The sequence below is a fragment of the Rhodococcus sp. BP-160 genome (assembly GCF_019836205.1).
GTDB lineage: Bacteria > Actinomycetota > Actinomycetes > Mycobacteriales > Mycobacteriaceae > Rhodococcoides.
In genome coordinates this window covers 1,147,095-1,204,765 of record NZ_JABUEK010000002.1, presented here as the reverse complement: position 1 = coordinate 1,204,765, position 57,671 = coordinate 1,147,095, and the positions used below count along the sequence as shown (strand labels likewise).

The window sequence follows — 57,671 nt, the reverse complement described above, 5'->3', positions numbered from 1 at the left end:
ACGCCGACCTCTGGATCGAGGCACTGCGCGAAGTTCTCCCCGCGGTCTGGGCGCTCGGCGGCTTCGACACCGTCGAGGGCGCCTCCGGTGCGGCTGCGGATGTCGTCGCGCGGTGGACCGCCTGACACTGACGGTCACCACCGCCGACCGACGTAGTCGGGGGTATCGGCTAGCGTTGTCCGCGATGAGCACGCCCGTTCCCCGCCCCGGTCAGCACTTGCCGTCGCACTCCGATGTCGAGGGCACGTCCGTCGATCCCGACGCCGTCGTCTCGGCTGTCGACGCGCTGGTCGCCGAGGCGGACGTTGCGGCGTCGGCGCCGTTCGGCGAGGGTACGGACGACCCGCACGGCCTGGTCACGCTGACGCGGCAGGCCCGCATCCTCGACCGCGCGCACGAGGTACTCGTCGACGCGCTCGCGTCCGTGGACAAGAACTGACATGGCTCGTCGCGCTCGGGTGGACGCCGAACTCGTCCGCCGCGGTCTGGCCCGCTCTCGGGATCACGCCTCGGAACTCATCTCGGACGGTCGAGTGCTGATCGCCGGCACCGTGGCCACGAAGCCCGCCACCGCGGTCGAGCCCGGCACGGCGCTACGGGTCACCGAGGTCTCCGACGAGGTGTCGTGGGCCTCTCGAGGTGCACACAAGCTACTGGGCGCGCTCGCCGCCTTCGAGCCACGCGGTGTCACGGTGGAGGGCGCGCGGTGTCTCGACGCGGGTGCGTCCACCGGTGGGTTCACCGACGTGCTGTTGTCCAAGGGTGCACGCGAGGTCGTGGCGGTCGACGTCGGCTACGGACAGTTGGTGTGGCGGCTACGGACCGACGAGCGGGTGCGAGTCCTCGACCGTACGAACGTCCGCGGCATCGATGCCGAGGCCATCGGCGGGCCGGTCGACCTCGTGGTCGCCGACCTGTCCTTCATCTCGTTGGCTCTCGTACTCCCGGCGTTCGCCGCGTGTGCCCGTCCGGGTGCCAGCATCCTCCCGATGGTCAAGCCCCAGTTCGAGGTCGGCAAGGATCGCGTCGGTGCAGGGGGAGTGGTCCGCGATCCCGCCCTGCGCGCAGATGCGGTGCTGGGAGTCGCGCGCGCCGCGGCCGACCTGGGCCTGGTCACGTCCGGTGTGGAGCCGAGCCCACTGCCCGGTCCGTCCGGGAACGTCGAGTACTTCCTGTGGCTCACCGTTCCGGGTCCGGACGACGATCCGAGCACAGCCCAGTCGACGTCCGTCGAGCAACTGGTGTCCGACGCCGTGGAGAAGGGGCCTCAGTGAGCGAGTCGACCGTGCCCGAGCGCACCATCCTGCTCGTCGCGCATCCGGGTCGCCCGGACATCGAGCAGACGGCTCTGCGCGCGGCGAAGGTGTTCCACGATCACGGGATCGCCCTGCGCGTGCTCGTCGACGAGCACGACACGTCGCGGTTGGAGTCGACGTCGGGGATCGATGCGCTCTCCACACCGCAGTCCGACGTCTCCGTCGTGGAGTTCGGTCCGTCGGCGGCGGTGGGCTGCGAGCTCGTCCTGGTCCTCGGCGGCGACGGAACCTTCCTGCGCGCTGCGGAACTCGCGCGGGTGGCGTCCATCCCGGTGCTCGGCGTGAACCTGGGACGCATCGGATTCCTCGCCGAGGCGGAGGCCGACGATCTCGAGGAGACCCTGGCCATCGTGGTGCGCCGCGAGTACCGCATCGAACCGCGGATGACGCTGGACATCACCGTGCACGTCGACGGCGAGATCATCGAACGTGGGTGGGCGCTGAACGAGGCCAGTATCGAGAACGGGTCGCGGCTCGGGGTGCTCGAGGTGGTGCTCGAGGTGGACGACCGTCCGGTGTCCTCGTTCGGATGCGACGGTGTTCTGCTGTCGACCCCCACCGGGTCCACCGCCTATGCGTTCTCGGCCGGTGGCCCGGTCGTGTGGCCGGAGCTCGAGGCGATCCTCGTCATCCCCAGTAACGCCCACGCGCTGTTCGCGCGGCCGCTGGTGACAAGTCCCGAGTCACACATCGCCATCGAGACCTTCGACGGCGGACACGACGCGGTGGTGTTCTGCGACGGCAGGCGCACCCTGCGCCTGCCCGCCGGTGCTCGCGTCGAGGTGGTGCGAGGATGTGAGCCGATCAAGTGGATCCGGCTCGACTCCGCGCCGTTCGCCGATCGACTCGTACACAAGTTCGCCTTGCCGGTCACCGGCTGGCGGGGGAGGGTGACGTAACCGACGTGTTGTCCGAAATTCGTATCGACGGCCTGGGAGTCATCGCCGAGGCGACGGCGTCGTTCTCGGAGGGTCTGACGGTGCTCACCGGTGAGACCGGTGCCGGCAAGACGATGGTCGTCACCAGCCTGCATCTGCTCTCCGGCGCGCGCGCCGACGCCGGGCGTGTCCGTGTCGGCGCCGACCGCGCGGTGGTCGAGGGTCGCTTCACCACCGACCACGTCACCGACCAGGTCCGCGGCGACGTGGAGCAGTTGCTCGAGTCCACCGGCGGTCGGCGCGACGAGGACGACAGCATCATCGCCCTCCGGATGGTCGGGAGCGACGGTCGATCACGTGCTCATCTCGGCGGCCGCAGTGTGCCCGCAGGCGTCCTGTCGGAGTTCACCGGATCGTTGCTCACGGTGCACGGACAGAACGATCAACTGCGTCTGCAACGCAGCGATCAGCAGTTGGCCGCTCTGGACCGCTTCGCTGCGGACGCCATCGGGCCGCTGCTCGAGACGTACCGCACTCGCCGCTCGCAGTGGGTCGCTGCGGTGACCGAACTGCGGGAGCGGACGGAGAAGGCTCGCGAACTCGCGCGCGAGGCGGACCAGCTCACGTTCGCCCTGAACGAAATCGACGCGGTGGCACCGGCACCGCACGAGGACACCGACATCGCGGCGACCGTCCGGCGGCTCAGCGATCTCGACTCGCTCCGCGATGCGGCGTCCGCCGCGCACACGGCGCTCACCGGTGGCGACGACCCCGGCGACGTGTCCGTCATGGCGCTGTTGGGCGAGGCCCGCGATCGACTCGCCTCGACCGACGACGAGATTCTCTCGGCCGTCGGCCCACGTCTCGCCGAGGCTATCGCGGTGGTGACCGACGTCGGAGCCGAGCTCACCTCGTACCTCGAGGATCTGCCCGCCGATCCGGAGTCACTGGACACGCTGCTCTCGCGTCAAGCGGAGCTCAAGAGTCTGACTCGCAAGTACGCCGCCGACGTGGACGGAGTGCTCGCGTGGGCGGAGGACGCACGAACCCGCCTGACGGGACTGGACGTCTCCGCCGACGCCGTGGCAGCGCTGACCGAGCGCGTCTCCACCACCGGTGCAGCGACCGCCGAGGTCGCACGCAAGCTGTCGGCCGCGCGGGTGAAGGCTGCGGCGAAACTGTCCAAGGCGGTCAGCGCCGAACTCGCCGGCCTGGCGATGGGCAAGGCCAAGCTGGACGTCGAGGTGCGCCCCCGCGCTGCGGGTGCGGACGATCGGTCGGCGCTGTCCGTCGACGGAACCGCGCTGCACGCCGGGTCGACCGGCACCGACGAGATCGAGTTCCGTCTGTCCGCGCACAGCGGTGCGCAGTCGCTGCCGCTCAACAAGAGCGCGTCCGGCGGTGAGCTCTCCCGCGTGATGTTGGCGCTCGAGGTGGTCCTCGCGCGATCGGATGCCGGAGCGACCATGGTCTTCGACGAGGTCGATGCCGGCGTGGGTGGTCGCGCCGCAGTGGAGATCGGCAAGCGGCTGGCACGCCTCGCCAGGACGCACCAGGTCATCGTCGTGACGCACCTCCCGCAGGTCGCGGCGTTCGCCGACACGCACCTGGTGGTGAACAAGACCGACGGAAAACGCGGCGGCCCCAACAGTGGTGTGCGCACTCTGACGGATTCCGAGCGTGTCGTGGAACTCGCGCGCATGCTCGCCGGGCTCGACGACACCGAGACCGGCCGGGCACATGCCGAGGAACTGTTGCGCACCGCGACGGCGGAACGGGAGTCCGCGACCGCCTGAGAGCGATGTGCTGGTGTGACTCATGTGAATGATGTGGTAGTTGTTACGGCGCGCCTCCGCCGATGCTGCCGTGTTGTTGTCCATCATCGTGTGCATGAAGATGCCGGCTCTGCTCTCGCGTAGTCATGACTCACTTCCCGGAGTCACGGGAATCGCTCGGGTCGATCGCTCCACGGCCAAGCTCCTGCGCCGTGTCGGTCCCGGAGACATCGTCGTTCTCGACGAACTCGACCTCGACCGGATCACCGCCGACCTGCTGGTACAGGCCGGCGTGACGGCCGTGGTCAACGCCTCCGCCTCGATCTCGGGGCGCTACCCCAATCTCGGTCCGGAGGTGCTCGTCGCCAACGGCATCGAGCTCATCGACGAGGTGGGCTCCGACGTCTTCAAGAAGGTCAAGGACGGTTCGAAGATCCGCCTGCACGACGGCAACGTGTACGCCGGGGAGCGCCGTCTCGCCACCGGCACCGAGCAGTCCGAGGCCGACATCTCCGACCGCATGATCGAGGCCAAGTCTGGTCTGATCGATCACCTGGAAGCGTTCTCGGGCAACACGATCGAGTTCATCCGCACCGAGTCGCCGCTCCTGATCGACGGCGTCGGAGTGCCCGAGGTGGACGTCGACATGAACGGTCGTCACGTCGTGGTCGTCGCCGAGGGCACCGACCACGTGGCCGATCTCAAGTCGCTCAAGCCGTTCATCAAGGAGTATTCGCCGATCCTCATCGGTGTCGGCGCCGGCGCCGACACGCTGTCGGAGGCGGGATATCGCCCCGACCTGATCGTCGGCGACCCGGACGACGTGAGCAGCCGCACGCTGAAGTCCGGCGCCGAGGTGGTGCTCCCCGCCGATTCCGACGGCCACGCCAAAGGCCTCGAGCGCATCCAGGACCTGGGCATCGGAGCCATGACGTTCCCGGCCACGGGCACCCCGGCGGACCTCGCGCTTCTGCTCGCCGACCACCACGGCGCCTCACTCATCGTCACGGTCGGATGTGCCGCGTCGCTCGACGAGTTCTTCGACGCCAGCAAGCGCGCGGACACACCGTCGACGTTCATGACCCGACTCAAGGTCGGTCCGAAACTGGTGGACGCCAAGGCCATGGCGACGTTGTACCGCAGCCGGGTCTCCGGTGGCGCGGTGGCGCTGCTCGTCCTCGCAGCCCTCATCGCCGTCATCGCGGCGCTCGTCGTGACCAACGGCAGCGGTGCGACTCTGGACTGGGCGATCGAGACCTGGAACAGCTTCGCCCTGTGGGTGCAGGGGCTGCTTCAGTGATTTCGCTTCGTCAGCACACCATCTCGTTGATCGCGGTGTTCCTGGCGCTCGCGGTCGGAGTCGTCCTCGGCTCCGGCCTGCTGTCCGGTCGAGTGCTGTCCGGACTGCGCGACGACCGGGACGATCTGCAGACCGAGGTGAACGACCTGCAGTCGGCGAACAACGCACTCGGTGAGCAACTCAACGCCGCCGACGGTTTCGACGCGGCCGTCGCGACCCGGGTGGTCGCGGGAGCGCTGGCCGACCGCACCGTCGTGCTGGTCACCACGCCCGACGCAGACCCCGCCGACGTGGAGGGTGTGCAGCGCACCATCGCCGACGCGGGCGGGTCGGTGACCGGACGAGTGGGGCTCACCGAGGCGTTCGTGTCCGCCGCCAGCGGCGACGATCTCCGCACGCGCCTCACCAACGTGGTTCCCGCAGGCGCGCAACTGCGTACGGGGTCGGTGGATCAGGGCAGCCTCGCCGGCGATCTGCTCGGTACGGTGCTGTTGCTGAACGCACAGACCGCCGAACCGCAGAGCACGCCGGAGGAACTGGGCCTGGCCCTCGACACCCTGCGCGGCGGCGGCTTCATCACGTACGACGACGGTGCCGTGGCACCGGCACAGCTCGCTGTGGTGGTCTCCGGACAGGCCGCCGACTCGGGTGAGGACGGCAACCGCGGCGCGATCGTGGCTCGCTTCGCCGGCGCTCTGGACGGACGCGGAGCCGGAACCGTGCTCGCGGGCCGTGCCGGTTCGGCCGAGGGCAGCGGTCCCATCGCGGTGGTGCGGTCGGATTCCGCCCTCGCAGCCGGGACCAGCACCGTCGACGACGTCGATCGCACGTCGGGGCGCATCACCGTCGCCTTGGCACTCGGTGAGCAGCTCGCCGGTGGTACGGGTCGGTACGGAACGGGTCCTGCCGCGACGGCCGTGACGGTCGGGGCGACCCCGAGCTAGGTACTCAAGCCGTCGTCGCCCGCGTGGTGTCGACCGAACTCGCGTGAAGGTGTTACCGTGAAGTCCCGTGGGTCGGCCAGGTTCCGAACCACTCGATGTTGAGCGATTCGCTCGCTGTCACCATCGGGTCGCACCGTCACGGGAGTCTCTTTGCAGTCACGCATTCACACGCGGGCCGACATCAAGCACATCTTCGTCAGCGGCGGCGTCGCGTCGTCGCTCGGCAAGGGGCTCACGGCCTCGAGCCTCGGTCAGCTTCTCACCTCACGTGGCCTTCGCGTCACGATGCAGAAGCTCGATCCCTACCTCAACGTCGATCCCGGAACGATGAACCCGTTCCAGCACGGCGAGGTCTTCGTCACCGAGGACGGCGCGGAGACCGACCTCGACGTCGGCCACTACGAGCGGTTCCTCGATCGGGATCTCTCCGGATACGCCAACGTGACCACCGGCCAGGTGTACTCCACGGTGATCGCCAAGGAGCGTCGCGGCGAGTACCTCGGCGACACCGTCCAGGTCATCCCGCACATCACCGACGAGATCAAGGCCCGCATCCTCGCGATGCGCGGACCGGATCTGCAGGGCCAGGAGCCCGACGTCGTCATCACCGAGATCGGTGGCACCGTCGGCGACATCGAGTCGCAGCCCTTCCTCGAAGCGGCGCGTCAGGTCCGCCACGACGTGGGCCGGGAGAACGTCTTCTTCCTCCACGTCTCGCTCGTTCCGTTCCTCGCGCCCTCGGGTGAGCTCAAGACCAAGCCGACGCAGCACTCGGTGGCGGCGTTGCGCAGCATCGGTATTCAGCCCGACGCGCTGATCCTGCGATCCGACCGCGACGTGCCGCAGGCCCTCAAGGCGAAGATCGCGCTCATGTGCGACGTGGACGTCGACGGGTGCATCTCCACCCCCGACGCGCCCTCCATCTACGACATCCCGCGCGTGCTGCACGGCGAGGGTCTCGACGCGTATGTCGTGCGGCAGCTCGGACTGCCGTTCCGGGACGTCGACTGGACCGTGTGGGGAACCCTCCTCGAGCGAGTGCACCAGCCTCGCGAGACGGTGCGCGTCGCCCTGGTCGGCAAGTACGTCGATCTGCCCGACGCCTACCTGTCGGTGACCGAGGCGCTGCGGGCCGGCGGTTTCGCCAACCGCGCGAAGGTCGAACTCGTGTGGGTGCAGTCCGACGACTGCGACACCGCGGCCGGCGCCAAGCTGGCGCTCGCCGACATCGACGCCGTGGTGATTCCCGGCGGCTTCGGCATCCGCGGTATCGAGGGCAAGCTCGGCGCGATCACCCACGCCCGGACGCACAAGATCCCGACGCTCGGGCTCTGCCTGGGTCTGCAGTGCATGGTCATCGAGGCGGCGCGGTCCGTCGGTCTCACCGATGCGAACTCGGCCGAGTTCGAGCCCGAGACGACACAGCCGGTCATCTCGACGATGGCGGACCAGGAGCAGGCGGTCGCCGGCGAGGCGGACCTGGGCGGCACGATGCGCCTCGGGGCCTACCCCGCCACGCTCACCAAGGGGTCGGTGGTGTCGCAGGCCTACGGCAGCGAGTCCGTCTCCGAGCGTCACCGCCATCGCTACGAGGTCAACAACAGCTACCGCGACCGCATCGCGGAGAGTGGACTGCAGTTCAGCGGCACGTCCCCGGACGGCCACCTGGTCGAGTTCGTCGAACTGCCGCGGAGCGCGCATCCGTTCTTCGTCGGCACGCAGGCGCATCCCGAACTCAAGAGCCGGCCGACGCGGCCGCACCCGCTCTTCGCGTCGCTGATCTCCGCTGCGCTCTCGTACAAGTCCGAGGAGCGGCTGCCCGTCGACGTCCACGGTGACGAGTCCGTCACGGCGCAGCCGGCCGAACCCGCCGCGACGAAGGCCTGACCATGGCCGATCGTCACGAGTTCGAGATCCTCGAATCGTCCGTCGAGTACCAGGGTGCGATTCTCGCGCTCCGGCTCGACCAGGTGACGATGCCCGGCGGTCGTCGGGCCGAACGTGAGGTCGTCGAGCATCACGGTGCGGTCGCCGTGGTCGCGCTGGACGACGACGAGCGCATCGTGCTGATCAGCCAGTACCGGCATCCTCTGGGGCGTCGCCTGCTCGAGCTTCCCGCGGGTCTGTTGGACGAGCCGGGGGAGGGTCCCGTCGAGGCCGCGAAGCGTGAGCTGACCGAGGAGACGGGGCTCGCCGCGGCGTCCTTGTCGTTGCTGGTCGACGTGGCGGCGTCACCCGGGTTCACGGACGAGACCGTGCGGATCTACCTGGCCGACGAGGTGACCGAGGTCGATCGACCGGAGGCTCACGACGAGGAAGCCGACATCGAGCTCGTCCGCGTCCCGGTGGACGAGGCGGTGTCGCGCGTGTTCAGCGGCGAGATCGTGAACGCGTCGGCGGTGGCGGGAATCCTGGCGCTGGCGGCGGTGCGGTCACGCTCGGTTCCGTTGCGGCCGAGCGATGCACCCTGGCGTGATCGACCCACCGCGTTCGAGAAGCGCAAGGGCGCGCATGGCAGCTGACTCGCCGGGCGAGGTGATCGCGACCTATCTCGATCACCTCGCCGTCGAGCGCGGGTCAGCTCGCAACACCATCACCTCGTACCGCCGCGACCTCTCGCGCTACGCCAGCCATCTGGGTGAACTCGACCGGAACAGTCTCCGCGACGTCACCGAGGTGGACGTCGCGGAGTTCGTGACGGCCCTCCGGTCCGGCAACGAGCTGTTCCCGCCGCTCGCGGCGAGCAGCGCCGCGCGCACGGTCATCGCGGTTCGCGGAGTCCACCGCTTTGCGCTGGCCGAGGGCATCGTCGACGTCGACGTCGCTGCCGGGGTCAAACCGCCGGCGCCGGGCCGCCGGCTCCCGAAGTCGCTCTCCGTCGAGCAGGTGTTCGCGCTCCTCGATGCCGTCGCCGGGGAGGCCGCGGACACCCCGCGCGGTCTTCGCGACCGGGCGCTGCTCGAGCTCCTCTACTCCACCGGTGCGCGCATCTCCGAGGCCGTGGGACTCGACGTCGACGACATCGACTCCGACTCGCGGTCCGTGGTCCTGCACGGCAAGGGCGGCAAGGAGCGCATCGTGCCCATCGGCCGTCCCGCACTCGACGCCGTCGACGCGTACCTCGTCCGTGGTCGACCCGCACTGGTGTCACAGGGCACGCCCGCGCTTCTGCTGAACGTGCGGGGCGGCCGGTTGTCACGCCAGAGCGCGTGGCAGGTCCTGCAGACCGCGGCGGAGCGCGCCGGGATCGGAGCCAGCGTCTCCCCGCACACGTTGCGGCACTCCTTCGCGACCCACCTGCTCGACGGCGGCGCGGACGTACGTGTGGTGCAGGAACTTCTGGGTCACGCCTCGGTGACCACCACGCAGATCTACACACTGGTCACCGTCACGACGTTGCGCGAAGTGTGGGCCGAAGCGCATCCGCGCGCACGGTAGCGTGTCCGCACGAAGCTGCACCCGACACGCGGTAGCGTTCAGGGGAACTGCAGCACGAGGTGAGGATGGAGGTCCGGTGGTGTCAGCGGCGCACGACGACGGAGCACTGTTCCGCACTCGTCAGCCCGAACCGGAACATCCGACCCTGGCCCACCCGTCGGGCATGGGTCCGACGGGGCGCCCGTATCGCGACATCCCGGATCCGCAGCCGCTGTCCTCGCACGGACCGGCGACGGTCATCGCGATGTGCAACCAGAAGGGCGGCGTCGGCAAGACCACGTCGACCATCAATCTGGGTGCGTCGCTGGCCGAGTACGGACGCCGAGTCCTGCTGGTCGACCTCGATCCGCAGGGCGCGCTCTCCGCGGGTCTCGGTGTGCCACACCACGAGTTGGACCTCACGGTGCACAACCTGCTGGTGGAGCCGCGGGTAGCGATCGACGACGTCCTCATGCGTACGCGGGTGGACGGGATGGACCTGCTCCCCAGCAACATCGATCTCTCCGCGGCCGAGATCCAACTGGTCACCGAGGTCGGCCGCGAACAGACTTTGGGACGCGTGCTGCACCCGATTCTCGATCGCTACGACTACGTCCTCATCGACTGCCAGCCGTCGCTCGGCCTGTTGACGGTCAATGCCCTCGCGTGCGCCGATTCCGTGCTCATCCCGATGGAGTGCGAGTACTTCAGTCTGCGCGGACTCGCGTTGCTCAACGACACCGTCGACAAGGTGCGCGATCGTCTCAATCCGCGGCTGAAGCTCGAGGGCATCGTGGTCACGATGTTCGACGCCCGCACGCTGCACTCGCGAGAGGTCATGAATCGCGTGGTCGAGGTGTTCGGCGACGTCGTCTTCGACACCGTCATCACGCGCACCGTGCGTTTCCCGGAGACGAGCGTCGCCGGCGAGCCGATCACCACGTGGGCGCCGAAGTCCGCGGGTGCAGACGCGTACCGGTCGTTGGCCCGCGAGGTCATCCACCGGGACACCGCACCCCAGTCTTGACCGACGGGACGGTCGTGACGGACACGACGGTCGGGGACGCGCCGACGCCCACCGGATTCCAGGTGCGGCTCACCAACTTCGAAGGCCCGTTCGACCTGTTGCTGACCCTGATCGGGCAGCACCGACTCGACGTCACCGAGGTCGCACTGCACACCGTCACCGACGACTTCATCGCGTACACCCGCGCGATGGGCGCGGAGATGGGTCTCGACCAGACCACCGAGTTCCTGGTGGTCGCGGCGACCCTGCTGGACCTCAAGGCCGCCCGCCTCCTGCCGTCGGGCGAGGTGGACGACGCCGAGGACCTGGCGCTGCTCGAGGTGCGGGACCTGCTGTTCGCCCGGCTGCTGCAGTATCGGGCCTACAAACAGGCGGCTCAGTTGTTCGGCGAACTGGAGAACGCCGCGCTGCGGCGCTATCCGCGATCGGTCTCGCTCGAGGACTCGTTCGCGTCGCTGCTGCCGGAGGTGTTGCTCGGTGTGGATCCGCGCCGCTTCGCCGAGATCGCCGCGGCGGCGTTCACCCCGCGCGAGGTGCCGACGGTCGGTCTCGGCCATCTCCACGCGTCGGCGGTGTCGGTCCCGGAACACGCGCGGGCGATCCTGGCGATGCTGCGCGACCGCGGAGTGGGTGAGTGGGCGACGTTCGCCGACCTGGTCCGCGACTGCGAGGTCACCGTCGAGGTGGTCGCACGGTTCCTCGCGCTGCTCGAGCTGTATCGCGAGAAGGTCGTCGCGTTCGACCAACCCGAGGCGCTGGGCGATCTCGCGGTCACCTGGACCGGCGACGACGACGCTGCCGACATCGACCGGATGGACGTCTCGAGGATGGAGGACTACGGATGACAGCGAGCGAGGACGCTCCCGACGCCCTGTCGGACGCCGAGGTGCGCGCCGCGCTCGAGTCGGTGCTGCTCGTCGTCGACACCCCGGCATCCGTCCCGCAGCTCGCCTCCGCCCTGGACTGTGACGAAACGCGCATCCGGCAGGCGCTGACCGCCATGGCCGCCGACCTCACCGCCCGCGGCAGTGGCATCGACCTGCGGTTCGCCGGCGACGGGTGGCGTTTCTACACCCGCACCGAGTACGCGCCCTATGTCGAACGGCTGCTCCTCGACGGTGCGCGGTCCAAGCTCACCCGAGCGGCACTGGAAACCCTCGCTGTGATCGCCTATCGTCAACCGGTTACCCGCGCACGAGTCAGTGCTGTGCGCGGAGTGAACGTGGACGGCGTGATGCGCACTCTCCTCGCGAGAGGTCTCATCGCCGAGGCGGGTCCCGACCCGGACTCTGCGGCGACGCAGTACGTCACCACGGAAATGTTCCTCGAACGGTTGGGGTTGGCGTCACTGTCCGACCTCCCCGAACTTGCTCCGCTGCTTCCGGGCGTGGACATGATCGACGACATCAGCGACAGCATGGACTCCGATCCGCGGGTCCTGCGTGCCGAGCGTCGACGAGAGAACACCGAGTCGAACTCGACCACCGAGTTCGGCACCGACACCACAGACGAATAGGTAAGAAACGTGAACGACTCCGCTCGCCGTGATGGCACACCGGACCGGGACGGCGCATCCGACGCCTCCACTCCCGAACGACAGAAGAAGCGCCCCAACAAGAAGGTCGCCGCTGCTGCGTACAGCAAGCGCACCGAGAGCCGTAAGCCCGGCGGCAAGTCCGGGTACCCCCGGGTGGCTCCCAAGAACAGCGGCTTAAAGCCCGGCAAGTCGCCGAAGCCGGAGCGCAAGACGACGGCTGCTCCGACCATCAGCAACGCCAAGCCCGCCCGCCACCAGCACACCGACGGCCCGCGGCCGCACGTGGCTCCTGAGGACGGTGTGCGCTTGCAGAAGGTGCTCGCCCAGGCAGGTGTCGCGTCGCGTCGCGCCGCCGAGCAGCTCATCGACGAGGGACGCGTCGAGGTCGACGGCCGCATCGTCACCGAGCAGGGTGTCCGCGTCGACCCCGAGGTCGCGGTCGTGCGGGTGGACGGCACCCGTGTCGTCATCAAGGCCGATCTGGTCCACATCGCGCTGAACAAGCCGCGCGGATGGCAGTCCACGATGTCGGACGACCTCGGTCGGCCCTGCATCGGCGACATCGTCTCGGAGCGGGTCCAGGCAGGACAGCGGCTCTTCCACGTCGGCCGACTCGATGCCGACACCGAAGGCTTGATCCTGCTCACCAACGACGGCGATCTGGCCCACCGGCTGATGCATCCCTCCTTCGAGGTGTCCAAGACGTACCTCGCCACGGTGCAGGGTGTCCTGGACCGCGACGCGGGCAAGAAGCTGCGTTCCGGAGTCGAACTCGACGACGGACCGGCGAAGGTGGACTCCTACGCGGTGCTCGACGTGAACGAGGGCAAGACGCTCGTGAAGGTCGTGCTGCACGAGGGTCGCAAGCACATCGTGCGCCGACTGTTCGACTCGGTCGGGTTCCCGGTGAAACGCCTGGTGCGCACCGACATCGGGGCCGTCGCTCTCGGCGACCAGCGACCCGGCACGCTGCGGGTGCTCGGTCGCGGCGAGGTCGGCAGCCTGTACGGGGCGGTCGGCCTGTGACCGCGTCGGAGGATCGACTGATCGTCGCGATGGACGGCCCGTCCGGTACCGGCAAGTCGTCCGTCTCCCGCCTGTTGGCGACCCGGCTCGGTGCGTCCTACCTCGACACCGGTGCGATGTACCGCGCGGCGACGGCATGGGTGCTGACGAACGACGTCGATCCCGGAGACGCCGACGCCGTCGCTGCGCTCATCGAGTCCATCGACCTCTCCATCGGCACCGATCCCACGGGGGAGCGGGTCGAGGTGTCGGGCGAGGACGTCACCGGTCCGATCCGCGGGTCCGCCGTGACGGCGGCCGTCTCCGCGGTGTCCGCCGTGCCCGCTGTGCGCGAGAAACTCGTTGCGCTGCAACGAGAGATCGCGGACTCTGCCGGTCGGATCGTCGTGGAGGGTCGCGACATCGGCACCGTCGTCCTCACCGACGCACACATCAAGATCTATCTGACCGCGTCCGCGGAGACGCGCGCCACGCGTCGTAACGACCAGAACATCGCCGAGGGCCGCGGGGACGACTACGACGCCGTGCTCGCCGACGTCCAGCGTCGGGACCACGCGGACTCCACACGTGCCACGTCCCCGCTGCGACCCGCAGACGACGCGGTCACCGTGGACACCAGCGACCTCGACAAGGACGCGGTGATCGACGAATTGATGCGTCTGGTCACCGAGCGTCTGGACATCGGGCGTCCGACTCATGCCCCGGAAGGAGCACGCTCATGAGCGACAACACATTCGACACGCTCGACGCGACCGAGGTCTACGCCTCGGACGGCATCTGGTCCGAGGAGTCGGACTGGGAGGACATCGACTTCGAGGGTGACGGCGAGGCCGAGGCCGAGGTCGCCGTTCCCACCCTCGCCGTCGTCGGTCGGCCCAACGTGGGCAAGTCCACGCTCGTCAACCGCATCATCGGCCGCCGCGAGGCCGTGGTGGAGGACGTTCCCGGCGTCACCCGCGACCGTGTCTCGTACGAGGCCAACTGGTCCGGACGCCGATTCATGGTGCAGGACACCGGTGGCTGGGAGCCCGACGCCAAGGGGATGCAGCAGTCGATCGCCCGGCAGGCCGAGATGGCGATGCAGACGGCGGACGCCATCCTGCTCGTCGTCGACGCCGTCGTCGGTGCGACGGCGACGGACGAGGCCGTGGCACGGGTCCTGCGTCGGTCGAAGACGCCGGTCATCCTGGTGGCGAACAAGGTCGACGACGAGCGCACGGAATCCGAAGCGGCACTGCTGTGGTCGCTGGGTCTCGGTGAGCCCCGTCCGGTCAGTGCGACGCACGGCCGCGGTACGGGCGATCTGCTCGACGACGTCCTGGCCGTCCTGCCCGAGACGCCCCGCGAGGGAACCGGTGTCGCCGGCCCTCGTCGTGTCGCCCTGGTCGGCAAGCCGAACGTGGGCAAGTCCAGCCTGCTGAACAAGCTCACCGGTGACGAGCGATCTGTCGTGCACGACGTCGCCGGCACCACCGTCGACCCGGTGGACTCACTGGTGGAACTGGGCGGCAAGGTGTGGCGTTTCGTCGACACCGCGGGGTTGCGCAAGCGCGTCAGTCACGCCAGCGGCGCCGAGTTCTACGCCTCGCTCCGCACCAAGGGCGCCATCGACGCGGCCGAGGTCGCGATCCTGCTGCTCGACGCGTCCGAGGTCATCTCCGAGCAGGACCTGCGGGTGCTCTCGATGGTCGCCGACGCCGGCCGCGCGCTGGTCATCGCGTTCAACAAGTGGGACCTCGTCGACGACGACCGTCGTGGCCAGCTCGAGAAGGAGATCGACCGGGACCTGATGCGCGTGCCGTGGGCGCAGCGCGTCAACGTCTCGGCCAAGACCGGTCGTGCGGTGCAGAAGCTCGTGCCCGCTCTGGAGACGTCGCTCGCGTCGTGGGACAAGCGCATCTCGACCGGTCAGCTGAACTCCTGGCTCAAGGAGGTCGTGGCCGCGACGCCGCCGCCGATGCGTGGTGGTCGACTGCCGCGCGTCATGTTCGCCACGCAGGCGAGCACGCGCCCGCCGACGTTCGTGCTGTTCACCACCGGTTTCCTCGAGGCCGGGTACCGCCGGTTTCTCGAGCGCCGACTGCGTGAGGAGTTCAACTTCGACGGCAGTCCGGTGCGGATCTCGGTGCGTATCCGGGAGAAGCGGGACCGCAAGAAGAAGTAGGCGACTGCCCCGGTGGTGCTGCTGAGGCGATTGGCGTCCAGCGTCGCCACTGGGGTAGTGTTTGCTCGTTCCCTTCGGGGCACACACGATCCCTCTCGAGGGATCGCGGGCTGTGGCGCAGCTTGGTAGCGCACCTGACTGGGGGTCAGGTGGTCGCAGGTTCAAATCCTGTCAGCCCGACACAGAAATGGCTCCGGACCGTTGTCCGGGGCCATTTTTCATGTTCGCGTCCGTTGTGGCGGCGCACCGCACGTCGCGGAGGCCGCGCCCGTGGTCGTCGACTTCCTCGGCAGCTGAGAGAGCCTGTCATGGGAGAATGACGGGAGTACATCACCCGTCAGGAGAGCGCGAAGGAGGGCAGCGGCGGTGTCTTCCTCCCCGGCGATGAGTCGTCGAGAACGGAACAAGCAGGACAAGCTCGACCGCATCACCACGGCGGCACGCGACCTCTTCGCCGAGTACGGCGTGAGTGAGGTGACCACACAACAGGTCGCCGACCGCGCCGACGTGGGAACCGGAACGGTCTTCCTGTACGCGAAGAACAAGGGTGAACTGCTTCTTCTGGTGCAGAACTCGGACTACGCAAGCGCGCTCGAGCGGGGCATCGCCGCGGCCGCCCACGTCGTGGACCCGGTCGAGGCCGTCATGGCCGTCCTCATGCCGGTCGTCGAGTGCAACCGCAAGCAGATCGAGAACGGCCGGACCTATCAGCGAGAGGTCGTGTTCGGTGACGACACGGAACCTCATCGTCGTGAAGCGTTGTCACTCGCCGCGCGGACCGAGGCGGTCGTCGCGGAGATCCTCGGCCGCGACGACGACGACGCGACGCACCACCCGGACCGGCAGGTGCAGGCCCACATCATCTCCGCCATCCTGTTTCTCAGCATGGCTCTGACGGCGAACGCGACCAAGAGTGTCGCGGACGTGGCGGCAGAGATCGAGATGCAGATCGGTGTCTTGCTCGGCCGTTGACGCCACTCACGGCGTGTCGAACATGAAGAAACCTTCATCGTCGTCTCATGGGACGGTCATGGACCCCCGGCATAGTTGCTGTCATGCGCTCCTCCCGCCCACTCGCCGCGGCCGCCGTCCTGGTGGCCATCGCGTGCGTTCTCGTCGCCGGGGTCCTGGTGACGCGATCACCGGCGCCACGCCTCGACCCCTCGCCCGTCGTGGTGAGTGTGGCGCCGGAGCCGACGCCCGAGGTGATCGCTCCCACACCTGATGTCCCGCCCGCCTCTCCCGCGCCCGCGCCGGCGCCCGCGCCGGCCGCTCCCGCTCCGATCACACCGCCGCCAGTTCAGGCCCCAGTGCAGGCACCGCCGATCGTCGACTTCTCCGACGACGACGCGGACGACGACGATGACGGCGTCGACGACGTCGACGGCGGTGACGACGATGAGTGACGCCGCCGGTGTCTCGGCTCGCCGCGGATCGGCTCTTCCGGCACGGTGGAAGATCACCGCCTGGATCATGTTGACGACCCTTCTTCTGTTGGTGGTCGTGCTGGTGACCGCCCGCAATCTGCTGTTGCGCGACGTCGACGTGCGCGCCAACGGGGACGTCGCGCAGGAAGCCGAGGAGTTCCGGACCTTCGCGTCCGAGGGGGTCGATCCCACGACGACGCAGCCGTTCGTCTCGGTGGAGCGGCTTCTCGAGGTGTACCTCGCCCGGCAGTCGGCCGGCACGGGTGAAGTGATGTTCGGCGTCGTGGGCGACTCGGTACTGACTCAGCCCGGCGTCGATGTGCCGACCGTGCTCGCACCGGGGTCACCGATCCTGACGACGATCGTGCAGTCGGCCGAACCCGCCGGAGTGCTGGACACCGACAACGGCGAGATGCGGTGGGGGCACGTCGTCATCGACGACGCGACCGGCCGCGCCGGCACGTTCGTCGTCACGGCGTTCACCGGTGCGAACCGTGATCTCGTCGATCGGACCATGCGAACCATGGCAGTGGTCGGCGCTGTCGGACTGCTGCTGACGACAGGAATTGCGTATCTCGTCGCCGGTCGCATTCTCGCTCCCGTCCGCACGGTGCGCACGGTCGCGGCCGAGATCGGGGAGACGGATCTGACCGCGCGCGTCCCGGTCCACGGGCGCGACGACATCTCCGATCTCGCCGAGACGTTCAATGCGATGCTCGACCGGCTGGAGCAGGCGTACACCACCCAGCGACAGTTCGTCGACGATGCCGGACACGAACTGCGCACGCCGATCACGATCGTCCGGGGGCATCTCGAGCTCATGTCGGAGGACCCGGAGGAGCGGCGGCGTACGTTGGCGCTCGTCGACAGCGAGCTCGCCCGCATGGGGCGGATCGTCAGCGATCTGCTCATGTTGGCCAAGGCCGAGCAGCCCGATTTCGTCGTGCCCGCCCCCGTCGATGCGGCGCAACTCGTCCTCGACATCGAGTCGAAGGTGCAGACGCTCGGCGATCGGCAGTGGTTGCTGATGCAGGTCGCGGAGGGCTCGTGTGTTCTGGACGCCCAGCGCGTCACGCAGGCCATGGTCCAGCTCGCGGCCAACGCCGTCGGACACACCGAGGACGGGAGCCGCATCCGGCTCGGATCGACCTTCCACGACGACGGGGACGCTCGGCGGTTGTCGCTGTGGATCGCCGACGACGGGCCCGGCGTCCGCCCCGAGGACGCGCCCGTCATCTTCGACCGTTTCCAACGCGGATCGCCCGCCGACCGGACGTCACCGGCAGCGCGGTCGGGAGCCGGCCTCGGACTCGCCATCGTCCGTGCCATCGCCGACGCCCACGGCGGCTCCGCCTGGGTGCGCAGTGTGCACGGCGAGGGGGCGACGTTCGGCCTCGACCTCCCGGCTCCGGGCCACAGCCCGCGGTCCGAGACCGGCCCGACGCCCACGACAGACGATGCACTCACGAAGGAGATCCGATGAGCCGAATCCTGATCGCGGAGGACGACATCCACATCGCCTCCTTCGTCGGCAAGGGTCTGCGGGCCGCCGGGTACACCACCGAGCACGTCGCCGACGGCGAGACCGCGCTCATGATGGCGCGTGGCGGTGGCTTCGACATGGTGGTTCTCGACATCGGCCTGCCGGCGATGGACGGGTTCACGGTGCTCCGACAGTTGCGCGGCGAGGGTGTGTCGACACCCGTGGTGGTCCTGACCGCTCGGGACAGCGTGCGCGACACCGTTGCCGGGCTCGAGGGCGGCGCCAACGACTACATGACCAAGCCCTTCCAGTTCGCCGAACTCCTCGCACGGGTACGTCTGCGGTTGCAGGACGACACCGCAGGTTCGGCGGACAACTCGCTGACCTCGGGGGACCTTCGTCTCGATCTGCGGTCACGCCGTGTGCACGTGGGGGAGTCGGTCGTCGATCTGACGGCGCGCGAGTTCGCTCTGCTCGAGACGTTCCTGCGCCACCCCGACCAGGTGCTCTCCCGTGAGCAGATCCTCGGGCAGGTGTGGGGATACGACTTCGATCCGGCCTCGAACGTGGTCGACGTCTACGTGCGTGCGCTGCGCGCGAAGATCGGCGCCGAGCGCGTGGAGACCGTGCGCGGGATGGGATACCGCGTCCGATGACCGTCACCGAGTTCGCGACGACGCCGCCCGGGCGACGTACTCCCACCAGTCCTGTCCCGACCCGGACGCCGCGGCGAGTTCCGACGCCGTCGCCGCGGACCCTTGTCAGTGCCGTAATTCTCGCGGTGCTCGCCGTCGGTGTCGTCCTGGCAGGAGTGGCCGGCGATCTGACCGCACACGGGACCATCACGGTGCTGGTCTTCCTCGTCGCGGTGTGGATGTGGATCTTCTCGCCCCTCGACGACACCCACGTCGCTCTGGGCGCCGCTCTGACGTTGGTGATCCTGGGTCCCGTGTCCACCGAGACCTTCACGCGCACACTGGGTGACACCGTGATCTGGCTGTTGGTCGGGTCGTTCGTCATCGCCGCGGCGGTGACGGCCAGCGGCCTGTCCGCTCGGGTTGCGGCACGCGTGCTGTCGGCTGCCCGGTCACCGCGGCAGCTCGTCCATCTGGTCACCCTCGTGCTGCTCCTGACGACCTTCGCGATCCCGTCGACGTCGGGCCGGGCTGCGCTGGCGCTGCCGGTGTTCCTCGCTCTGGCGACCGTTCTGCGTGAACGGCCCCGAGTGGTGCTGACGCTGTCCCTGGTCTTCCCCGCGGTGATCCTCTGCTCCGCGGTCGGGTCGCTGCTGGGGGCCGGCGCGCACCTCATCACCAGCGAGATCGTGCGCACGACGACCGGATCGGGCATCGGGTTCCTGCAGTGGGCGATTCTCGGACTGCCGCTCGCGATCGTGTGGTCGCATCTCGCGGCGGAGATCGCGCTGTCCCTGTTCACCGATCGAGCGGAGCGACGCCGACCGCTCTCGGTGACACGCGACGCGTTCGTCGGGTCCACCGGGCCATTCACCGTCCCGCAGAAGCGTGTCCTGCTCGTTCTGGTCGCCGTCGTGACCCTGTGGTGCACCGAGCCGGTGCACGGTGTCGAACCGGCCATCGTCGCGATGATCGGCGCACTGCTCGCGTCGGCACCGTTCGTCGGGGCCACCACGCTGCCTGCCGCCGTTCGCACCATCCCGTGGAGCCTGCTGCTCTTCATGGCCGGAACACTGTGTCTCGGAATGGCGCTGACCACGACGGGTGCCGCCGAGTGGTTCGCCGACCTGGTCTTCGGGCCCATCAGCGCGCTCGGGTCGTCCGCCGCGACCGTGTTCGTGGTCGTACTGGTGCTGGTGTCGCTGCTGTCCCACCTCGTGGTCCAGTCACGGTCCGCCCGCTCCGCGGTGCTCGTCCCCGTCGTCGTCGCCACTGCGCCGGTGCTCGGCATCGATCCTGCCGCCGCGGCGTTCGCTTCCACCGCTGCCGCCGGCTTCTGCCTCACCCTCACCAGTTCGGCCAAACCGGTGGCGATGTTCGCCGCGAGCGACTCCGTCCCGGGGTTCTCGGCAGGCCACCTGCTCCGCCTGTCCGCCGCGGTCGCCCCGGTGTCCGTCGCTCTCGTTCTCGTCTGCTCGGTATGGCTGTGGCCTGCCCTCGGTCTTCCGCTGTACCTGCCCTGACTGCTCCCACCCCTATCTCAGGAGAACCATGTCCACACGAGTTCCCCAGCGCATCCTCGTCGCCCCCAGCGGCTTCAAGGAGAGCCTCTGCGCCGAGTCCGTCGCGTCCGCCATCGCATCGGGGGTGCGGCGCGCACTCCCCGGAGTTCGGGTCGACACCGCGCCCATCGCCGACGGCGGTGAGGGAACGGCACGCACACTGGCGGCCGCGACGCGCGGCACCCTCCACGAGACGACGGTCGTCGGACCGGTGGGGGAGCCGGTGCCCTCGCACTGGGCCCGACTCGGTGGCTCCGAGCGCTCCGTCGCCGTGGTGGAGATGGCGGCTGCGGCGGGGCTCTCCCTCGTACCGCACGATCGGCGCGATCCCGGCGCGACCACCACCTACGGTGTCGGCCAGCTCATGGCCGCGGCGCTCGACGCGGGCGCGGACACGATCCTGGTGGGTTGCGGCGATTCCGGCACCTGCGACGGGGGAGCCGGGGCACTGCAGGCGCTCGGCGCCAGGATCCTCGACGTGCAGGGCCGTGAGATCGGCCGCGGCGGTCGAGAACTGATCCGGGCGCACCACCTCGATCTGACGGCGCTGCATCCCCGTCTCGCCGAGGTCGACGTCGTGCTCGCGTGCAATCCGCACAACGTACTGTGCGGACCCAGCGGTGTCGCCCGCGTGTTCGGACCGCAAAAGGGGGCGTCCCCGGATCAGGTGGACGAACTCGCCGCCGCCCTGGACAACTGGGCGCGCGTCCTCGAGCGGGACGGTGTGGCCACCGGCGATGTGGCGACCGGAGCGGGCACGGGAGCGTCGGGCGGACTGGGTGCAGGACTCGCGGCCGGGGTCGGGGCGCAGTTGCGGTCCCGCTTCGATGCGTTGCTGGACTCGGGCCTGTCGGGAATCGACCTCGACCTCCGAATCCGCAAGGCGGACCTCGTCATCACTGCCGAAGGGTCCATCGACTTCCAGACCCCGCGTGGCAAGGTCCCGGCGGAGGTGGCGCGGCGCTGCCAGCAGTTCGGCGTGCCGGTGATCGCGTTGGCGGGATCACTCGGTCGCGGAGCGCCGGCGGTGCACGACGTGGGCATCGCCGCCATCGCGTCCATCATCACGGTGCCGATGCCGTTGTCCGAGGCGGTCGCGAACGGCGAGCGGTTGCTCACCGACGCCGCCGAACGGACCATGCGCATGATCCTGCTCGGTGGTGCGGTCTCCGCTCGATCCGGTAATCGGAGTCGCAAGAAGTCGGCGTGAGGCCGGTCGATGTCAGCATCGTCGGTAGCGTCACCGTGTGACGATCGAGATACACAGCGTGACTGCCGACGACTGGAAGTCCTGGCGATCGGTCCGCCTGGCGGCGCTCGCGGCGGATCCCGACGTTTTCGGCTCTACCTTCGCCGACTGGCAGGACGCGCCCGAGCACCGATGGCGGACCCGCCTGTCGATCCCGGGAGCGCTCGACGTGATCGCCTTCAGTGACGCGGTACCGGTGGGTCTCGCGAGCGGCGTCCCCAATGCCGACGACCCCGACAGCGCCGAACTCATCTCGATGTGGGTCGACGCGGCCGCTCGGGGACAGGGCGTTGCGCGGTCGCTGATCACCGCGATCGCGGAGTGGGCCGTTGCGTCGGGCGCTCTGAGACTCGAACTCTCGGTGATGCCGGACAACGACGCCGCGCGCCGAGCTTATGAACGAATGGGCTTCACCGCGTCGGAGACGCGGGGACACCCGCTGCCGGACAGTCGTCACGAGGTGGTCATGCGCCGAGATCTCGCCCCGTAGGGCACTGGTCGACTCAGATCGACGATTGTGCGGGTGGTGCCGACGACGGCGGCCGGTGACTGCTGAGCCTGCGTCAGCGAATGCCGAGGATGGCGTCCAGCAGCGACGGAACACTCGGCGCGGTCACGATCGTCGGGGTCGCCAGATCGAACGCCCCGAGCGCGGTGAGTACGTCGTCGCTCTGGGTCGCCGGGCCGCCGTAGGTGTTGGCAGCGACCGTGAAGTCGTCGCCGATGGAGGCCGAGGCGACGACGCTGGACCCGTCGTCCGCCCAGCCCCACTTCGTTCCGGTGGCGGCGGCGAGTCGACCGGTGCCCCAGTCCTGGACCGTGCCGTCGGCCGCGACCGGTAGCGCCGTGGTCATCCACGTGAGGACGGGGCTGCCGGGATCGGTGCGCTTCTTGGTGTCGAGGAAGCGCACGGTGTCGGCCGTGCTGGTGTAGGAGTCGCCCCAGAAGCTGCCTCGCGAGGTCGCGGTCAGTCCGTACTCGCGCGCCGCGGCGTCGATGGCGCCGGGGTATTTGCTGTCGAGCAGCGAGGCGGCCCAGTCGTCGCTCACCTGGATCATGCGAGCGGCGAGGTCGCGGTCCTCCGCGGACAAATCACCGTGTCGGAGAACGTGATCCGCGAGGTAGAGCTTGACCGTGGAGAGTCCCGGCCGTGCCTCGTTCTCGTTGGCAGTGCCGACGTGGACGCCCGTGGAGAGCGAGGTGTACGACAGGGAGGTCCGCTCCGGGACGCCGGAGAAGTCGCCCGGTGCGGGCGCGGCGCTCGCGGGGGCCGCGAGGGCGGTGACCAGTGCGACGCCCACTGCGGCGGTCGCGAACCACGTGGCCGGTCGTCTGTGTCGAACGTTCATCGTGCTGCCCCTCTGGCGGTAGTGCCGCCGACGAACGACGAACACCGTCGAATCTATTGCCTCCTCTACCGGAACGGTGGACGACGCCGCGGTGGCGTGGTGGGGATCACATACCCGCGCGGCCCGGTGATCACGCTGTCCCGGAGTGAACAGCCGCTGAGAAATTGCTGTGACTCGTCGGCATGTTCACCGATCCGTCACCGCAGTGTCGGATCGATGGGCAATACTCGCGTCGTGACACGCACACCCTTCCCCGCAGCCTCCCGGTCGACGACGCCCGGCGCAGCACCCCTGTCCACCGATCCGACGGATCCGTCGGAGACCGACCTCGCGATGGTCGCCTTCCTGCGGCGGTGGTACGTCTACGGCGGCGGCCGCGCCGAGGACATCCTGGTGGAGTTCGGACTCACGCCCCACGAGTTCTTCGGTCGTGTGAAGGTGTTGCTGGAGAACGGCGTTCGGGTCACCGACCGCGCGCTGGTCGAGCCCATGCTCGCCGTGTGCCGGAAGCGGCTCTGGCTCGGTCAGTGACGACCGGCCTCACACCGACCGTGAAGTGACGTTCTCTCGCTCCGACGACCGCCGTGTGCGTGTCGAGGGACACGCACACGGCGCACACGTCTGTCAGCGCAGGTGATGGACCTCCTGCAGCCCGTACACGGGGGTGTCCAGGCCTTCGTACCGAGCCTTCAGCTGTAGGCCGAGGTAGAGCGAGTAGTGCCGCGACTGGTGCAGGTTGCCGCCGTGGAACCACAGGTTGTCCTGCTGCGTCGGCTTCCACATGTTGCGCTGCTCGCCCTCCCACGGGCCGGGGTCCTTGGTGGTGTCGGAACCGAGACCCCAGCACTTGCCCACCTTGTCGGCCGTCTCCTGGTCCACCAGGTCGGCCACCCAGCCGTTCATCGATCCGTAGCCCGTCGCGTACACGACGAGATCGGCCTCGAGTTCCGTCCCGTCGGACAGCACCACCGCGTTCTCCGTCAGGTGGTCGACCTGGCCGCCGACGAGGTGGATGCTGCCGTCCGCCACCAGCTCCGAGGCGCCGACATCGATGTAGTAGCCGGAGCCGCGCCGCAGGTACTTCATGAAGAGTCCGGAGCCGTCGTCTCCGAAGTCGTGCTGGAAGCCGGCCTTCTCGAGGCGGTCGTAGAAGTCCCTGTCCTTCTCGGCGATCTGCTGGTACACCGGGATCTGGAACTCGTGCATGATGCGGTACGGCAGTGAGGCGAAGGTGAGATCCGCTTTCTGCGTGGTCATTCCGGATTCGACGGCGCGCTCGGAGTACAGGTCGCCCAGCGCGATCTCGCACAACGAGTCGGACTTGACGATGTGAGTGGACGATCGCTGGAGCATCGTGACGTCGGCGCCCGTCTCGAACAGCGCCTTGCAGATGTCGTGCGCCGAGTTGTTCGAGCCCACCACCACGACCTTCTTGCCGACGTAGGCGTCCGGACCGGGATGCTGACTCGAGTGATGCTGCTCGCCTCCGAAGACGTCCATTCCCGGGAAGTCGGGGATGGAGGCCTTGCCGGACATGCCCGTCGCCATCACCAGCTGCTTCGGTCGCAGCGTCACCTCCTCGCCGTCGCGATCGACCACCACGGTCCATTCCCCGGCCGCCTCGTCGAAGGTCGCCGACAGGGCCGTCGTCTTCGACCAGTACGGCACCTCCATGACCTTCGTGTACATCTCCAGCCAGTCGCCGATCTTGTCCTTCGGGGCGAACACCGGCCAGTTGTCCGGGAACGGCAGGTAGGGGAGGTGGTCGTACCAGACCGGATCGTGGAGGCACAGCGACTTGTAGCGTCCTCGCCACTGATCACCGGGGCGCTCGCCGCGATCGACGACGATGGCCGGGACGCCCATCTGACGCAGGCGAGCGCCCAGAGCGATGCCACCCTGACCGCCGCCGACGACGAGGGCGTAGGGCTGGACGCCGTATCCCAGTTCCTTCTCCTCCGCCTCGCGTCGCTCGGCCCAGGTCTTCGTCTCCTTGTTCGAGCCGTGCACGGCCCCCATCGGTCGCGCGTGCCCGCGCGGCTCCTCGTACCCCTTCAGTTCCTGCATCGTCGTCAGCAAGGTCCAGGCGAGCGACTCACCGGACTCCGCGTCGGTGCGCAGCCGCAGATGTCCCTTGCCGCGTGCCGTCGCGGTCTCGAACTCGATCCATGCGGAGGTGACGCCGTCGGCCTCGTCGGGTGTCTCGGTCGTGCGAAAACCCTGCGGAGCGACGTCGGCGAGCCGTGCCGTCAGCATGTCGGCGATACCGTCGCGTCCCTCCACCGTCTTGAGGTTCCAGGTGAACGTCACCAGGTCGCGCCAGAAGCTGTCGACGGCGAACATCGCGACGACTCGATCGATGTCCCGCGCAGCGAGCCCCGCTTCGAAATCGGCCAACCATGCGTCGACCCGCTGCTGCGGCGAGATGCTCTGCGTGGGTGGCTCGAGGGTCTGGGTCATGGCAACTCCGTCTTCGTCGTTCCGTGGTCGTGCTCGTGTGATGCACAGCACACGCCGTGGACGCGGTCCGAGGAAGAGTTGCAGCGGGTTGCAGTCGCAGGTGCAACCGACTGCAACCCTGTCGTGCTGTGCCGCGTGTCACATAGAACGGTGATCACGGCCGTCGCTGGGACGGCCGGTGAGGAGTCGAACGATGCGCGCAGCGGTGTACCACGGGCCCGGCAAGGTCGAGATCGCCGATGTCCCGGAGCCCGACCCGGGACCGGATCAGGTGAGGATCGCCGTCGGTGCCAACGGCATCTGCGGTACCGACCTGCACGAGTACTACGCCGGTCCGATCTTCATTCCCACTGAGCCGCACGCCCTGACCGGTCAGCAGATGCCGCTGATTCTCGGACACGAGTTCTCCGGCACCATCACCGAGCTCGGCGCGGGAGTGACGGGATGGTCGATCGGCGACCGTGTCGCCATCGAACCGCTGTACCGCTGCGGGCACTGTGGTCCGTGTCGAGCCGGCAACTACAACGTGTGCCAGTCGATCGGCTTCCACGGACTGATGTCCGACGGCGGTATGGCCGAGTACACGGTGGTGCCGACCGACATGATGCACGCGCTGCCGGACTCCGTGTCCCTCGATCTGGGTGCGCTGGTGGAGCCGATGTCGGTGGCCTACCACGCGGCGACTCTGGGTGAGGTGCGCGAAGGCGACACCGCGATGGTGTTCGGGGCGGGACCGATCGGCATCGGACTCTGGTTCGCGCTGCGCGGCAAGGGGCTCGACGACATCCTCGTGGTGGAGCCGTCCGCGACCCGGCGGGCAGCGATCGAGGCGCTCGGTGCACGCACTCTCGACCCCACGTCCGTCGACGTCCCCGCTGTGGTGGCCGACGAGACCGACGGGCGCGGCGCCGACGCCGTGTACGACGCGGCCGGTGTCGCGCCGGCGGTGGCGACCGCGCTGGCGTGCGTCGGGTCCCGCAAGCCGATGGTCAGCGTGGCGATCTACGAGAAGCCGCTCACCACACCGCTTCTCGATCTGGTGATGAAGGAGGCCCGCATCCAGGGGTCGCTCTGCTACACCTCCGCCGACTACGACGCCGTCATCGCTCTGATGGCCGACGGCGTGTACGACCCCACCGGGTGGGTGTCGCGCATCGGAATGGACGCGGTGATCGACGACGGCTTCGAGGCACTGCATGCCGGCACGAAGATGAAGGTTCTCGTCGATCCGTCGCTCTGACCTCCGTCCCGGACATCCACCATCACATGAAGGAGACACGCATGAGCATCGACGGACAGGTCGCACTCGTCACCGGCGCAGGACAGGGAATCGGGAGGGGAATCGCCCTCCGACTCGCGCGGGACGGCGCGGACATCGCGCTCGTCGACGTGCACCCCGACGGCATCGGCCAGGTCGCCGACGAGGTGCGGGAGCTCGGTCGCGCAGCCACGACGATCGTCGCCGACGTCAGCGATCGCCGCCAGGTGTTCGACGCCGTGAACCGGGCCGCCGCCGAGCTGGGAGGTCTCGACATCATGGTCAACAATGCCGGGATCGCACTCGTCGGCCCGCTGTCCGAGGCCACGCCGGAGGAGGTCGGCCGCATCCTGTCGATCAACGTCGAAGGTGTGCTGTGGGGTATCCAGGCGGCCGCCGCGACGTTCATCGAACTCGGTCGGCCCGGCCGCATCATCAACGCGTCGTCCATCGCAGGGCACGACGGGTTCGAGATGCTCGGTGTGTACAGCGCCACCAAGTTCGCCGTGCGCGGTCTCACGCAGGCCGCCGCCAAGGAGTACGCCTCCGCCGGTATCACCGTGAACGCCTACTGCCCGGGTGTGGTCGGCACGGACATGTGGGTCACCATCGACAAGCGGTTCGCCGAACTGACCGGCGCGGAGGAGGGCGCGACCTACGAGAAGTTCGTGGGCGGTATCGCGTTGGGCCGAGCCGAGACTCCCGACGACGTCGCGGGATACGTGTCCTACCTCGCCGGGCCCGACGCGGCGTACATGACCGGTCAGGCCGGTCTCATCGACGGCGGACTCGTCTACCGATGACCGATCGGGACAGACCCGGGCATGACGCGCACTGTGATGTGGAGCACAATCGGTGTCGATGACTCGAACCTCCGAACCCGAGCCCGCCGTCGCGGCAGGTGAGGACCCACGTCGGTACGCGCAGCTGCTGTCCGCCGTGTACGACGCGACCATGTCGGGTGCCCGCGCGCCCGCTCGCCCCCGCGACGTCATCGGTGACTCGTGGCAGCGCGTGATGAACCTGGGTGTCGATCCGGAGAACCGCGGACCCGCCGATGCTGTCGACGCCGCGGCACTCGAGCAGATGCGTCGGGACTCGGGGCTCGTGGAGATCCTGCCGGAGTTGACCGGGAGCCTGCGTTCGGTTCTGCAGGACTCCGACAACCTACTGGTGGTCGCGGACCGGCTCGGGCGGGTGCTGTGGCGCAGCGGGGCACCCTCGGTGCTCGACCGCGCCGATCGGCTCGGCTTCGTCGAGGGGGCCGACTGGGCCGAGGACAGTGTGGGGACCAACGCCATCGGCACGGCACTGGTCTCGCGCTCGGCGGTGCAGATCTTCTCCGCCGAGCACTTCGTGCGCACTCACCACGCGTGGACCTGCGCGAGCAGTCCCATCAAGGATCCGCGTACCGGCCGGGTGCTGGGCCTCGTCGACGTCAGCGGACCCGCGAGTTCGGTGCACCCGACCACGCTGGCGCTGATCGATGCCGTGTCTCGACTCGCCGAAGCTCAACTGCGTGAACAGCATCGACGCACGCTCGACAACCTGCGCTCGGTGGCGGCGCCGATGCTGGCTCGGTCGGAGACGCCCGCGCTGGCCGTCGACGGGCACGGGTGGGTGGCGGCGGTGGCGTCGGTCCCGGTGCGCAATCGGGTGCTGCTCCCCGATGAGGTGGCGCCGGGCCGACTGTGGGTACCGACGCTCGGCGTGTGCGATCTGGAGCCGCTGCCCGGTGGCTGGATGGTGCGACCGGCGTCCTCGCAACGCGACGGAGTGGTCGACGGGGAGTCGACGCCGACGAACATCCGCATCGACGTGTCCGACCCCTCGCGCACCGTGGTCGAGGTGTCGAGTCCCTTCGGAACCTGGTCCCACGAGCCGACACCTCGGCACGCGGAGATCCTCTTCCTGCTCGCCGCAAGGAGGGACGGGCGCACCGCGGCAGAACTCGCGACGGAACTGTTCGGCGACAACGGCCGTGCCATCACGGTCCGGGCCGAGATGTCACGGCTGCGCAAGGCCTTCGCCGGCGTGGTGCTCGCGCAGCCGTACCGGATCGACGAGTCCGCTGTCGTGGAGCTGGCCCTTCCGGCGGATCGCTCGCGCATCCTGCCGTACTCGGCGGCGCCGGCCGTGCGCTGCGCGCACCGGCCCGGTGAGCCTGGCTAGTGTCGCCTGATGGACACGCGCCTCGAACGTGCAGAGATCGTGCGGACGCTGAACGGTTTCGAGAGTCGGCTCATCGAGGGCGGTGACGAACGGCGGGCATCGGTCGTGGTGGCCGTCGGCGGGGAGCCCGGCGATCGGCACGTGCTGCTGACGAAGCGGCCCTCCCGGATGCGCGCGCATCCGGGTCAGTTCGCGTTGCCCGGCGGGCGTGTCGACGACGGCGAGACACCGGTCGATGCCGCCCTGCGCGAACTCGACGAGGAGGTCGGCATCCGAGTCGGCCCGGACTCCGTGCTCGGGACGCTCGACGACTATCGGACCCGCTCCGGCTACGTCATCCGTCCGTTCGTGGTGTGGATCGCGGACTGGACCGGGGACGCGGTGCCCAATCCTGACGAGGTGGAGTTCCTGTACCGCGTCACCGCGGACGAGCTCGACGTCGACGCCCGGTTCGTGTCGATCGCCGAGTCGCCGCGACCGGTGGTGCAGTGGCCTTTCCGCTCGAGCCTGGTGCACGCGCCCACGGGCGCGGTGGTGCACCAGTTCCGCGAGGTGGTGCTCGGTGGGCGGCACACCCGCGTGCACGACTACGAGCAGCCGGTCTTCGCCTGGCGGTAGCGGCTCGTCGGGTCCGGACGGCGCGCCCGTGTGGAAAGCTCGGGGGATGACCGATCCGGCGTCCGACAGCCCTCGCGACGTGGTCGCCGGTGTCGTCGGCGATCGCATCCTGACGGTGCCCAATGCTCTGAGTGTCGTTCGTCTGCTCGGGGTGCCGGTGTTCCTGTGGTTGTTGCTGGGGGAGCAGGCGTACGGCTGGGCGCTGCTGCTGCTCCTGCTCAGCGGGGCCACGGACTGGTTGGACGGCAAGCTCGCCCGGCTGCTCGACCAGTCGTCGGCCCTGGGCGCTCTGCTGGATCCGTTCGTCGATCGCCTGTACGTCGTCACCACACTGGTGGGGTTCGCCCTCGCGGGCATCCTCCCGTGGTGGGTGGCCGTGGTCCTGATCGCGCGGGACGGCATCCTCGCACTCACCCTGCTGCTCTACCGGCGGCGGGGACTCGCTCCACCCGAGGTGATCTACCTCGGCAAGGCCGCGACGTTCGTCCTGATGAGCGCCCTGCCGTTCCTCCTCGCCGCGCGGGTGGACTGGGTCGGCGCCGACGTGATCGCGGTTCCCGCGCAGGCCCTGCTGGTGTGGGGGACCGCGCTGTACCTCTACACGGGCGCGCTGTACCTCGGCCTGGCGCTCGGTCCGGTCCGACGCCTCCCGCTCACCGCACGATGAGCCGGGGAGCGCCCGCCTTGCGGAGGCGGAAAGCTCGCCAATACGCTCAGCGCGAGTGCGGTTCTCCTCGTCCGCACCGCGACAACGCCTGCGAAAGGACCCGGTTCACGTGAGCCAGACCGATATCCCCACCGAGTTGCGGTACACGGCCGAGCACGAATGGGTCCAGCGGACCGGCCCCACCACCGTGCGCGTGGGCGTCACCGACTACGCACAGTCGCAGCTCGGCGACGTCGTCTTCGTTCAGCTGCCCACCGAGGACGATGCGGTGTCGGCCGGTGAGTCGCTCGGCGAGGTGGAGTCCACCAAGAGCGTCTCCGACATCTACGCCCCGCTGTCGGCCAAAGTGGTTGCGGTGAACGGTGAACTGGACGGCGACCCCGAACTGGTGAACAGCGATCCGTACGGCGCCGGCTGGCTCGTGGACCTGTCCGTCGACTCCGAGAGCGATCTCGACGACGCCCTCGAGGCGATGATGGACGCCGAGGGGTACGCGTCGATCACGACCACGTAACAGCCGTGCCCGGCGGGCGGGCAAGCACGCCCGGGCGACGGTGTGTGCAAGGTACGGTCGGTAAGGTCCTCACGTGGTTCGGCGGCACCCCGGTCGGGGAACCGCGGAACCGTCAGACAAGCGTGACAAGAGAATGTGCTGAATCGCCTCGTGGGTGAGGGGCGATCAGATCGAGGAGGAGAAACGTGAGCGATAACGGCAACGACGGCGTCTACGGAGAGTCCCCCGCGGAGACCACCTCGGTCTTCCGAGCGGACTTCCTGAACGAGATCGATTCCGCAGCGGCGCCCCAGGGCTCCTCCGACGCACCGGTCTCCGGGGTCGAGGGTCTGCCCGTCGGTTCCGCCCTGCTCGTCGTCAAGCGGGGCCCCAACGCGGGCTCGCGCTTCCTGCTGGACCAGCCCACGACGTCCGCGGGACGCCACCCGGACAGCGACATCTTCCTCGACGACGTCACCGTGAGCCGTCGCCACGCGGAGTTCCGTCAGGACGACGAGGACTTCCAGGTCGTCGACGTCGGCAGCCTCAACGGCACCTACGTCAACCGTGAGCCCGTGGACTCCGCCGTTCTGGCGAACGGCGACGAGGTGCAGATCGGCAAATTCCGCCTCGTGTTCCTGACCGGTCCGAAGGGCCAGTCCGCAGGCGGTCAGCTCGGCGAGACGTCTGCCGGCGCAGGTAGCTGATGACGGCAGTCGGGCAGCAGTCCGGTGGCGGCATGTCGATCGGGTCCGTACTCGATCGACTGCGCCCGGACTTCCCCGACGTCACCATTTCGAAGATCCGTTTTCTCGAGGCCGAGGGACTGATCTCCCCGGAACGAACGGCGTCGGGTTACCGGAGATTCTCCGTCGAGGACTGCGAGCGCCTGCGCTACGTCCTCACGGCGCAGCGTGATCACTACCTTCCGCTGAAGGTCATCAAGGAGCAGCTGGACGCGCTGGACAACGGCATCCGTTCCGTGGGTCCCGACGGTGTCGCCGCGGCGCCCAAGGGGCCTCGTGTCCTGGCTCTGGCGCCCGGAAGTGTCTCGCCCACCGAGTTTCTCGGGGAGCGGCGCGTCCGGATGAGTCGTGCCGACCTGCTCGAGCGTGCGGGCGTGGACGAGCCGTTCCTGCTCGAACTGCAGAAGAGCGGCCTCGTCTCGGCGGGTCCGGCCGGCTTCTACGACGAGGAAGCCGTGGTGCTCGTGCGCACCGCGTGGGCGATGGCGCAGTACGGACTCGAGGTGCGGCATCTACGCGCATTCAAGCTCGCCGCGGACCGCGAGGCGAACCTGCTGGCTCAGGTCGCCGGGCCGGTGGCCCTGGGCCGTGACGCGGGCGCGCGAGACCGCGCCGAGGAGCTCGTCCGAGAGCTGGCCGCGTTGTCGCTGTCGCTGCACACGTCGTTGGTCAAGTCCGCGGTGCACGGGATACTGGACAAGTAGTCCCGAGGGCGTGCGTCGGCCGCTCGCACGGCCGGTCGTCGGCGCCGAGGGTCAATACACTGGAGAGCACGTCCGCCCCGTCGAGTGCGCGGGCGACGAGTCACAGCAGCTGGGAGGCGGCGCGATGGGCGAGATGCGCGTGATCGGTATCCGGGTGGAGCAGCCACAGAATCAACCTGTTCTGCTGTTGCGGGAGTCGGACGGCGAACGGTACCTGCCGATCTGGATCGGCCAGACGGAAGCCACGGCGATCGCACTGGAGCAGCAGGGCGTGCAACCGCCGCGTCCGCTGACCCACGATCTCATCGGTGACATCGTCACGGCCCTCGGGCGATCCCTGAAGGAAGTCCGCATCGTCGATCTCCAGGAGGGCACTTTCTACGCCGACCTGGTCTTCGACCAGGACGTGCGTGTCTCGGCACGCCCGTCGGACTCGGTCGCCATCGCCCTGCGAGCCGGCGTGCCGATCTTCGCGGAGGAGCCCGTTCTGGCCGAAGCCGGTCTGGTCATGCCCGACGAGCGCGAGGACGAGGTGGAGAAGTTCAAGGAATTCCTGGACACCATCTCGCCGGACGACTTCAAGGCGACCGACGGTTAGATAACGATCGAGTCTCACCCTTGAGTTGAGGTTGAGGCTCACCGCGTGGCGCGTTGCCTCACGGCTCCGCGGTCCATAGCGTTCGGGTCGATGAAGGACGTGCCGCTCACCGCGGTGAGGGCGTATTCTCGACCTCGCCGAGCGTCACGGATGTCATCGTCGTTCTCACCGCGTACCGCACAGGTCCGCGGACGAGGACTCCAGGCGGACCATCCGAGAGGGAGAGAAACACGTGGCAGATCAGCCGCAGGAGCCGGAGCAGATGAGCCTGCTGGCATCGAACGACGTGGACGAGGTGCAACCCGGTCTCTTCCCCGACGATTCGGTTCCGGACGAGTTGGTCGGCTACCGCGTCCCCAGTGCGTGCCAGATCGCCGGCATCACCTATCGGCAGCTGGACTACTGGGCCCGCACCGGCCTCGTGGTGCCGTCCATCCGCGGCGCGGCAGGATCCGGCAGCCAGCGGCTGTACTCCTTCAAGGACATCCTGGTCCTCAAGATCGTCAAGCGACTGCTCGACACCGGCATCTCGCTCCAGAACATCCGCGTCGCCGTCGACCACCTCCGTCGTCGTGGCGTGGCGGATCTGGCCCGCATCACGCTGTTCTCGGACGGCACCACCGTCTACGAGTGCACGTCCGCCGAAGAGGTCGTCGACCTGCTGCAGGGCGGACAGGGCGTCTTCGGGATCGCGGTCAGCGGAGCCATGCGTGAACTGACCGGCGCCATCGCCGACTTCCCCGCCGAGCGTGCCGACGGCGGCGAGAGCCAGCCGACGCCCGAGGACGAGCTCGCCTCCCGCCGCAAGAATCGCGCGAGCCGCAAGACCGGCTGACCTGCCGGCGCGCACTCCCATATACTGAGTAAGCGTCGACGCCGCACGGGAGAGCTTCGCCGGGACGCGGTCCGTCACAGGACCGAGCCCGACGAGCGCCGAAGGAGCAGCACCTCTCCGTCAATCTCTCAGGCACCCGGGACCGTGCGGGCTCCGACGCCTCTGGAAAGTGGTGGAATCGTCCACCCGCCCACGGGGAAAGGCGCCGTACGCGGCGGCCGAATCTCTCAGGCGCCCGGTGGTCTCGGGCATCACGACAGAGGGAGAGGGGCGTCCCTCCCTGCGTGTGGGGCGTGCACCTCGCCACCACCACGGGAGATCACGTGACCGCCGAACCCCGCTCGACCTCCGGACTCCGTACCTTCGTCGACCGCCACATCGGGCCCGACGCGGAGCAGACCGCGCGACTTCTCGACGTCATCGGTGTGGCGAGCCTGGACGATCTCGCTGCCGCCGCGGTTCCCGCCGACATACTCGACGCGGCCGTCGACGGCATCGCGGACGGTCTGGACGCTCTGCCCGCGCCGGTCTCCGAGCACGAGGCACTCGCCGAACTGGCCGCGCTGGCCGCGAGCAACACCGTCGCGACGTCCATGATCGGCCAGGGTTACAGCGCCACGCTCACCCCGCCCGTCCTGGTGCGCAACATCCTCGAGAACCCGGCCTGGTACACCGCGTACACGCCGTACCAGCCCGAGATCAGCCAGGGCCGGCTCGAGGCACTGCTCAACTTCCAGACCATGGTGTCCGACCTGACGGGTATGGACATCGCCAACTCCTCGATGCTCGACGAGGGCACCGCCGCGGCGGAGGCCATGACGCTGCTGCGCCGTGCCGGCAAGTCGAAGTCGGCCCGCCTGGTCCTCGACACCGACCTGTTCCCGCAGACCCGCGCCGTCATCGCGACGCGCGCGGAGCCGCTCGGCATCGAGCTCGTCGACGCCGACCTCGCGGCGGGCCTGCCCGAGGGCGAGTTCTTCGGTGTCGTGTCGCAGACGCCGGGAGCATCGGGCCGCATCGTCGACCTCACGTCGGTGATCGCCGAGGCGCACGATCGGGGCGCCCTCGTGGCCGTCGGCGCGGACCTCCTCGCCGCCACTCTCGTCACCTCGCCCGGCGAGCAGGGGGCCGACGCGTGCTTCGGCACGTCGCAGCGGTTCGGCGTCCCGATGGGCTTCGGTGGACCCCATGCGGGATACCTGGCCGTGCGCACCTCCCACGCTCGTCAGTTGCCGGGCCGCCTCGTCGGCGTCTCCGTCGACGCCGACGGATCGCCCGCCTACCGCCTGGCTCTGCAGACACGTGAGCAGCACATCCGCCGCGAGAAGGCGACGTCCAACATCTGCACCGCGCAGGTGCTCCTCGCCGTCGTCGCCGCGATGTACGCGAGCTACCACGGTGCCGACGGGCTCACCGCCATCGCGCGGCGCGTCGCCGGCCACGCGGCCTCGCTGGGTGCCGCGCTGCGCGCCGGTGGCGTCACCGTGGTGCACGAGAACTACTTCGACACCGTCCTCGCCCGCGTACCCGGCCGCGCGGCCGAGGTGGTCGCCGCCGCGAAGACGACCGCCGCGATCAACCTCCGCTTCGTCGACGACGACCACGTCGGCATCTCCTGCGACGAGGCCACGATCGACGCTCATGTGGAGGCCGTGCTGCAGGCCTTCGGTGTCGAGCCGGCCTCCGGCTCCGCGCCGATCGCCGTTCCCGACGCCCTCTCCCGTACGTCGGAGTTCCTGACGCACCCGGCGTTCACGCGGTACCGCACCGAGACCGCCATGCTCCGGTACCTCCGCGCGCTGTCCGACAAGGACATCGCCCTCGACCGCAGCATGATCCCGTTGGGCTCGTGCACCATGAAGCTCAACGCCACCGCGGAGATGGAGCCCATCACGTGGCCGGGCTTCAACGCCCTGCACCCCTTCGCGCCCGCGGACGATGCTCCCGGCATGGCGCGCATCATCAGCGACCTCGAGGAGTGGCTCGTCGCGGTCACCGGCTACGACGCGGTGTCCCTCCAGCCGAACGCGGGCAGCCAGGGCGAGTACGCAGGCCTGCTGGCGATCCGCAACTATCACCGCAGCCGCGGGGACGACGCACGCACCATCTGCCTCATCCCGTCCAGCGCCCACGGCACCAACGCGGCGTCCGCCGTGATGGCCGGGATGAAGGTCGTGGTGGTGGCGTGCCGTACCAACGGTGACGTGGACGTCGACGACCTGCGCGCCAAGGTGGCCGAGCACGCCGAGTCGCTGGCCGCCATCATGATCACCTACCCCTCGACCCACGGCGTCTACGAACACGAGATCGGCGACATCTGCGCCGCGGTGCACGACGCGGGTGGCCAGGTGTACGTCGACGGCGCGAACCTCAACGCTCTGGTCGGCGTGGCGCGCCCCGGTCGCTTCGGCGGCGACGTCAGCCACCTGAACCTGCACAAGACGTTCTGCATCCCGCACGGCGGCGGCGGCCCCGGCGTCGGTCCGATCGGCGTCCGCTCCCACCTCGCGCAGTTCCTGCCCGGACACCCGTTCGTGGAGGGTCTCGGTGAGACCGGTGCGATCTCGGCCGCACCGTACGGTTCGGCGTCCATCCTGCCGATCACGTGGGCCTACATCCGCATGATGGGTGCCGCCGGTCTACGGCGCGCGACCCTCACCGCGATCGCGTCGGCGAACTACATCGCCCGCCGACTAGACGAGTACTTCCCGGTGCTCTACACCGGCGATCGCTCGATGGTCGCGCACGAGTGCATCCTCGATCTGCGGCCCATCACCAAGCGCACCGGGGTGACGGTCGACGATGTCGCGAAGCGGTTGGCGGACTACGGTTTCCACGCACCGACGATGAGCTTCCCGGTGTCGGGCACCCTCATGATCGAGCCGACCGAGAGCGAGAATCTCGACGAGATCGACGCCTTCGTCGACGCCATGATCGCCATCCGCGCGGAGATCGAACGAGTGGCGTCGGGGGAGTGGACCGTGGACGACAACCCGCTCCGGGGCGCGCCGCACACGGCGCACTGCCTCGTCACGGACTGGACGCACCCGTACTCGCGCGAGGAGGCCGTCTACCCGGCCGGCACCTCGCGCGCCAAGGTGTGGCCGTCGGTGCGGCGGATCGACGGCGCACACGGCGATCGCAACCTCGTGTGCTCCTGCCCGCCGATCGAGGCCTTCGCCTGACCTACTGACACTGACGCGATGTGATCAGCGCGCCGTCCGGAGCTCCAGCAGAGAGATCTCGGGCGGCGCGCCGATGCGTACCGGGGGACCCCAGGCGCCGGCGCCGCGGGTGGTGTAGAGCGTGGTGTCGCCGATGGTGTCGAGGCCCTGGACCGAGGGCTGTTGCAGCGGTACGAGATACACGATCGGCCAGATCTGTCCGCCGTGAGTGTGGCCGGAGACCTGCATGTCCACACCGAGATCGGACGCCTGCGTCGCCTGCTTGGGCTGGTGCGCCGAGAGCAGCTGGAAACGGGCCGGGTCGGTGCCCTCGAGGGCTGCCGCCAGATCCGGCTCGTACGGTTCCGGCGCCGTGAGGTCCTCGATGCCGACCAGGTCGATCGTGTCGACGCCGCGGGTGAGCGGGACCGTCTCGTTGCGCAGGACCCGCAGTCCCAGCGAGTCGTACAGGTCGAGCCACGCGCCGCCGTCGCCCGCATAGAACTCGTGGTTGCCGCTGGTGACCACGACACCCAGGGGCGCCGACAGTTCGCTCAGCGGAGCCAGTGCCGGGCCCACGAGGTCCACGGTTCCGTCGACGAGGTCCCCGGCGATGATGACGAGATCTGGCTTCTCCGCCATGAGGGTGTCGACGACCCCCTGCACGAACGCCTCGCCGCGCGCCGGGCCGACGTGCAGGTCGGACACCAGTCCCACCCGCACACCGTCGAACGACGCGGGCAGTGCTGCGAGTTCGACTGTCGTCCGGGTCACCTTCGGGGTGGCGGCCGCGACGACTCCGTACGCGACGGCCACCACGGTGCCGAGGACGAGAACGGCGGTGGCGGGACGCACGAAGGTGCGCCGTGCGGACACCCCGTCGCGGTGGGCGACACGCGCTCCGATCCGCACCACCAGGGCGCCCACGGCGATCAGCAGGGAACCGAGGCAGAGGTACAGGAGTGCGGCGAGCCAGGTCAGACCCGGGTACGCGACGTAGCGGGCCCACGAGGGATCCAGTACCTCACCGCTGCCGATCCCGACCACCGCGGCGGCCCAGAACGCCACGAGAACGGCATCTGCGGCGAGGCGCGCGGCGCCGGTGAGTCCGGTGGCCACCACCAGACGGCGGTGCAGGACGAACGTCACGATCGCCAGGAGCACGGCGAACGTCAGCATGCGAATCACGGGGAAGCCCTTCGGCATTCGGTGGAGATCGTCACCGGTCGGAGGACAATCGGTCGAGCGAGGCGGTGAGTGAGGGGTCGGAGGAGGACACCTCGACGAGGTCGCCTCCGGTCTGGCCCGCGAGGCTGCGCAGCGTCGCGATGTCCGAGTTCTGGGTCAGAGACACCACGTCGATGCGGACCGGACGCGCAGGGTCCGACGCGGCGGCGATCGACTGGAGGAAGGACGCGGCGGAGATCGAGGTGTCGTCGTTCGGGCCGTCGGTGACGAGAAGAACCGAGTTGGTCCCGTCGCCCGACCAGTTCTGCACCGCCGATTCGTAGGCGGCCTGCGCGGAGGCGTAGGTCGAGGTGGCGGTGGCGGGAGACAGACCGGCGAGAGAGCTGTCCAGTGCGGCGCGGGACTCGGAGTTCGCCTCCGTGAGCGGAACCTCCACCCGGTACGGCCGTGATCCGTCCAGTGCCCGGCTGTACGTCCACAGGCCGATTCGGCTGGTGTCGGGAACCGCGCCGATCACCTGACGCAGGGCGGACGTCACGTTGGTCAGGCGCGTGGCGGACCCGTCGATCGACTCCATCGATCCCGACACGTCGAGCAGGACGGTGGTGCTCGACGGGCGGGTGGGTGACGCGAGGGTGTCGAGCACCGCCGTGCGCGCCGCCGGCTCGGGCGATGCGGCGGGCTGACCGATCGCCGGGAACGTCAGTCCCGCCACCGACGGAGGTGTCGCCTCGGTGGTTCCGTCGGCGGTGGGAACGCGGAATCCCTGTCGCAGGAACGCCTGCTGCTGATCGGCTCCGCGGGCGAACTCCGCGAACGCGGCCGCAGCCGCGCGTCCGGTCGCATCACCGTCCGAGAGCACCACTGCAGGATGGTCGGCACTCGGCGTCGAACCGGCCGGGCGGAAGGCGGCCAGCTGCTGGCCCTCCGTGATCCGGTTGTACAACTGCTGTTCGGTGACCGGGACGGCGTGGACCGGGGCGGCCGCGGGGTCGCCGCCCTGCACCATCGCATCGAGAGCGGCCGCAGCATCGGCGGGCGGTGTGGGAGACGCGTCCGTCGCCGCGCGGGAGAGCGCGGAGACCGCCGACACGACGGGCGCGGACGCAGCCTGATCGGCGGTCAGCGACGCGGTGGAGGCGGTGGGATCGACGACCGCCGCAGCCACCGACACCAGAGCCGCGGTGGTGGTCGACCCCGCCGGCAGTGCCGGTCGCAGGGATCCCCAGCCCACGGCGCCGATGGCGTCGAGCGACCCGGGGGTGGCGGCGAGACGAGGCAGGTCGGCCCACCCCACGGCCGCCGCTCCCAGGGTGTCGGCGAGCGTCGGCGCGACGCCGAGGACGACGGGACTGGTGGCGAGAGACCGGGGGGTGCTGTCGACCCGCCGCGCGTCGATCAGCGGCGCCGCGTCCGCCGAAGTCGCCGGGATCCACAGCGACGGACGAGGACCGGCCGCCGCGTCGGACGGATCGGCCGCGAGGGCCGCTGCCGCGACGTCCGACGCCGTCTCGGTCACCGTCGTGGTGACGCAGTGATCGCGCACCACCGGCGCCGTGGCGTCCCACGCCGCGGCGACCGTACGCACGGCGTCGGCGATGTCGGGATCGGCCGTGACGGCCAGCACGGCGTCACCCTCCACACAGGCCTTCGCGGCCTGCTCACCCTCGTCGGTGATGCGATCGCGCAGGGCGAACCAGCCCAGGACGGCCGCGACGAGCAGCACGAGAACGACGACGACCACGACGGGTCCGCGGCTCACACCGCGACGAACACCCGACGTGGACGCGGTGCGACGATGCTCTCCCACCCTCGGGACCCGTCCTCTCTCGTGCTGCTCCCGGCCTCCCCGTCAGGATGCCTGGTTCGCTGCCTTGTACTCGCGACGGCGCGCGTGGAGGATCGGCTCCGTGTACCCGTTCGGCTGCCGGGTTCCCTCGAGGATGAGGTCCTTGGCGGCGTTGAAGGCGATGTTGGAATCCGAGTTCTCGGCGAGCGGTCGGTAGGTCGGGTCGCCGGCGTTCTGCCGATCGACCACCGGCGCCATGCGCGTCAGCGAGGCGACGACGTCCTGCTCGGTCACGATGCCGTGACGGACCCAGTTGGCCAGCAACTGGCTCGAGATGCGCAGCGTCGCACGGTCCTCCATGAGCGCGACGTCCTCGATGTCCGGAACCTTGGAGCAGCCGACGCCGTGGTCGATCCACCGGACGACGTATCCCAGGATCGACTGGCAGTTGTTGTCGAGCTCACGCTGCTTGTCCTCGTCGCTCCAGGAGGTGTCGGCGGCCAGTGGGATCTCGAGGATGTCGTCGACCGTGGCGCGGCGAGCCTTCGCGATCTCCTCCTGGCGGGCGAAGACGTCGACCTGGTGGTAATGGGTGGCGTGCAGCGTGGCCGCGGTGGGCGACGGGACCCACGCGGTGTTCGCACCCGCGCGCGGGTGACCGATCTTCTGCTCGAGCATGTCGTGCATGAGATCGGGCATCGCCCACATTCCCTTGCCGATCTGCGCCTTGCCCTCGAGGCCCGCCGCGAGACCGGTGTCGACGTTCCAGTCCTCGTAGGCGGCGATCCACTTCTGCTTCTTCATCTCGGCCTTGCGCACGACGGCTCCGGCCTCCATGGAGGTGTGGATCTCGTCGCCGGTCCGGTCGAGGAAGCCGGTGTTGATGAACACGACGCGTTCCTTCGCCGCGAGGATGCAGGCCGCGAGGTTGACCGTCGTGCGACGCTCCTCGTCCATGATGCCGACCTTGAGGGTGTTGCGGGGGAGGCCCACGACGTCCTCGACCCGCGCGAACAGCTCGTTCGTGAAGGCGACCTCGTCGGGACCGTGCATCTTGGGCTTCACGATGTAGAGCGAGCCGGTGCGGCTGTTGCTCAGCGCGACGTCGTCTCGCAGGCTGTGCTTACCCGTCACGGACGTCATGACGGCATCGAGAATGCCCTCGGGGATCTCGTTGCCGTCCTTGTCGAGGATCGCATCGGTGGTCATCAGGTGCCCGACGTTGCGGACGAACAGAAGCGACCGGCCGTGCAGCACGAGTTCGGAGCCGTCCAGAGCGGTGTAGACGCGATCCGGATTCATGGTGCGGGTGAAGGTCTTCCCGTTCTTCGACACCTCCTCGGCGAGATCGCCGCGCATCAGACCGAGCCAGTTGTGGTAGCCGAGCACCTTGTCGTCGGCGTCCACGGCGGCGACGGAGTCCTCGAAGTCCATGATCGCGGTGACCGCGGACTCGAGCAGCACGTCCTTCACGCCCGCGGCATCGGTGCTGCCGATGGGACTCTCGGCGTCGATCTGCAGTTCGAAGTGCAAGCCGTTGTGGACGAACAGGATGCCGGTCGGTGCGGACGGCTCACCCGTGTAGCCGAGCAGCGAGTCCGGTGACGCGAGACCGACGGTGTCGCCGGAGGACAGGGTGACCGCCAGGGCGGACCCGTCGACGACGTACGACGTGGCGTCCGCGTGCGAGCCGGACGTCAGCGGCACCGCGTCGTCGAGGAACGTGCGAGCCCACGCGATGACCTTGTCGCCGCGCACCTTGTTGTAGCTGGTGCCCTTCTCCGCGCCGCCGTCCTCGGAGATGGCGTCGGTGCCGTAGAGCGCGTCGTACAGCGAGCCCCACCGGGCGTTGGAGGCGTTGATGGCGAAGCGTGCGTTGAGGACGGGGACGACCAGCTGCGGGCCGGCCGTCGTGGTGATCTCGGTGTCGACGCCCTCGGTCGTGATCGCGAACGCGGCAGGCTCGTCCTGCAGGTACCCGATCTCCTTCAGGAACGCCTTGTACTGCGCGCGGTCGTAGCCGGCTCCGGGGTGCTCGGAGTGCCAGGCGTCGAGCTTGCCCTGGATCTCGTCGCGGGCCTCGAGGAGCGCCCGGTTACGGGGCGCGAGATCCTCGAGGAGGGACTGCACACCCGCCCAGAACGCATCCTGATCCACACCCGTGCCGGGCAGAGCCTGCTTCTCCACGAACTCGTGCAGCACTGCCGCCACCTGCAGATCGCCGACCTGGACGCGTTCCGTCATCACAGCCCCTCACTTGACTCTCGCCTGTCGCGGCGTCGTGCCGCGCTGGATCGCCCCGATGTTACCCAGTGGTAGTGCGGAGCCCACCGGTGGTGGCGCGCGGGACGATCACGAGCAGGAATACCTGCGACCCCCACGGCGTCGTACTCGCCATGACGACATCGACGACTTCCCGCCCCGCCGACGCGAGCGGCACCTTCCTGCTCGGTGGAGACCTCGAGATCACCCGGCTCGGTTACGGCACCATGCAGCTGCCCGGAGAAGGCGTCTGGGGGCCGCCGCGTGACCGCGACGAGGCGATCCGCGTGCTGCGGCGATCGGTGGAGCTGGGCGTGACCTTCTTCGACACCGCAGACAGCTACGGCCCGGAGGTGGCCGAGGACCTGCTCGCCGAGGCGCTGCGTCCCTACGCCGACGACATCGTGATCGCGACCAAGGCCGGGCTCACCCGGCAAGGCCCCGGGCACTGGACCCCGGTCGGTCGTCCCCCATACCTCCGCCAGCAAGCCGAGTTGTCGCTGCGCCGTCTCGGTGTGGACCGCATCGACCTGTTCCAGCTGCACCGCATCGACCCGGACGTCGCGCTCGAAGATCAGGTCGGCGAACTGAAGGCGCTGCAGGACGAGGGCAAGATCCGGCACATCGGCCTCAGCCAGGTGTCCGTCGAGGAGGTGACACAAGCACAGAGGATCGCTCCGATCGTGTCCGTCCAGAACCTCTTCAACCTCACGGACCGCTCCTCCGAGGAGCTCCTCGACTGGTCGGCCGAGCAGAACATCGGCTTCATTCCGTGGTTCCCGCTCGCCACCGGAAAGCTCACCGGCGAGGGCAGCCCGCTGACGGAGCTGGCCCAGCGGCACGGCGTCTCCGCGTCGCAGCTCGCCCTCGCGTGGCTGTTGCGTCGATCCCCGGTGATGCTGCCGATTCCCGGAACGTCGTCGGTGTCCCACCTCGAGGACAACGTCGCCGCCGCGAGCATCGAGCTCAGCGACGAGGAGTTCGCCGAACTCTCGGCCGTGGGCGTCTGACCCGAACGGTCAGCGCAGATCGGCGAGCAGGCCGCCGATCGCGACTCGCAGAGCGGCGCCTCGTTCCGCGATCGCCGACTGGGCGCGCACGTACTCGGCGCGCCCGGTCGGAGTCTCGACACGCACGGGGGAGTAGCCGTACGCCGTGAGGTCGTACGGGCTCGCCCGCATGTCCAGTTCACGCGCCGTCATCGACAGCGCGAAGCAGTCGAGCAGCAGTTCGGACGGCAGCAGCGGTCCGAGCTTCGCCACCCACTTGTACAGATCCATCGAGGCGTGCAGGCAGCCCGGCTGTTCCGTCAGGAGCCGGTGCTCCGGGGTCAGCTCGAGCGCGTTCCGCGGGACCGCGTCCGGGGTGAAGAAACGGAACGCGTCGTAGTGGGTGCAGCGCAACGGCATCGAGTCCACCACCGCGTCGGTGCCGTCGTGACCGAGGCGCAGCGGCACGTCGTGACGCAGAGCCTCGTCCCCGCCGCGGTAGACCATCGCCCACTCGTGCAGACCGAAGCAGCCCAGCTGCGCGGGGCGGGTGGCCGTCCGGCCGATCAGGGTGCTCACGAACTCGATCGCGGACGACCGCCGGTCGAGGAACTCGGACGACACCGTGACGCCGGGTCGCCCGCCCACGGCGACGTCCACGTACCCGGAGCGTCCGCGGTAGTCCTCGATGCCCGCCCCGGTCAGTACCGAGCCGTGACCGGGGTGCCACCGGCGCAGATGGCCCGGCTTGAGGCTGTAGTAGGTGAAGAGGAAGTCGAGCACCGGATGCGGCTCGCCGACCGCGCGCCGCTCCAGATAGGCACCGATCATCTCGTCCACCCGCTCGCCGTGAGCGTGCCGCCGAGGATGCCACGCGTCCGCTCCGAGAACGACGAGATCGGTGTCCGACACGACGGACGTCACGGCGCGTCGGGCCCGGGGACGACGTCCTCCACGAGGTGGGTGCCGTCGCGCACCGTGCCGACGAACTCCTCGACGAGGTCCTCGAGAGCGACGATGCCGATGGTGCCCTTGCCCGTCTCCACCACGGCGCCGAGGTGACTGCGTCGGCGGCGGAGACCGGCCAACGCCTCGTCGAGAGGGGTGCGTGCGTCGATGATCGGCAGAAGGCGGACGTCCGAGCGCGGGATGATGGTCTCCGAGTCGGCCAGCGGGTCCGCCATCAGATCGAGGACGTCCTTGATGTGGAGATACCCGATCATGCCGTCGGTCTCGTCGCGGACCGGGTACCGCGAGAAACCGGTCTCGCGGACGGCCTCCTCGATCGCACCCAGCGTGGGTCCCTTGGGTCCGCAGACCACCGTGCGGGCCTTGTCCAGCGGGATGAGGACCTCCCGCACGGTGCGACCCGACGTCTCGAGAGCCTGCGTCAGCCGGCGGTGCTCCTCCTCGTCGATGAGTCCCTCCGAGCGGGACTCGCCGATCATGTCGGAGAGCTGGTCCGCCGACACCGACGAGTCCAGCTCGTCCTTCGGCTCGACGCGCAACAACCGCAGTGTACCGTTGGCGCACAGGTTGTAGAACGAGATCAGCGGCTTCGCGACACGTAACCACCACAGATGCACGGGCACCAGCAACATCGCCGTCGCTTCCGGTCCGGCGATCGCGATGTTCTTCGGCACCATCTCGCCGATGAGGATGTGCAGGATCACCACGATGCCCAGGGCGAGGGCGAACCCGATGGGGTGCAGCAGGGAGTCGGGTACGCCGAGCAGCTCGAACGGACGCTCGATCAGGTGGGCCACGGCGGGTTCCGCCACGCGCCCGAGCAGGATCGAGCAGATGGTGATGCCGAGCTGCGCGGCCGCGAGCATCATCGACAGGTTCTGACCGGCCTCGATGACCGTCTGAGCCCGTTTCTTGCCCTGCACCACCAGACTCTCGAGGCGGTCGCGGCGTGCCGAGATCAGAGAGAACTCGGCACCGACGAAGAAGGCGTTGAGGAGCAGGAGGACGACCGCGAGGCCGACGGCGAGAAGGTCACCCATCGAGGGCCTCCCGGTCGTGCTCGCGGACGGTCTCGGCGCGCAGCCGGGTGATCTCGTCCTCCGCGGCCGGGCGTACGAGGATCCGGTCGATCCGGCGCCCGTCCATCGCGTCCACGCGCGCGACCCAGCCGCCCTCGTCGGACTCGAGGTCTCCGCTCGGGGGCGGCAGGATGACCTGGTCGCCGGCGTCGGGGATGCGTTCGAACTGTGTCAGCACCAGGCCACCGAGGGTGTCGTACTCGCCCTCGGGTGCCGCGTACCCGGTGAACTCGGTGACCTCGTCGATGCGCAGTAGTCCGGAGCAGAGCCACCCGTCGGCGACGCGTTGGACGTCGACCTCGCGGGTGTCGTGCTCGTCGCGGACGTCGCCGACGATCTCCTCGATGAGGTCCTCCATGGTGACGATGCCCGCGGTGCCGCCGTACTCGTCCACCACGATGGCGACCTGCATGCCGTCGGCGCGCACCCGTTCCATGACGGTGTCGCCGTCCAGGCTCGAGGGGACGTTGGGAACACGCTGCGCGAGGGAGCTGACCGTCGTTCCGGCGCGGCGCTCGGCGGGCACGGTGAACGCGTGCTTGATGTGGACGACGCCCACGGTGTCGTCGAGGTCGCCGTTGACGACGGGGAAACGGGAGAAACCGGTGCGGGCCGCGGTGTCGATGAGGTCGGCGACCGTGTCGTCCGCGGCGAGGGTCTCGATCTTCACGCGGGGGGTCATCAACTCCTCCGCCGTGCGCTCGCCGAACTGCAGCGAGCGGTCGACGAGGAGAGCGGTGCGCTGGTCGATGGAGCCGTGTTCCGCGGAGGAGCGCACCAGCGACCCGAGTTCCTGGGGCGAGCGTGCCGAACGCAGTTCCTCCGCGGGCTCGACGCCGAGGCGGCGGACCACCCAGTTCGCGGAACCGTTGAGACCGTTGATGGCCCAGCGGAAGACGAGGGAGAACCCTGCCTGCAGGCCGGCCGTCGCCCGCGCCACCTTCATCGGATTGGAGATGGCCATGTTCTTGGGCACCAGCTCGCCGAACACCATGGACGCCGACGTGGCGATGACGAGCGCCAGCACCAGTGACACGGCGCCGGCGAGCGAGTCGGACGCACCGAGCGCCGTGGCGGCGGGGGTGATGAACCGTGCCAGCACCGGTTCGGCGATGTAGCCGGTGATCAGCGTGGTGATGGTGATGCCGAGCTGCGCACCGGAGAGCTGGAACGACAGCGTCCTGTGCGCGTGCTGGACCTGGCGGGAGCGCATGTCACCGTCGCGGGCCGCCGCGTCGACGGTGCTGCGTTCGAGTGCGGTGAGGGAGAACTCCGCGGCGACGAAGATCGCCGTTCCCGCCGTCAGCGCGACGAAGCCCACGAGGGACAGGATCGGAACGAGAACGGTCACGAGGGACACACCTCGCTGCGACTCGAGGTGGTCGTCGGGAAAGCGCCGGGTGAGCCCGGCGACCTAGAGGAGCCCTCCGGAGAGAGACCGCCGGACGACTCCCCGTCGGGGGAGGGGCGGTCTCGGGACGGTCGGTCCGGGGACGGAGTGCCGGACCCGGGGGTCGACGTCGTCGTGGGTGCCTCGGGCACCGGTGTCCTTCCTGTCGTGTGGCGTTCGCGTGGAGGCGACGCCTGCGCCGCAGAATCGGCGCGTGTCACAGCAGTACCCGCTCGGGGGCGCCGCTATCGCACACATCGTATCGTCGCCGACCCGGAATCACCGAGTCGGCGGCGTGACCACGAGTGCGGCCGAGATCACCAGCCGGACGGGAGGGGCCGCCCCTCGGCGAAGCCCGCCGCAGACTGGATGCCGAGCACGGCATCCCGATGCAGCTCCTCGAGCGAGCGCGCACCGGCGTACGTGCAGGTGCTGCGCACACCCGCGCAGATGTGATCGATGAGGTCCTCGACACCGGGCCGCTCCGGATCGAGGCGCATCCGCGAGCTGGAGATGCCTTCCTCGAACAGGCCCTTGCGCGCCTGGTCGAACGCACTGTCCGCCGCGGTGCGTGCGGCCACGGCTCGCTTCGACGCCATGCCGAAGCTCTCCTTGTAGGCCACCCCGGCGGCGTCGACGCGGAGATCTCCGGGCGACTCGTGGGTGCCGGCGAACCAGGACCCGATCATGACGTTGGAGGCACCCGCAGCGACGGCGAGCGCGACGTCGCGGGGATGTCGGACCCCGCCGTCGGCCCACACGTGCTTGCCCAGCTCGCGCGCCGCGGCGGCGCACTCCTCGACGGCCGAGAACTGCGGGCGGCCCACGCCGGTCATCATGCGGGTGGTGCACATGGCGCCGGGGCCCACCCCGACCTTGACGATGTCCGCGCCGGCCTCGATCAGGTCACGGGTACCCGCTGCGGACACGACGTTGCCGGCGACCAGGGGCACGCCCAGATCGAGCGCTGCGACGACGGCCAGCGCATCGAGCATCTTCTGCTGGTGGCCGTGGGCGGTGTCGAGCACCAGGACGTCGGCCCCGGCCTCGACCAGGGCGGCGGCCTTCGCGCCCACGTCACCATTGATGCCGACGGCGGCGGCGATGCGCAGGCGTCCGTCGGCGTCGGTGGCGGGCCTGTAGATGCCGGCGCGGAGCGCACCGGTGCGGGTGAGCACTCCCGCGAGTGCGCCGTCCGGTCCGGTCAGCACGGCGAGGTTCTCGTGCCGGGCCTCGAGCTGCTCGAAGATCTCGCGGGGACTCGTGTCCACGGAGGCCGTCACGAAGTCCTTGTCCATCACCGTCGAGAGGCGCGCGAAGCGATCGACGTCCGTGCACGCCGCCTCGGAGACGATGCCCACGGCCGTGTCACCGTCCACGACCACGACGACGCCGTGGGCACGCTTGGGCATGAGGGCGAGAGCGTCGGAGACCGAGTCCTCCGCCGTCAACACGACCGGGGTGTCCGCCACCAGGTTCCGGCTCTTGACGAAGGAGACCGTCTCGGCGACGGCCGCGGTCGGCAGGTCCTGCGGGATGACGACGATGCCGCCGCGTCGCGCGACCGTCTCCGCCATCCGGCGGCCGGCCACGGCGGTCATGTTGGCGACGACGATGGGAATGGTGGTCCCGGAGCCGTCGACACTCGCCAGATCGACGTCGAAACGGGACGTGACCGTCGTGTGGTTCGGGACGAGGAACACGTCGTCGTACGTCAGGTCGTAGGGCGGGCGCTGGTCGCGAAGGAAATGCACGGGACGCCAGCGTACGCGACCGACGGATATATCTTGCGGCGGCGACGTCGAGGGTGGGTCAGACAACCGGGACGGCGTCGTCCGCACGCCCCTGCTCCCGCGAGAGAACCACGGTGGTCACGATCATGACGATCACGGCGGAGGCGACGACCACGCCGCGCAGTCCGTCGAGGCGGAGCCGTTCGTCGAGCACCACGATGCCGAGGAACACCGCCGCCAGCGGCTCGCACACGGTCACCGCCGGCAGCGACGCCGTGAGCGGACCGGCCTGGAACGCTCGCTGCTGCAGGTAGAAGCCCGAGACTCCCGCGGCGATCAACGCGTACGTCTGCCACGCGGTGAGGGCGCCGAGCAGATCGAACTCCACCAGGTCGGTGACGTACTTGGTGAACGCGACGGCGACGCCGAACAGCAGCCCACCGCCGACCCCGAGCAGCAGCGCCGCACGACCGGGCTCGCGAGTGAGCACACCGGCGACGGCGCCGACCAATGCCACCGCCACCACGGCGGCCAACGGCAGTGCCCACACCGACAGCGGCGCGTCGGCGGTGCCCTCGGTGGGGTCGCCGACCGCGACGAACGCCACCAACGCGACCGTGAGACCCACGGCCGAGATCCAGGTGGCGCGCCGCATCCGCAGACCGGAGTACTTCGCGGCGAGGGGAAGCGCGAACAGGAGCATGCTGACGAGCAACGGCTGCACCACGGACACCGACCCGACGGCCAGGGCCGCCACCTGCACCAGGTATCCGCCCAGGTCGCCGACCACCCCGGCCCACCACCGCGGGCTGCGCACGAGACCCGAGATCAACGAGTCGCCGTCCGCGACCGCCGACGCCGCCGTCTGCTGAGCGACGGCGGCGCAGGCGAAGAGAAATGCCGCGACGAGCGAGAGCCCGACCGCGAGCACGGACGAACTCACGGCGGAGGTCAGGCCTCGATCTCGGACCGGTCCTCGCTCCACAGGGTGTGGAACTTGCCGTCGGCGTCGATGCGCTCGTAAGTGTGCGCTCCGAAGAAGTCGCGCAGACCCTGCGTCAGCGCGGCGGGCAGACGTTCGGCGCGCAGTCCGTCGTAGTACGACAGGGCGGAGGCGAAGCCGGGCACCGGGATTCCGAGGAGTGTCGCGGTGGACACGACGCGACGCCAGCTGTCGACGGCGTTCTCGACGGCGTCACGGAAGTACGGCGCCAGCAACAGCGCGGGCAGTTCCGGGTTCTCGTCGTAGGCGTCCTTGATGCGGTTCAGGAACCGGGCCCGGATGATGCATCCTCCGCGCCAGATGGTGGCGAGATCGCCGGGGTGCAGATTCCAGTCGTACTCGGCCGAACCGGCGGCGATCTGATCGAAGCCCTGCGAGTAGGCGACGACCTTGGAGGCGTACAGCGCGGAACGGATGTCCTCGGTGAAGGTCTCGATGTCCTCGGGCTTCGCCGAGAGCGTTCCCGACGCCAGACCCTTGGACGCCACGCGCTGGCCGCGCGCGCCCGAGAGTGCTCGGGCGAACACCGCCTCGGCGATGCCGGTGACGGGGACTCCGAGATCCAGCGCGGACTTGACGGTCCAGCGACCGGTGCCCTTCTGCTCGGCGGCGTCGACGATGACGTCGACCAGCGGCTTCCCGGTCTTCGCGTCCTTGTGGGCGAGCACCTGCGCGGTGATCTCGACGAGGTAGCTCTCGAGGTCGCCCTCGTTCCACTGGCGGAAGACGTCTGCGACCGCGTCCGGATCCATGCCCAGCGCGTCGCGTAGCAGGTTGTAGGCCTCACCGATGAGCTGCATGTCGGCGTACTCGATGCCGTTGTGCACCATCTTCACGAAGTGCCCGGACCCGTCGGGGCCGATGTGGGTGCAGCACGGGGTGCCGTCCACGTGTGCCGAGATCGACTCGAGCAGGGGCCCGACCGACTCGTACGACTTCGCGGGGCCGCCGGGCATGATCGAGGGGCCGTTGAGTGCACCCTCCTCGCCGCCGGAGATGCCGGCGCCGACGAAGAGAAGGCCGCGGTCCTTCAACGAGGACTCGCGGCGGATGGTGTCCGTGTAGAGGGCGTTGCCGCCGTCGATGATGATGTCGCCCTCGTCCATGACGCCGGCGAGTTCCTCGATGACCGCGTCCGTGGGATCGCCGGCCTTGACCATGATGACGACCTTGCGTGGCTTCTCGAGGCTGGCCACGAAGTCCTCGATGCTCTCGGACGCGACGAAGGTGCCGTCACTGCCGTGCGCGTCGAGCAGAGTCTGTGTCTTGGAGTAACTCCGGTTGTGCACCGCGACCACGTGTCCGTGGCGGGCGAAGTTCCGCGCCAGGTTGGACCCCATGACAGCGAGGCCGGTGACACCGATCTGGGCGAGAGGTGAAGAATCCGAGGAAGTCATTCCCCCAGCTTTCCCTGCCCGGCCCCGACGCGAAAGTCGGGGCCGGACAAGGACGGGAGAGCTGTCAGTCGCGCGCGGTGCCCGCAGCACGGCTGCGGAACCCGCCGGTGCGCGAAGCCGTTGCGCCCGTGCGGTTCTCGTCGCGGCCCTTGTAGCCACCGGTGGACTCGCCGCCGCGGTAGCCGCCGGTGCGGTTCTCGTCGCGGCCCTTGTAGCCACCGCTCGACTCACCGCCGCGGTACCCACCGGTGCGGTTCTCGTCGCGACCCCGGTATCCGCCGGAGTCGCCGCCGCGGTAGCCACCGGTGCGCGGGGATCCCGAGGTGCCGAAGCGCGAGGGGCCACTGGGACGCTCGCGACGCGGTGCCTCACGCACCGGCTCGCCGGACGGAGCCTTGGCTCCGGTGATGGAACCGAGCTCCACCGAACCGGGGGAGACGTCCACCGAGGTGACCTTCACCCCGGCCTGGCCGGTCAGCCGGCTGATGATGCGGCGCTGGTTGGGCAGCGCGATGGCGACGACGGTGCCCGCCGCACCGGCACGTGCCGTACGGCCGGCGCGGTGCATGTAGTCCTTGTGATCCGCGGGCGGATCGACGTGCACGACCAGGTCGATGCCGTCGACGTGGATGCCGCGTGCGGCGACGTCGGTGGCGACGAGCACGGGGGTGCGGCCGCTCTTGAAGCGGTCGAGCACGCGGGTGCGCTGGTTCTGAGCCTTGCCGCCGTGCAGCGACTCGGCGTGGATGCCGACGGCGCGAAGGCGATCGGTGATGCCGTCGCAGCCGAGCTTGGTGCGGGCGAACATGATGGTCCGGCCACCCTCGCGAGCGGCGATCTCGGACAGGACGATGTCCTTCTGTCCACGGCCGACATTGAGGATGTAGTGATCCATCGACTCGACGGCGGCCTTGCTGTCACCGGTCGAGTGCTGGACGTGGTCGGCCAGGAACTGGCGGACCAACGACTGGACCTCGCGATCCAGCGTGGCGGAGAACAGCATGCGCTGGCCACCGTTCGCGGTCTGTCCGAGGATGTCGCGCACCTCGGGCAGGAAGCCCATGTCGGCCATCTGGTCGGCCTCGTCGAGTGCGGTGATCTCCACTGCCTCGAGGACGCAGGTGCCCTGACGCAGGTGATCGCCGAGGCGTCCGGGGGTGGCGACGAGAACGTCGACACCGCGGCGGAGCTGATCGGCCTGACGACCGAACGGGGTGCCGCCGACGGCCGGACGCACGCTCAGTCCGAGGACGGTGGCGTAGGACTGCAGCGAGTCGACGACCTGGAAGGCGAGCTCGCGGGTGGGGACCAGCACCAGTGCGCGGGGACGCTTCGCGGCGGGCTTGGTACCGGTCGACGCCAGGCGGGCGAGCATCGGCAGACCGAACGCGAGCGTCTTGCCCGATCCGGTCTGTGCGCGGCCGAGAACGTTACGGCCGGCGAGGGCGTCGGTGATGGCCATCTTCTGGATGGGCGAGGGAACGGTGATGCCGTTCTTGGCGAGCGCCGCGACGATGGCCGCGGGAAGTCCGAGGTCGGAGAACGTGGTCTCGGACGCCTCGGGAGTGCTGGTGGCAGAAACAGAAACGGGGGTGGCGCTGGTCAACGCGGTGGTACCTCTCGGGGTTGCAGGCGCGTCGGTGCACAGCAACGATGAATCACCGCGCAGCGTGACGAGCCAGGGCACACATCACCTGGTCATCGATGCGCAAGCGGAGCTCGGGCGCAATGTGAGGTGTCTTGTCACCGGTACGACTCCGTGGCGTCCACGAGGGGACGGATCGGAGCGACGGCGAAATTTGTGCCATATCGACTAACGGATGGTTCTGATGAACCACGGGTAACACTACGCGACGAGTGGTGCCGATGCCGACTCGTGTGAGCCAGTAGTCACGAACCGTGTCGTGCGAGGCGCGTCAGCTCGGTCAACCACGGCACGGCGACGTAGATGGTCGGCACCACGAGGATGGCCGCCGACGCGAGATAGGCGAGAGTGGCGACACCCGGGGTGGAACCGGGAGTGGCCAACCGGCGCACCCGCACCAGCGTGCTCGGCCCACCCGCGGCCAGCGCTCCCCGCGGCGCCGACGATCCGGAGCAGGCCACGAGAGCGCGGGCGAGGGGACGAGGGCCCGTGACGCGCACCGCGGAATCGTCCGCGAGCAGCTCGACCAGCAGCTGCACCGACCCCAGCGCGGACCGGCTGCGCACGACGTGCGGGAACGCCTGGTTGACGGCCATGAACGCCTCGAGAACGAGATCGTGCCGCGCGCGCAGGTGGGAGCGTTCGTGGGTCAGGATGGCGGCCAGCTCGTCGTCGTCCAGGTTGGACAACGTGCCCTCGCTGACCACGACGCGTTGCCGCAGTCCGGGCAGGCAGTAGGCGATGGGGTCGAGGCTCTCGAGGACCCGCACGTCGGTTCCGTGGGCACTGGTCTCGCCCGCACTGCGATCGAGGATGTCGACCAGCGTGCGGTGTCGCGCACGCCGTCGTCGGGTCTTGATCGCCACCAGGGACGTGGCCCAGACGAGCCGCGCACCGATGACGAGGGTGATCGCGAGCACCGTCACGTAGAGGATCCACAGCGGGAGGCCGAGGGCGTCGATCTCGGCCGTCGGCGCCGTGGTGGGCCGACCGTCCGGTCCGGGGACGAGCAGCTGGCTCGCGATCGCGAGACCGGAACTGAAGGCCGAGAGCACCGCGGCGAGTGCGATTGCCTGCCACAGCACCAGGGCGGCGCGCGGTGTCCGGTGCGGCCACGTCGCACGGGACAGCATCGCGGGAACCGGTCCCGTCAGGATCAACGCGAGTACCGCGAAGACCAGTGCTGTCGGTGCGTTCATGTCCTCACCGTCGTGTGGGAGGGAGTGTCGAGGGTCGAGAGGTCAGGCGTTGGAGGAACCGTCGTCCTGCGTCTCCAATGCCGCGAGGGCCTCCCGGAGTGCGGCGGCCTCGTCGGCGCCGACCCGACCCACGAAGTGGACCAGGGCCGCAGCGCGTCCGCCGGAGCGGTCGGCCTGCTGGAGGGCGTCGACCATGAGGCTGGCGACAAGCTCTTCGCGCCCATGTACCGGAGCGTACCGATGCGCGCGGTCGTCCCGCTGCTGGGTGACGAGCTTCTTCTTCGCCAGACGCTGCAGGACCGTCATGACCGTCGTGTACGCGAGCTCACGCTTCGACGCCAGTGCCTCGTGGACCTGACGGACGGTCTGCGGCTCCGAACTCGACCACAAATGTTCCATCACTGCTCGTTCGAGATCGCCCAGGCCTGCCATTCGTCAGATGATACGGCCACTCCGACGCAAATGCGTACTACACGGTGTAGCAGCGGGTCGTCGCACGTCGTCGCACGTCGGCGCGCGTCCACCGGCGCGGAAACACGCGTCGAGAACTACTGCGCGGCTACTGTTGCGCCGTGGCATTCGTCGACACGTCGTTGGTCAGTGGACCGGTCCCGATCGTCGTCACGGTCGTCGGAGTGCTCGGGCTCGTCTGGCTCGTGCTCGCGCGGCGTCGGCGGCACCTCACCCGCGCCGTCCCGGTGGCCGTCGCGGTGGCGGCCGTCCTCACGGTGGCGGCGTGGTTCGGCATCGAGAAGATCTGGCGGGTCTTCCCCGATCCCGTCGAGACGTCGGTCTACGTCTGGGTCGGTCTCGGAGTCCTGGGTCTGTTCCTCCTCGTGCCGCGGATGCTGGCCGCGACACGGTGGTGGACCCGCGTGGTGACCGTGATCGCGACGGTGGCCGTGGTCGCGACGTCCGCGCTGCAGGTCAACCTGGTCTTCGACGCCTACCCCACCGTCGGTACCGCCCTGGGGATCTCGTCCGTGCAGGAGGTGGACGTCGACGACGTCACCGGCCGCACCGCCGACCCGATCACCGGTACACCTCTCGCGAGCGTGTGGACCGCCCCCGCCGACATGCCGACCGGTGGTCGCATCCTGGACACGCCGATCCCGGGCACGGAGTCGGGTTTCTCCGCTCGGAACGCGAAGGTCTACCTGCCGCCCGCGTACTTCACCGCACGCCGGCCGCTGCTGCCCGTCCTCGTGCTGCTCGCCGGCCAACCCGGAGCGCCCGACGACTGGCTCACCGGCGGCCGGTTGGTCCAGACGATGGACGCCTACGCCGCCGATCACGCAGGTCTCGCACCCGTCGTGGTGGTGGCGGACGCGACCGGGTCCACCATCGCCAATCCGCTCTGCGTCGACTCTCCGCTCGGCAACGTGGCGTCCTATCTGGCGAAGGACGTGCCGGCGTGGGTGAACGCGACCCTGCAGGTGGACACCGATCCGGCGCACTGGGCGATCGGCGGGCTCTCCTACGGCGGTACCTGCGCCATGCAGATGACCACCAACTACCCGCAGCTGTACCCGACCTTCCTCGTTCTCTCGGGGCAGCTCGAACCGACGTTGGGGGACAAGCAGCGCACGCTGGACGCGGCGTTCGGCGGAAGCGAGGCCGCATTCGAGGCCGTGAACCCGATGAACCTCATGGCCACACGCCAGTACCCCACCAGCGCCGGCGCCTTCGTCGTCGGCGCCAGTGATCCCGATTACCAGAACTCGGCGAAGCAGCTGCTCGCCGCCGCACAGAAAGCCGGAATGGACGTGCGTTATGCCGAGGTCCCGGGTGGACACAGTTACGAGACGTGGTCTGCGGGCCTGAAGCTGGAGCTGGACTGGCTCTGCACCCGGCTGGGGTTGACGTCGTGACCGATCCGTCCGTCGCAGGATCTCCCGCGCAGGGTCCGGTCGCCCGTGCGCGGACCGACATCGCCGCGTGGTGGGGACGAACCGGTCGCCAGGGCGCACGGTTGTGGTCCACGATCGCCTACGGCGCCAAGGGGGCTCCGGTCAGCCTCGCACTGCTGGCCGTCATGTGGGTGGGGCTGATCGTGCTCTCCCTCACCACACGCAGCTATCGCAGCTTCCTCGACCACCACACCGCGCTGGGCATCGTTCCGATCGAGAACCTGCGGCTCTGGACCCCCGTCACGTCGGGGCTCTTCGCCGTGGGGGTGGCCGCCTTCGTCGTCGCCACCGCGTTGTTCCTGGTCGTGGCAGCGCCGATCGAGCACCGGATGGGTACTCGGCGCTTCGCGGTCGCCGTCCTGGTGACCCAGGTGGGCGGCTCGCTGCTGGGTCTCGCGCTGGCCGCTCTCGGGCAGTTGCTCGACGAGGGGTGGGGCTTCCAGCTTCATCTCGGCGTCACCTCGGGCCCCACGGCCTGGATCCTCGGCACGCTGATGGTGGCCAGCGCGAACATGGGAACGCTCTGGCGTCGGCGGGTGCGGGTGGGCCTCGTGGCGCTGACCGTCGTGATGGCCCTGTTCGGTGGCCATCTCGCCGACATCACCGCGCTCGGCTCGGTCGTGGTCGGCGCAGTGGCGGGTCCGTTGATCGTCGGACGATCCTCTCGTGCCACCCATCTCGCCGGTACCCGCCGCGAGGGTCGGGTGCTGGTGGCCCTCATCGTCGCGGCGTCCGCGATCGGCCCGATGATCGCTGCCTTCTCGCCCAATGCGGTGGGCCCGTTCGCCGTCCTGCGCGAACTGTTCCGCAGCCAGGAGTGGACGCTCGACGAGGTGAACCTGGTCTGTGGTGCAGATCCGGGGTCCACCGACTGCCGACGCGGGCTGCTCGATCTCCGACTCGGCGGAGTGGGACCGGTGCTGGCCAGCGTCATGCCCTCGGTCTATCTGCTGGTCCTCAGCGACGGACTGCGCCGCGGGCGTCGGTTCGCCTGGATCGGTGCGATGGTCTCGCAGGTCGTGCTGCTGGCCCTGGCGCTCGCCAACTACCTGATCCGCTTCGCCGATCTGGACAACGGCGACACGCTGTTCTACGGCGTCGCAGATCCGACGCTCTACCGCACCGCCGTCCCCTTCGTCGTCCCCCTGGCGGTCATGGCACTGCTGGTGGTCACGCGCACGAACTTCGACGTGTCCGCGCCTGCCGGTACGTACACGCGACTGTGGGCCACCGTGGTCGGGGCCGGCGCGGTTCTCGCCGTTCTCTACGTCGCCGTCGGCGCGCTGATCCGGTCCGGCTTCGACGGCAGCCCGGGAGTGCTGACGCTGCTCGGCGACTTCCCGCAGCGGCTCGTGCCCCCGGTTCTGCTGCAGTGGTTCGACCCGCCCTTCCTGCCGACGAGCTGGCTCGCCACCGTGCTCTACGAATGGACCGGCATCGTGTTCTGGGCGGTGCTGGTCGTCGCGACCGCGGGGTCGTTCGTGAGACCGGCGTACGGCGTGGAGACCGACGCCACCGAGCGCGCCCGAGCGGTGCTGACGAGCAGCAGCGGCAGCGCCCTGTCCTGGATGACGACGTGGCGCGGCAACCGGTACTGGTTCTCGCCCGACGGTCACAGTTATGTCGCGTTCCGGGTGATCTCGGGCATCGCCCTCACCACCGGCGATCCGGTGGGTCCGCCCGCGGACCGGGAGGCGGCCATCGTCGGCTTCTCCGAGTACGCCGCCGCGAACGGATGGTCGCCCTGCTTCTACTCGGTGACGCCGGACGTCGCGGCGATCACCGGCGCTCTGGGTTGGGAGAGCATCCAGGTGGGGGAGGAGACCGTGCTCCCGCTCGCGGATCTCGCCTTCACGGGCAAGAAGTTCCAGGACGTCCGCACCGCGGTGAACCGGGCGAAGAAGGCCGGTGTCGAGGCCGAGTGGATCTCGTTCCCGACGGCGCCGCTGGCGATCACGGACCAGATCACCGCGATCTCCGAGGAATGGGTCGCCGACAAGGGCATGCCCGAGATGGGCTTCACGCTCGGCGGCCTGGACGAGGTCGACGATCCGCAGGTCCGGTGCCTCATCGCCGTGGACGAGCAGCGCACCGTGCACGGCATCACCTCGTGGATGCCGGTGTACCGCGACGGCGTCGTCGTGGGCTGGACCCTGGACTTCATGCGCCGTCGGTCCGAGGGCTTCCGGCCCGCGATGGAATTCCTCATCGCGTCCGCCGCACTGTCCCTGCAGGAGGAGGGCGCGCAGTTCCTCAGTCTGTCGGGAGCGCCGCTGGCCAAGGTGGGCGATCCGACCGAGGACACGGCGCAGAC

At 69.2% G+C, this 57,671-nt stretch carries 52 protein-coding genes, 1 tRNA gene and 1 riboswitch (2 of these 54 cut by a window edge); of the genes, 39 read left to right on the top strand and 14 right to left on the bottom strand.

What is annotated here, in order from left to right; all coding sequences use genetic code 11:
* The 24 genes from HQ306_RS12045 to HQ306_RS11930 all read left to right on the top strand — a co-directional run.
* Window positions 1-125: the end of an HAD-IIA family hydrolase gene (locus HQ306_RS12045; protein ID WP_222631331.1), read on the top strand. Its footprint begins 880 nt before the window's first position; only the last 125 of its 1,005 coding nucleotides appear in the window; the start codon falls outside the window, past its left edge; its stop codon occupies window positions 123-125.
* A 59-nt stretch (window positions 126-184) separates the two neighbouring features.
* Complete coding sequence (locus HQ306_RS12040) at window positions 185-439, top strand: hypothetical protein (protein ID WP_222631329.1); 255 nt, start codon at window positions 185-187, stop codon at window positions 437-439.
* A 1-nt stretch (window position 440) separates the two neighbouring features.
* Window positions 441-1,274, top strand: coding sequence for a TlyA family RNA methyltransferase (locus HQ306_RS12035; RefSeq protein ID WP_056444390.1), 834 nt, complete (start codon window positions 441-443; stop codon window positions 1,272-1,274).
* Entirely contained in the window at window positions 1,271-2,215 is a 945-nt protein-coding gene (locus tag HQ306_RS12030) for an NAD kinase (RefSeq protein ID WP_027505467.1), read from the top strand. The genes HQ306_RS12035 and HQ306_RS12030 overlap by 4 nt, the downstream gene beginning before the upstream one ends.
* A gap of 5 nt (window positions 2,216-2,220) precedes the next feature.
* Complete coding sequence (recN, locus tag HQ306_RS12025) at window positions 2,221-3,990, top strand: DNA repair protein RecN (protein ID WP_222631327.1); 1,770 nt, start codon at window positions 2,221-2,223, stop codon at window positions 3,988-3,990.
* A gap of 94 nt (window positions 3,991-4,084) precedes the next feature.
* The gene (gene steA, locus HQ306_RS12020; protein WP_027505465.1) at window positions 4,085-5,269 is read left to right on the top strand and encodes a putative cytokinetic ring protein SteA; all 1,185 of its coding nucleotides are present in this window, start codon (window positions 4,085-4,087) and stop codon (window positions 5,267-5,269) included.
* Window positions 5,266-6,213 (top strand): copper transporter, encoded by a 948-nt coding sequence (locus tag HQ306_RS12015; protein WP_222631325.1) that lies wholly within the window; start codon window positions 5,266-5,268, stop codon window positions 6,211-6,213. The genes steA and HQ306_RS12015 overlap by 4 nt, the downstream gene beginning before the upstream one ends.
* Before the next feature lie 150 nt (window positions 6,214-6,363).
* The gene (locus HQ306_RS12010) at window positions 6,364-8,100 is read left to right on the top strand and encodes a CTP synthase (RefSeq protein WP_056444396.1); all 1,737 of its coding nucleotides are present in this window, start codon (window positions 6,364-6,366) and stop codon (window positions 8,098-8,100) included.
* Window positions 8,097-8,735, top strand: coding sequence for an NUDIX hydrolase (locus HQ306_RS12005; protein ID WP_308115439.1), 639 nt, complete (start codon window positions 8,097-8,099; stop codon window positions 8,733-8,735). The genes HQ306_RS12010 and HQ306_RS12005 overlap by 4 nt, the downstream gene beginning before the upstream one ends.
* On the top strand, window positions 8,725-9,651 hold the full coding sequence (xerD, locus tag HQ306_RS12000; protein ID WP_222631321.1) for a site-specific tyrosine recombinase XerD: 927 nt from the start codon (window positions 8,725-8,727) through the stop codon (window positions 9,649-9,651). Before HQ306_RS12005 ends, xerD begins: the two co-directional genes overlap by 11 nt.
* A 106-nt stretch (window positions 9,652-9,757) precedes the next feature.
* A complete protein-coding gene (locus HQ306_RS11995) occupies window positions 9,758-10,657 on the top strand; it encodes a ParA family protein (RefSeq protein WP_051613290.1) in 900 nt (299 codons plus the stop codon).
* On the top strand, window positions 10,654-11,502 hold the full coding sequence (locus HQ306_RS11990) for a segregation/condensation protein A (RefSeq protein ID WP_222631319.1): 849 nt from the start codon (window positions 10,654-10,656) through the stop codon (window positions 11,500-11,502). The genes HQ306_RS11995 and HQ306_RS11990 overlap by 4 nt, the downstream gene beginning before the upstream one ends.
* Window positions 11,499-12,173 carry an SMC-Scp complex subunit ScpB gene (scpB, locus tag HQ306_RS11985; protein WP_051613243.1) on the top strand — a complete coding sequence of 225 codons (675 nt, stop codon included), beginning with the start codon at window positions 11,499-11,501 and terminating at the stop codon, window positions 12,171-12,173. The genes HQ306_RS11990 and scpB overlap by 4 nt, the downstream gene beginning before the upstream one ends.
* Window positions 12,174-12,182: 9 nt before the next feature.
* Window positions 12,183-13,220 (top strand): pseudouridine synthase, encoded by a 1,038-nt coding sequence (locus HQ306_RS11980; RefSeq protein WP_222631317.1) that lies wholly within the window; start codon window positions 12,183-12,185, stop codon window positions 13,218-13,220.
* Window positions 13,221-13,249: 29 nt separating this feature from the next.
* Window positions 13,250-13,942, top strand: coding sequence for a (d)CMP kinase (gene cmk / locus HQ306_RS11975; RefSeq protein ID WP_222631570.1), 693 nt, complete (start codon window positions 13,250-13,252; stop codon window positions 13,940-13,942).
* A complete protein-coding gene (gene der / locus HQ306_RS11970; protein ID WP_056444408.1) occupies window positions 13,939-15,384 on the top strand; it encodes a ribosome biogenesis GTPase Der in 1,446 nt (481 codons plus the stop codon). The genes cmk and der overlap by 4 nt, the downstream gene beginning before the upstream one ends.
* Before the next feature lie 106 nt (window positions 15,385-15,490).
* Window positions 15,491-15,564: transfer RNA gene (locus HQ306_RS11965), tRNA-Pro, on the top strand.
* Between the two features lie 186 nt (window positions 15,565-15,750).
* Window positions 15,751-16,356 (top strand): helix-turn-helix domain-containing protein, encoded by a 606-nt coding sequence (locus tag HQ306_RS11960; RefSeq protein WP_308115435.1) that lies wholly within the window; start codon window positions 15,751-15,753, stop codon window positions 16,354-16,356.
* Window positions 16,357-16,439: 83 nt separating this feature from the next.
* Window positions 16,440-16,790 (top strand): hypothetical protein, encoded by a 351-nt coding sequence (locus HQ306_RS11955; protein ID WP_222631315.1) that lies wholly within the window; start codon window positions 16,440-16,442, stop codon window positions 16,788-16,790.
* Window positions 16,783-18,294, top strand: coding sequence for an ATP-binding protein (locus HQ306_RS11950; protein WP_222631566.1), 1,512 nt, complete (start codon window positions 16,783-16,785; stop codon window positions 18,292-18,294). Before HQ306_RS11955 ends, HQ306_RS11950 begins: the two co-directional genes overlap by 8 nt.
* Window positions 18,291-18,950 (top strand): response regulator transcription factor, encoded by a 660-nt coding sequence (locus tag HQ306_RS11945; protein WP_056444417.1) that lies wholly within the window; start codon window positions 18,291-18,293, stop codon window positions 18,948-18,950. Before HQ306_RS11950 ends, HQ306_RS11945 begins: the two co-directional genes overlap by 4 nt.
* On the top strand, window positions 18,947-20,452 hold the full coding sequence (locus tag HQ306_RS11940) for an SLC13 family permease (protein WP_027505451.1): 1,506 nt from the start codon (window positions 18,947-18,949) through the stop codon (window positions 20,450-20,452). The genes HQ306_RS11945 and HQ306_RS11940 overlap by 4 nt, the downstream gene beginning before the upstream one ends.
* Window positions 20,453-20,480: 28 nt before the next feature.
* Complete coding sequence (locus HQ306_RS11935; RefSeq protein WP_222631313.1) at window positions 20,481-21,701, top strand: glycerate kinase; 1,221 nt, start codon at window positions 20,481-20,483, stop codon at window positions 21,699-21,701.
* Between the two features lie 37 nt (window positions 21,702-21,738).
* On the top strand, window positions 21,739-22,230 hold the full coding sequence (locus tag HQ306_RS11930; RefSeq protein WP_222631311.1) for a GNAT family N-acetyltransferase: 492 nt from the start codon (window positions 21,739-21,741) through the stop codon (window positions 22,228-22,230).
* 73 nt (window positions 22,231-22,303) lie between these two features.
* On the opposite strand, the gene HQ306_RS11925 is transcribed toward HQ306_RS11930, so the two are convergent.
* Window positions 22,304-23,089 (bottom strand): hypothetical protein, encoded by a 786-nt coding sequence (locus HQ306_RS11925; RefSeq protein ID WP_222631309.1) that lies wholly within the window; start codon window positions 23,087-23,089, stop codon window positions 22,304-22,306.
* A gap of 234 nt (window positions 23,090-23,323) precedes the next feature.
* Between HQ306_RS11925 and HQ306_RS11920 the strand changes: the two genes are divergently transcribed.
* Window positions 23,324-23,620, top strand: a complete 297-nt coding sequence (locus HQ306_RS11920; RefSeq protein ID WP_156380489.1) for a DUF3263 domain-containing protein — start codon at window positions 23,324-23,326, stop codon at window positions 23,618-23,620.
* 93 nt (window positions 23,621-23,713) lie between these two features.
* Here HQ306_RS11920 and HQ306_RS11915 read toward each other — a convergent pair whose 3' ends face one another.
* On the bottom strand, window positions 23,714-25,549 hold the full coding sequence (locus HQ306_RS11915; protein WP_222631307.1) for an NAD(P)/FAD-dependent oxidoreductase: 1,836 nt from the start codon (window positions 25,547-25,549) through the stop codon (window positions 23,714-23,716).
* 193 nt (window positions 25,550-25,742) lie between these two features.
* Between HQ306_RS11915 and HQ306_RS11910 the strand changes: the two genes are divergently transcribed.
* The 11 genes from HQ306_RS11910 to gcvP all read left to right on the top strand — a co-directional run bounded on the left by HQ306_RS11910 (window position 25,743) and on the right by gcvP (window position 36,825).
* A complete protein-coding gene (locus HQ306_RS11910; protein WP_222631305.1) occupies window positions 25,743-26,789 on the top strand; it encodes a 2,3-butanediol dehydrogenase in 1,047 nt (348 codons plus the stop codon).
* Between the two features lie 41 nt (window positions 26,790-26,830).
* On the top strand, window positions 26,831-27,610 hold the full coding sequence (locus HQ306_RS11905) for an acetoin reductase (RefSeq protein ID WP_222631303.1): 780 nt from the start codon (window positions 26,831-26,833) through the stop codon (window positions 27,608-27,610).
* Between the two features lie 58 nt (window positions 27,611-27,668).
* Complete coding sequence (locus tag HQ306_RS11900; protein WP_222631301.1) at window positions 27,669-28,979, top strand: GAF domain-containing protein; 1,311 nt, start codon at window positions 27,669-27,671, stop codon at window positions 28,977-28,979.
* Window positions 28,980-28,988: 9 nt separating this feature from the next.
* On the top strand, window positions 28,989-29,597 hold the full coding sequence (locus HQ306_RS11895; protein ID WP_222631300.1) for a CoA pyrophosphatase: 609 nt from the start codon (window positions 28,989-28,991) through the stop codon (window positions 29,595-29,597).
* A 46-nt stretch (window positions 29,598-29,643) separates the two neighbouring features.
* Window positions 29,644-30,264, top strand: a complete 621-nt coding sequence (locus HQ306_RS11890) for a CDP-alcohol phosphatidyltransferase family protein (protein WP_056444439.1) — start codon at window positions 29,644-29,646, stop codon at window positions 30,262-30,264.
* A gap of 109 nt (window positions 30,265-30,373) precedes the next feature.
* Window positions 30,374-30,778, top strand: coding sequence for a glycine cleavage system protein GcvH (gene gcvH / locus HQ306_RS11885; RefSeq protein ID WP_027505442.1), 405 nt, complete (start codon window positions 30,374-30,376; stop codon window positions 30,776-30,778).
* 185 nt (window positions 30,779-30,963) lie between these two features.
* Window positions 30,964-31,464 carry a glycogen accumulation regulator GarA gene (garA, locus tag HQ306_RS11880; protein WP_027505441.1) on the top strand — a complete coding sequence of 167 codons (501 nt, stop codon included), beginning with the start codon at window positions 30,964-30,966 and terminating at the stop codon, window positions 31,462-31,464.
* Window positions 31,464-32,207: a MerR family transcriptional regulator gene (locus HQ306_RS11875; protein WP_027505440.1), complete on the top strand. Its 744-nt coding sequence runs from the start codon at window positions 31,464-31,466 to the stop codon at window positions 32,205-32,207. The genes garA and HQ306_RS11875 overlap by 1 nt, the downstream gene beginning before the upstream one ends.
* A 124-nt stretch (window positions 32,208-32,331) precedes the next feature.
* Window positions 32,332-32,805: a bifunctional nuclease family protein gene (locus tag HQ306_RS11870; RefSeq protein WP_027505439.1), complete on the top strand. Its 474-nt coding sequence runs from the start codon at window positions 32,332-32,334 to the stop codon at window positions 32,803-32,805.
* Window positions 32,806-33,067: 262 nt separating this feature from the next.
* Window positions 33,068-33,640 carry a MerR family transcriptional regulator gene (locus HQ306_RS11865; RefSeq protein WP_231476295.1) on the top strand — a complete coding sequence of 191 codons (573 nt, stop codon included), beginning with the start codon at window positions 33,068-33,070 and terminating at the stop codon, window positions 33,638-33,640.
* Window positions 33,641-33,676: 36 nt separating this feature from the next.
* Window positions 33,677-33,795, top strand: a riboswitch (glycine riboswitch).
* Between the two features lie 168 nt (window positions 33,796-33,963).
* Complete coding sequence (gene gcvP / locus HQ306_RS11860) at window positions 33,964-36,825, top strand: aminomethyl-transferring glycine dehydrogenase (RefSeq protein ID WP_222631298.1); 2,862 nt, start codon at window positions 33,964-33,966, stop codon at window positions 36,823-36,825.
* Window positions 36,826-36,849: 24 nt separating this feature from the next.
* Here the strand turns inward: gcvP and HQ306_RS11855 are convergent, their stop codons facing one another.
* The 3 genes from HQ306_RS11855 to HQ306_RS11845 all read right to left on the bottom strand — a co-directional run bounded on the left by HQ306_RS11855 (window position 36,850) and on the right by HQ306_RS11845 (window position 42,025).
* Complete coding sequence (locus HQ306_RS11855) at window positions 36,850-37,992, bottom strand: metallophosphoesterase (RefSeq protein ID WP_222631296.1); 1,143 nt, start codon at window positions 37,990-37,992, stop codon at window positions 36,850-36,852.
* 31 nt (window positions 37,993-38,023) lie between these two features.
* A complete protein-coding gene (locus HQ306_RS11850) occupies window positions 38,024-39,754 on the bottom strand; it encodes a VWA domain-containing protein (protein WP_222631294.1) in 1,731 nt (576 codons plus the stop codon).
* A 90-nt stretch (window positions 39,755-39,844) separates the two neighbouring features.
* A complete protein-coding gene (locus tag HQ306_RS11845) occupies window positions 39,845-42,025 on the bottom strand; it encodes a malate synthase G (RefSeq protein ID WP_222631292.1) in 2,181 nt (726 codons plus the stop codon).
* Window positions 42,026-42,177: 152 nt separating this feature from the next.
* On the opposite strand from HQ306_RS11845, the gene HQ306_RS11840 reads away from it, so the two are divergent.
* Entirely contained in the window at window positions 42,178-43,053 is an 876-nt protein-coding gene (locus tag HQ306_RS11840; RefSeq protein WP_222631282.1) for an aldo/keto reductase, read from the top strand.
* A 9-nt stretch (window positions 43,054-43,062) separates the two neighbouring features.
* Here HQ306_RS11840 and HQ306_RS11835 read toward each other — a convergent pair whose 3' ends face one another.
* From HQ306_RS11835 to HQ306_RS11795, 9 genes are all read right to left on the bottom strand, one after another.
* On the bottom strand, window positions 43,063-43,956 hold the full coding sequence (locus HQ306_RS11835) for a 3-methyladenine DNA glycosylase (RefSeq protein WP_374197737.1): 894 nt from the start codon (window positions 43,954-43,956) through the stop codon (window positions 43,063-43,065).
* Window positions 43,953-45,041, bottom strand: a complete 1,089-nt coding sequence (locus HQ306_RS11830; protein WP_204867319.1) for a hemolysin family protein — start codon at window positions 45,039-45,041, stop codon at window positions 43,953-43,955. Before HQ306_RS11830 ends, HQ306_RS11835 begins: the two co-directional genes overlap by 4 nt.
* Window positions 45,034-46,431: a hemolysin family protein gene (locus HQ306_RS11825; RefSeq protein WP_056445121.1), complete on the bottom strand. Its 1,398-nt coding sequence runs from the start codon at window positions 46,429-46,431 to the stop codon at window positions 45,034-45,036. The genes HQ306_RS11830 and HQ306_RS11825 overlap by 8 nt, the downstream gene beginning before the upstream one ends.
* A gap of 356 nt (window positions 46,432-46,787) precedes the next feature.
* A complete protein-coding gene (locus HQ306_RS11820; RefSeq protein ID WP_222631279.1) occupies window positions 46,788-48,224 on the bottom strand; it encodes a GuaB1 family IMP dehydrogenase-related protein in 1,437 nt (478 codons plus the stop codon).
* Between the two features lie 58 nt (window positions 48,225-48,282).
* Window positions 48,283-49,146, bottom strand: a complete 864-nt coding sequence (locus tag HQ306_RS11815; protein WP_308115434.1) for a DMT family transporter — start codon at window positions 49,144-49,146, stop codon at window positions 48,283-48,285.
* A gap of 8 nt (window positions 49,147-49,154) precedes the next feature.
* Window positions 49,155-50,603, bottom strand: a complete 1,449-nt coding sequence (gene gndA, locus HQ306_RS11810) for an NADP-dependent phosphogluconate dehydrogenase (RefSeq protein ID WP_222631277.1) — start codon at window positions 50,601-50,603, stop codon at window positions 49,155-49,157.
* 64 nt (window positions 50,604-50,667) lie between these two features.
* Window positions 50,668-52,209 carry a DEAD/DEAH box helicase gene (locus tag HQ306_RS11805; RefSeq protein WP_261769398.1) on the bottom strand — a complete coding sequence of 514 codons (1,542 nt, stop codon included), beginning with the start codon at window positions 52,207-52,209 and terminating at the stop codon, window positions 50,668-50,670.
* 284 nt (window positions 52,210-52,493) lie between these two features.
* Window positions 52,494-53,447: a M56 family metallopeptidase gene (locus tag HQ306_RS11800; RefSeq protein WP_027505428.1), complete on the bottom strand. Its 954-nt coding sequence runs from the start codon at window positions 53,445-53,447 to the stop codon at window positions 52,494-52,496.
* A gap of 42 nt (window positions 53,448-53,489) precedes the next feature.
* A complete protein-coding gene (locus HQ306_RS11795; protein WP_027505427.1) occupies window positions 53,490-53,879 on the bottom strand; it encodes a BlaI/MecI/CopY family transcriptional regulator in 390 nt (129 codons plus the stop codon).
* Between the two features lie 140 nt (window positions 53,880-54,019).
* Here HQ306_RS11795 and HQ306_RS11790 point away from each other — a divergent pair, with 140 nt between their 5' ends.
* A complete protein-coding gene (locus HQ306_RS11790) occupies window positions 54,020-55,318 on the top strand; it encodes an esterase family protein (protein ID WP_027505426.1) in 1,299 nt (432 codons plus the stop codon).
* Window positions 55,319-55,377: 59 nt separating this feature from the next.
* Window positions 55,378-57,671 carry the 5' portion of a bifunctional lysylphosphatidylglycerol flippase/synthetase MprF gene (locus tag HQ306_RS11785; RefSeq protein ID WP_374197721.1) on the top strand. 247 nt of this gene lie beyond the right edge of the window, so the window shows 2,294 of its 2,541 coding nt (coding positions 1-2,294); it begins with the start codon at window positions 55,378-55,380; its stop codon lies off the right edge, out of view.

Coding starts and splice junctions, on each gene's coding strand:
- HQ306_RS12040 (WP_222631329.1), top strand. CDS start 185: ATGAGCACGCCCGTTCCCCGCCCCGGTCAGCACTTGCCGTCGCACTCC.
- HQ306_RS12035 (WP_056444390.1), top strand. CDS start 441: ATGGCTCGTCGCGCTCGGGTGGACGCCGAACTCGTCCGCCGCGGTCTG.
- steA (WP_027505465.1), top strand. CDS start 4,085: ATGAAGATGCCGGCTCTGCTCTCGCGTAGTCATGACTCACTTCCCGGA.
- xerD (WP_222631321.1), top strand. CDS start 8,725: ATGGCAGCTGACTCGCCGGGCGAGGTGATCGCGACCTATCTCGATCAC.
- scpB (WP_051613243.1), top strand. CDS start 11,499: ATGACAGCGAGCGAGGACGCTCCCGACGCCCTGTCGGACGCCGAGGTG.
- cmk (WP_222631570.1), top strand. CDS start 13,250: ATGGACGGCCCGTCCGGTACCGGCAAGTCGTCCGTCTCCCGCCTGTTG.
- der (WP_056444408.1), top strand. CDS start 13,939: ATGAGCGACAACACATTCGACACGCTCGACGCGACCGAGGTCTACGCC.
- HQ306_RS11955 (WP_222631315.1), top strand. CDS start 16,440: ATGCGCTCCTCCCGCCCACTCGCCGCGGCCGCCGTCCTGGTGGCCATC.
- HQ306_RS11950 (WP_222631566.1), top strand. CDS start 16,783: ATGAGTGACGCCGCCGGTGTCTCGGCTCGCCGCGGATCGGCTCTTCCG.
- HQ306_RS11945 (WP_056444417.1), top strand. CDS start 18,291: ATGAGCCGAATCCTGATCGCGGAGGACGACATCCACATCGCCTCCTTC.
- HQ306_RS11940 (WP_027505451.1), top strand. CDS start 18,947: ATGACCGTCACCGAGTTCGCGACGACGCCGCCCGGGCGACGTACTCCC.
- HQ306_RS11935 (WP_222631313.1), top strand. CDS start 20,481: ATGTCCACACGAGTTCCCCAGCGCATCCTCGTCGCCCCCAGCGGCTTC.
- HQ306_RS11925 (WP_222631309.1), bottom strand. CDS start 23,089: ATGAACGTTCGACACAGACGACCGGCCACGTGGTTCGCGACCGCCGCA.
- HQ306_RS11915 (WP_222631307.1), bottom strand. CDS start 25,549: ATGACCCAGACCCTCGAGCCACCCACGCAGAGCATCTCGCCGCAGCAG.
- HQ306_RS11910 (WP_222631305.1), top strand. CDS start 25,743: ATGCGCGCAGCGGTGTACCACGGGCCCGGCAAGGTCGAGATCGCCGAT.
- HQ306_RS11905 (WP_222631303.1), top strand. CDS start 26,831: ATGAGCATCGACGGACAGGTCGCACTCGTCACCGGCGCAGGACAGGGA.
- HQ306_RS11900 (WP_222631301.1), top strand. CDS start 27,669: ATGACTCGAACCTCCGAACCCGAGCCCGCCGTCGCGGCAGGTGAGGAC.
- HQ306_RS11895 (WP_222631300.1), top strand. CDS start 28,989: ATGGACACGCGCCTCGAACGTGCAGAGATCGTGCGGACGCTGAACGGT.
- HQ306_RS11890 (WP_056444439.1), top strand. CDS start 29,644: ATGACCGATCCGGCGTCCGACAGCCCTCGCGACGTGGTCGCCGGTGTC.
- HQ306_RS11875 (WP_027505440.1), top strand. CDS start 31,464: ATGACGGCAGTCGGGCAGCAGTCCGGTGGCGGCATGTCGATCGGGTCC.
- HQ306_RS11870 (WP_027505439.1), top strand. CDS start 32,332: ATGGGCGAGATGCGCGTGATCGGTATCCGGGTGGAGCAGCCACAGAAT.
- HQ306_RS11865 (WP_231476295.1), top strand. CDS start 33,068: ATGAGCCTGCTGGCATCGAACGACGTGGACGAGGTGCAACCCGGTCTC.
- HQ306_RS11845 (WP_222631292.1), bottom strand. CDS start 42,025: ATGACGGAACGCGTCCAGGTCGGCGATCTGCAGGTGGCGGCAGTGCTG.
- HQ306_RS11840 (WP_222631282.1), top strand. CDS start 42,178: ATGACGACATCGACGACTTCCCGCCCCGCCGACGCGAGCGGCACCTTC.
- HQ306_RS11830 (WP_204867319.1), bottom strand. CDS start 45,041: ATGGGTGACCTTCTCGCCGTCGGCCTCGCGGTCGTCCTCCTGCTCCTC.
- gndA (WP_222631277.1), bottom strand. CDS start 50,603: ATGACTTCCTCGGATTCTTCACCTCTCGCCCAGATCGGTGTCACCGGC.
- HQ306_RS11800 (WP_027505428.1), bottom strand. CDS start 53,447: ATGAACGCACCGACAGCACTGGTCTTCGCGGTACTCGCGTTGATCCTG.
- HQ306_RS11795 (WP_027505427.1), bottom strand. CDS start 53,879: ATGGCAGGCCTGGGCGATCTCGAACGAGCAGTGATGGAACATTTGTGG.